At 52.3% G+C, this 57,377-nt stretch carries 52 protein-coding genes and 1 pseudogene (2 of these 53 only partly in view); 30 read left to right on the forward strand and 23 right to left on the reverse strand.

What is annotated here, in order from left to right; translation table 11 throughout:
* The 5 genes from dapF to BFW38_RS16735 all read right to left on the reverse strand — a co-directional run.
* Positions 1-526: the 5' portion of a diaminopimelate epimerase gene (dapF, locus tag BFW38_RS16720; RefSeq protein WP_068999918.1), read on the reverse strand. Its footprint begins 305 nt before the window's first position; the window shows 526 of its 831 coding nt (coding positions 1-526); it begins with the start codon at positions 524-526; its stop codon lies beyond the left edge, outside the window.
* A 104-nt stretch (positions 527-630) separates the two neighbouring features.
* The gene (gene lysA / locus BFW38_RS16725; protein WP_068999922.1) at positions 631-1,887 is read right to left on the reverse strand and encodes a diaminopimelate decarboxylase; all 1,257 of its coding nucleotides are present in this window, start codon (positions 1,885-1,887) and stop codon (positions 631-633) included.
* Positions 1,888-1,916: 29 nt separating this feature from the next.
* Positions 1,917-2,039, reverse strand: a complete 123-nt coding sequence (gene lptM / locus BFW38_RS18535) for an LPS translocon maturation chaperone LptM (RefSeq protein WP_084004732.1) — start codon at positions 2,037-2,039, stop codon at positions 1,917-1,919.
* A 274-nt stretch (positions 2,040-2,313) separates the two neighbouring features.
* Positions 2,314-3,705, reverse strand: a complete 1,392-nt coding sequence (gene argH / locus BFW38_RS16730; protein ID WP_068999927.1) for an argininosuccinate lyase — start codon at positions 3,703-3,705, stop codon at positions 2,314-2,316.
* 68 nt (positions 3,706-3,773) lie between these two features.
* Complete coding sequence (locus BFW38_RS16735) at positions 3,774-4,424, reverse strand: YitT family protein (RefSeq protein WP_084004733.1); 651 nt, start codon at positions 4,422-4,424, stop codon at positions 3,774-3,776.
* A 296-nt stretch (positions 4,425-4,720) separates the two neighbouring features.
* Here BFW38_RS16735 and BFW38_RS16740 point away from each other — a divergent pair, with 296 nt between their 5' ends.
* Positions 4,721-5,596, forward strand: a complete 876-nt coding sequence (locus BFW38_RS16740) for a DUF72 domain-containing protein (RefSeq protein WP_068999928.1) — start codon at positions 4,721-4,723, stop codon at positions 5,594-5,596.
* 556 nt (positions 5,597-6,152) lie between these two features.
* Positions 6,153-7,508, forward strand: coding sequence for a sodium-dependent transporter (locus BFW38_RS16745; RefSeq protein WP_068999930.1), 1,356 nt, complete (start codon positions 6,153-6,155; stop codon positions 7,506-7,508).
* Positions 7,509-7,687: 179 nt separating this feature from the next.
* Here the strand turns inward: BFW38_RS16745 and BFW38_RS16750 are convergent, their stop codons facing one another.
* Positions 7,688-7,882, reverse strand: coding sequence for a PA3496 family putative envelope integrity protein (locus BFW38_RS16750; RefSeq protein WP_068999932.1), 195 nt, complete (start codon positions 7,880-7,882; stop codon positions 7,688-7,690).
* A gap of 367 nt (positions 7,883-8,249) precedes the next feature.
* Between BFW38_RS16750 and hexR the strand changes: the two genes are divergently transcribed.
* Positions 8,250-9,107: a transcriptional regulator HexR gene (hexR, locus tag BFW38_RS16755; protein WP_425427928.1), complete on the forward strand. Its 858-nt coding sequence runs from the start codon at positions 8,250-8,252 to the stop codon at positions 9,105-9,107.
* A 96-nt stretch (positions 9,108-9,203) separates the two neighbouring features.
* Positions 9,204-11,414 carry a DNA helicase II gene (gene uvrD, locus BFW38_RS16760; RefSeq protein ID WP_068999939.1) on the forward strand — a complete coding sequence of 737 codons (2,211 nt, stop codon included), beginning with the start codon at positions 9,204-9,206 and terminating at the stop codon, positions 11,412-11,414.
* A gap of 52 nt (positions 11,415-11,466) precedes the next feature.
* Here uvrD and BFW38_RS16765 read toward each other — a convergent pair whose 3' ends face one another.
* Positions 11,467-11,883 carry an acyl-CoA thioesterase gene (locus BFW38_RS16765; RefSeq protein WP_068999941.1) on the reverse strand — a complete coding sequence of 139 codons (417 nt, stop codon included), beginning with the start codon at positions 11,881-11,883 and terminating at the stop codon, positions 11,467-11,469.
* A 326-nt stretch (positions 11,884-12,209) separates the two neighbouring features.
* On the opposite strand from BFW38_RS16765, the gene BFW38_RS16770 reads away from it, so the two are divergent.
* The 7 genes from BFW38_RS16770 to BFW38_RS16800 all read left to right on the forward strand — a co-directional run bounded on the left by BFW38_RS16770 (position 12,210) and on the right by BFW38_RS16800 (position 21,153).
* A complete protein-coding gene (locus BFW38_RS16770; RefSeq protein WP_281180438.1) occupies positions 12,210-13,238 on the forward strand; it encodes a PstS family phosphate ABC transporter substrate-binding protein in 1,029 nt (342 codons plus the stop codon).
* Positions 13,239-13,479: 241 nt separating this feature from the next.
* Complete coding sequence (locus BFW38_RS16775; protein WP_068999943.1) at positions 13,480-15,783, forward strand: ABC transporter permease subunit; 2,304 nt, start codon at positions 13,480-13,482, stop codon at positions 15,781-15,783.
* Between the two features lie 23 nt (positions 15,784-15,806).
* On the forward strand, positions 15,807-17,486 hold the full coding sequence (pstA, locus tag BFW38_RS16780) for a phosphate ABC transporter permease PstA (protein WP_139116657.1): 1,680 nt from the start codon (positions 15,807-15,809) through the stop codon (positions 17,484-17,486).
* Positions 17,487-17,720: 234 nt separating this feature from the next.
* On the forward strand, positions 17,721-18,521 hold the full coding sequence (gene pstB / locus BFW38_RS16785) for a phosphate ABC transporter ATP-binding protein PstB (protein WP_218186495.1): 801 nt from the start codon (positions 17,721-17,723) through the stop codon (positions 18,519-18,521).
* Positions 18,522-18,642: 121 nt separating this feature from the next.
* Positions 18,643-19,410, forward strand: a complete 768-nt coding sequence (gene phoU / locus BFW38_RS16790) for a phosphate signaling complex protein PhoU (RefSeq protein ID WP_068999947.1) — start codon at positions 18,643-18,645, stop codon at positions 19,408-19,410.
* Between the two features lie 88 nt (positions 19,411-19,498).
* On the forward strand, positions 19,499-20,302 hold the full coding sequence (gene cysZ / locus BFW38_RS16795) for a sulfate transporter CysZ (protein WP_068999953.1): 804 nt from the start codon (positions 19,499-19,501) through the stop codon (positions 20,300-20,302).
* Between the two features lie 11 nt (positions 20,303-20,313).
* Complete coding sequence (locus BFW38_RS16800) at positions 20,314-21,153, forward strand: response regulator (RefSeq protein ID WP_068999958.1); 840 nt, start codon at positions 20,314-20,316, stop codon at positions 21,151-21,153.
* A gap of 28 nt (positions 21,154-21,181) precedes the next feature.
* Here the strand turns inward: BFW38_RS16800 and phoR are convergent, their stop codons facing one another.
* From phoR to BFW38_RS16820, 4 genes are all read right to left on the reverse strand, one after another.
* A complete protein-coding gene (phoR, locus tag BFW38_RS16805; RefSeq protein WP_218186442.1) occupies positions 21,182-22,543 on the reverse strand; it encodes a phosphate regulon sensor histidine kinase PhoR in 1,362 nt (453 codons plus the stop codon).
* 30 nt (positions 22,544-22,573) lie between these two features.
* Positions 22,574-23,263, reverse strand: coding sequence for a phosphate regulon transcriptional regulator PhoB (phoB, locus tag BFW38_RS16810; RefSeq protein WP_068999960.1), 690 nt, complete (start codon positions 23,261-23,263; stop codon positions 22,574-22,576).
* Between the two features lie 144 nt (positions 23,264-23,407).
* Positions 23,408-24,283: a 4-hydroxybenzoate octaprenyltransferase gene (gene ubiA / locus BFW38_RS16815; protein ID WP_068999961.1), complete on the reverse strand. Its 876-nt coding sequence runs from the start codon at positions 24,281-24,283 to the stop codon at positions 23,408-23,410.
* 130 nt (positions 24,284-24,413) lie between these two features.
* On the reverse strand, positions 24,414-25,076 hold the full coding sequence (locus BFW38_RS16820) for a chorismate--pyruvate lyase family protein (protein WP_068999963.1): 663 nt from the start codon (positions 25,074-25,076) through the stop codon (positions 24,414-24,416).
* A 242-nt stretch (positions 25,077-25,318) separates the two neighbouring features.
* On the opposite strand from BFW38_RS16820, the gene BFW38_RS16825 reads away from it, so the two are divergent.
* From BFW38_RS16825 to BFW38_RS16835, 3 genes are all read left to right on the forward strand, one after another.
* Complete coding sequence (locus BFW38_RS16825; RefSeq protein WP_068999965.1) at positions 25,319-26,512, forward strand: FAD-dependent oxidoreductase; 1,194 nt, start codon at positions 25,319-25,321, stop codon at positions 26,510-26,512.
* Between the two features lie 109 nt (positions 26,513-26,621).
* Positions 26,622-26,954: an HU family DNA-binding protein gene (locus BFW38_RS16830; protein ID WP_281180441.1), complete on the forward strand. Its 333-nt coding sequence runs from the start codon at positions 26,622-26,624 to the stop codon at positions 26,952-26,954.
* A 149-nt stretch (positions 26,955-27,103) separates the two neighbouring features.
* Positions 27,104-27,460 (forward strand): hypothetical protein, encoded by a 357-nt coding sequence (locus tag BFW38_RS16835; protein WP_068999969.1) that lies wholly within the window; start codon positions 27,104-27,106, stop codon positions 27,458-27,460.
* Between the two features lie 74 nt (positions 27,461-27,534).
* Here the strand turns inward: BFW38_RS16835 and BFW38_RS16840 are convergent, their stop codons facing one another.
* From BFW38_RS16840 to BFW38_RS16850, 3 genes are all read right to left on the reverse strand, one after another.
* Positions 27,535-28,929: an aminoacyl-tRNA deacylase and HDOD domain-containing protein gene (locus BFW38_RS16840; protein WP_139116659.1), complete on the reverse strand. Its 1,395-nt coding sequence runs from the start codon at positions 28,927-28,929 to the stop codon at positions 27,535-27,537.
* Positions 28,930-29,088: 159 nt separating this feature from the next.
* Entirely contained in the window at positions 29,089-31,182 is a 2,094-nt protein-coding gene (gene recG, locus BFW38_RS16845) for an ATP-dependent DNA helicase RecG (RefSeq protein ID WP_068999972.1), read from the reverse strand.
* Positions 31,172-32,131 carry a LysR substrate-binding domain-containing protein gene (locus BFW38_RS16850; protein WP_068999973.1) on the reverse strand — a complete coding sequence of 320 codons (960 nt, stop codon included), beginning with the start codon at positions 32,129-32,131 and terminating at the stop codon, positions 31,172-31,174. The genes recG and BFW38_RS16850 overlap by 11 nt, the downstream gene beginning before the upstream one ends.
* 371 nt (positions 32,132-32,502) lie before the next feature.
* Between BFW38_RS16850 and BFW38_RS16855 the strand changes: the two genes are divergently transcribed.
* Positions 32,503-33,375 carry an SDR family oxidoreductase gene (locus BFW38_RS16855; RefSeq protein ID WP_068999975.1) on the forward strand — a complete coding sequence of 291 codons (873 nt, stop codon included), beginning with the start codon at positions 32,503-32,505 and terminating at the stop codon, positions 33,373-33,375.
* Positions 33,376-33,470: 95 nt separating this feature from the next.
* Here BFW38_RS16855 and dxs read toward each other — a convergent pair whose 3' ends face one another.
* The 3 genes from dxs to BFW38_RS16870 all read right to left on the reverse strand — a co-directional run bounded on the left by dxs (position 33,471) and on the right by BFW38_RS16870 (position 36,686).
* Positions 33,471-35,342: a 1-deoxy-D-xylulose-5-phosphate synthase gene (gene dxs, locus BFW38_RS16860; RefSeq protein ID WP_218186443.1), complete on the reverse strand. Its 1,872-nt coding sequence runs from the start codon at positions 35,340-35,342 to the stop codon at positions 33,471-33,473.
* Between the two features lie 97 nt (positions 35,343-35,439).
* Positions 35,440-36,375, reverse strand: a complete 936-nt coding sequence (locus BFW38_RS16865; RefSeq protein WP_068999978.1) for a polyprenyl synthetase family protein — start codon at positions 36,373-36,375, stop codon at positions 35,440-35,442.
* On the reverse strand, positions 36,372-36,686 hold the full coding sequence (locus BFW38_RS16870) for an exodeoxyribonuclease VII small subunit (RefSeq protein ID WP_084004736.1): 315 nt from the start codon (positions 36,684-36,686) through the stop codon (positions 36,372-36,374). The genes BFW38_RS16865 and BFW38_RS16870 overlap by 4 nt, the downstream gene beginning before the upstream one ends.
* A gap of 487 nt (positions 36,687-37,173) precedes the next feature.
* On the opposite strand from BFW38_RS16870, the gene pomA reads away from it, so the two are divergent.
* The 4 genes from pomA (at position 37,174) to BFW38_RS16895 (ending at position 41,281) form a co-directional block, all read left to right on the forward strand.
* On the forward strand, positions 37,174-37,965 hold the full coding sequence (gene pomA / locus BFW38_RS16875; RefSeq protein WP_068999979.1) for a flagellar motor protein PomA: 792 nt from the start codon (positions 37,174-37,176) through the stop codon (positions 37,963-37,965).
* Positions 37,966-37,967: 2 nt separating this feature from the next.
* Entirely contained in the window at positions 37,968-38,855 is an 888-nt protein-coding gene (locus BFW38_RS16880) for a flagellar motor protein MotB (RefSeq protein ID WP_068999980.1), read from the forward strand.
* A gap of 254 nt (positions 38,856-39,109) precedes the next feature.
* Complete coding sequence (serA, locus tag BFW38_RS16885) at positions 39,110-40,339, forward strand: phosphoglycerate dehydrogenase (RefSeq protein ID WP_068999981.1); 1,230 nt, start codon at positions 39,110-39,112, stop codon at positions 40,337-40,339.
* A gap of 384 nt (positions 40,340-40,723) precedes the next feature.
* Positions 40,724-41,281 (forward strand): hypothetical protein, encoded by a 558-nt coding sequence (locus BFW38_RS16895; RefSeq protein WP_139116660.1) that lies wholly within the window; start codon positions 40,724-40,726, stop codon positions 41,279-41,281.
* Between the two features lie 83 nt (positions 41,282-41,364).
* Here BFW38_RS16895 and BFW38_RS16900 read toward each other — a convergent pair whose 3' ends face one another.
* Complete coding sequence (locus BFW38_RS16900; RefSeq protein WP_068999984.1) at positions 41,365-42,381, reverse strand: alpha/beta hydrolase; 1,017 nt, start codon at positions 42,379-42,381, stop codon at positions 41,365-41,367.
* A 366-nt stretch (positions 42,382-42,747) separates the two neighbouring features.
* Here BFW38_RS16900 and BFW38_RS16905 point away from each other — a divergent pair, with 366 nt between their 5' ends.
* The 11 genes from BFW38_RS16905 to uxuA all read left to right on the forward strand — a co-directional run bounded on the left by BFW38_RS16905 (position 42,748) and on the right by uxuA (position 55,286).
* On the forward strand, positions 42,748-44,919 hold the full coding sequence (locus tag BFW38_RS16905; protein ID WP_068999985.1) for a malate synthase G: 2,172 nt from the start codon (positions 42,748-42,750) through the stop codon (positions 44,917-44,919).
* Positions 44,920-45,061: 142 nt separating this feature from the next.
* Positions 45,062-45,397: a zinc ribbon domain-containing protein YjdM gene (locus tag BFW38_RS16910; RefSeq protein WP_068999986.1), complete on the forward strand. Its 336-nt coding sequence runs from the start codon at positions 45,062-45,064 to the stop codon at positions 45,395-45,397.
* Between the two features lie 22 nt (positions 45,398-45,419).
* Positions 45,420-46,289, forward strand: coding sequence for an NAD-dependent protein deacetylase (locus BFW38_RS16915; protein WP_068999987.1), 870 nt, complete (start codon positions 45,420-45,422; stop codon positions 46,287-46,289).
* A 261-nt stretch (positions 46,290-46,550) separates the two neighbouring features.
* Positions 46,551-47,288 carry a GntR family transcriptional regulator gene (locus BFW38_RS16920; protein ID WP_068999988.1) on the forward strand — a complete coding sequence of 246 codons (738 nt, stop codon included), beginning with the start codon at positions 46,551-46,553 and terminating at the stop codon, positions 47,286-47,288.
* Positions 47,285-48,496 (forward strand): D-mannonate dehydratase ManD, encoded by a 1,212-nt coding sequence (gene manD, locus BFW38_RS16925; RefSeq protein ID WP_068999989.1) that lies wholly within the window; start codon positions 47,285-47,287, stop codon positions 48,494-48,496. Before BFW38_RS16920 ends, manD begins: the two co-directional genes overlap by 4 nt.
* A gap of 19 nt (positions 48,497-48,515) precedes the next feature.
* Positions 48,516-49,538, forward strand: coding sequence for a Zn-dependent oxidoreductase (locus BFW38_RS16930; protein WP_068999990.1), 1,023 nt, complete (start codon positions 48,516-48,518; stop codon positions 49,536-49,538).
* A 78-nt stretch (positions 49,539-49,616) separates the two neighbouring features.
* A complete protein-coding gene (locus BFW38_RS16935; protein WP_068999991.1) occupies positions 49,617-50,585 on the forward strand; it encodes a TRAP transporter substrate-binding protein in 969 nt (322 codons plus the stop codon).
* A 65-nt stretch (positions 50,586-50,650) separates the two neighbouring features.
* On the forward strand, positions 50,651-51,235 hold the full coding sequence (locus BFW38_RS16940) for a TRAP transporter small permease (protein ID WP_068999992.1): 585 nt from the start codon (positions 50,651-50,653) through the stop codon (positions 51,233-51,235).
* Between the two features lies 1 nt (position 51,236).
* The gene (locus BFW38_RS16945; protein ID WP_068999993.1) at positions 51,237-52,517 is read left to right on the forward strand and encodes a TRAP transporter large permease; all 1,281 of its coding nucleotides are present in this window, start codon (positions 51,237-51,239) and stop codon (positions 52,515-52,517) included.
* A 5-nt stretch (positions 52,518-52,522) separates the two neighbouring features.
* The gene (locus BFW38_RS16950; protein WP_084004737.1) at positions 52,523-54,022 is read left to right on the forward strand and encodes a mannitol dehydrogenase family protein; all 1,500 of its coding nucleotides are present in this window, start codon (positions 52,523-52,525) and stop codon (positions 54,020-54,022) included.
* Between the two features lie 46 nt (positions 54,023-54,068).
* Positions 54,069-55,286, forward strand: coding sequence for a mannonate dehydratase (gene uxuA, locus BFW38_RS16955; RefSeq protein WP_068999994.1), 1,218 nt, complete (start codon positions 54,069-54,071; stop codon positions 55,284-55,286).
* Between the two features lie 290 nt (positions 55,287-55,576).
* On the opposite strand, the gene BFW38_RS18540 is transcribed toward uxuA, so the two are convergent.
* From BFW38_RS18540 to BFW38_RS16975, 5 genes and pseudogenes are all read right to left on the reverse strand, one after another.
* Complete coding sequence (locus BFW38_RS18540; RefSeq protein WP_084004738.1) at positions 55,577-55,810, reverse strand: transposase; 234 nt, start codon at positions 55,808-55,810, stop codon at positions 55,577-55,579.
* A 201-nt stretch (positions 55,811-56,011) separates the two neighbouring features.
* The gene (locus BFW38_RS16965) at positions 56,012-56,440 is read right to left on the reverse strand and encodes a hypothetical protein (RefSeq protein ID WP_218186444.1); all 429 of its coding nucleotides are present in this window, start codon (positions 56,438-56,440) and stop codon (positions 56,012-56,014) included.
* A gap of 47 nt (positions 56,441-56,487) precedes the next feature.
* Positions 56,488-56,724 (reverse strand): annotated as a pseudogene (locus BFW38_RS18545) (polymorphic toxin type 47 domain-containing protein); the annotation flags it as partial.
* Position 56,725: 1 nt separating this feature from the next.
* The gene (locus tag BFW38_RS17800) at positions 56,726-57,091 is read right to left on the reverse strand and encodes an RHS repeat-associated core domain-containing protein (RefSeq protein WP_084004740.1); all 366 of its coding nucleotides are present in this window, start codon (positions 57,089-57,091) and stop codon (positions 56,726-56,728) included.
* 102 nt (positions 57,092-57,193) lie between these two features.
* Positions 57,194-57,377, reverse strand: partial view of a DUF2283 domain-containing protein gene (locus tag BFW38_RS16975; RefSeq protein ID WP_068999996.1) — the 3' portion only. It continues 23 nt past the right edge of the window; 184 of the gene's 207 nt are visible here — the last part of the coding sequence; the start codon falls outside the window, past its right edge; the stop codon is at positions 57,194-57,196.

Below are 57,377 nucleotides of genomic sequence, written 5' to 3' on the forward strand. Positions count from 1 at the left end.
CTGTGACCGGTGCTTGATCGACAGCCTCAACGGCTAACACCGCATGAGGATTGCCCATAGAGACAGCACCAATGTCATAGTGCTGACCGTCCACTATCAGGGGGTAGGTCGTGGCTTTTTCATTGGCGTGAAATGGAATCTCACTCGGTTGCAGCCGAGGTGCCCCCATATTGACGGTGACACGCTGATCATCCAGCGCATGCAGCAGTAACGGGCCGCCAGCAGTTTGAACCCGTATCTCCCGCTTGATGGTCAGTTTTTTATCACGGACAAAGCGAGCGAAACAACGGGCGCCATTACCGCAGTTTTCTACTTCGGAGCCATCTGCATTGTAGATCCGATAACGGAAGTCCGCATCCGGTTCGGTCGGGGCTTCAACCAGTAATAGCTGGTCAAAACCGATCCCGAAATGACGATCTGCCAGCTGTTTAACCTGTTCGGGTTTGAAGCGAGCCCGTTGGCTGATGAGGTCAACGACCATAAAGTCATTGCCTAATCCATGCATTTTTGTGAAGTGCAGCAACATGAGTGTCTTATCACGCCTTTTCTGCGGTTAACCCGACGATGACTTAAACCCGCTGGAATTCGAAGCCCGTTTGGGTTTGAACCCCGTTTTGGTTTGAACCCTTTTTAGCCTGAAATTGGCAACGGAAATTCGCCTGCCATCTGCTGTTCATAAGTTTCACGCTGACGGACCAGATAACGGCGATCACCCGCAACCATGACTTCTGCTGCGCGATTACGGCTATTGTAATTAGATGACATGACAAATCCATAAGCCCCGGCTGAGCGCACTGCTAATAAATCACCTGGCGCCAGTGCCAGTTCTCGGTGCTTACCGATAAAGTCACCCGTTTCACAGATGGGACCGACAATGTCATAAGTCCGTGTCGGCGTTTCATCGCGAGGCTGTACCGGGATAATGTTTTGCCAGGCATCGTATAGTGCGGGGCGAATCAGATCATTCATCGCCGCATCGACGATCGCAAAGTCTTTTTCTTCTCCGGGTTTTAGAAACTCAACCCGAGTCACCAGTATTCCTGCATTCGCCGCAATTGATCGTCCTGGCTCCATCAGCAGTTCCAATGATCGATTTGCCAGGCGGTCGCGAATCGCTTTGACATAGTCGGCAGGGAGCGGAGGTGTTTCATCATGATATTGAACCCCTAGCCCGCCGCCCAAGTCGAGGTGGTGAATCTGGATACCGGCCTCACCCAGTTGGTCAATCAGGACTAACAGTCGATCCATTGCATCTAGAAAGGGGGGCAAAGAGGTGATCTGTGAGCCGATATGGCAGTCAACGCCAATGATATCGAGATGGTTCAGGCTGGCGGCATGTTGATAGACCTCAACCGCTTGATCAAATGCGATGCCAAATTTGTTGGCTTTGAGCCCGGTCGAGATATAAGGGTGTGTTTGCGGGTCAACATCAGGGTTGACGCGTAACGAAATCGGCGCCCGAACGCCCAGCTCTTCCGCCACTCGATCCAGTCGTTCCAGCTCTGGAATGGACTCGACATTGAAGCACTTGATACCGACTTCCAGTGCCCGACGTATTTCATGGGGTTGTTTGCCCACGCCGGAGAAAACGATGCGGGCTGGGTCGCCACCGGCGGCCAGCGCTCGCTCTAGCTCACCGCCAGAGACAATATCAAAACCTGCGCCGAGACGAGCCAATACACTGAGCACTGCGAGGTTGCTATTAGCTTTGACGGCGTAGCAGATCAGATGAGGCTGCTCCTTTAACGGTTCGTCATACGCTCGAAAGTGACGCTCCAGCGTGGCTCGGGAATAAACATATAAAGGTGTCCCAAACTGTTCAGCCAGTTCGGCGACTGGCACATCTTCAGCCAGTAACTGGCCATCATGGTAATTGAAGTAGTCCATGCTGGGTTCCGTTTAAGCTAGCGGTGTTTTTATGAAGAATGGGCGTGCGCAGTGCTGGTCAAAGGGGCGGGTGACGGCATATAGAGGGGGCCCTTTTGACCGCAGCCGCTGATCGCGAACAGCATTAATAACAGTAAAGGCAGTATGCGCATGCAGGTCTCTCAGCGTTGTCTCAACTTTGAGGTGTTTGATGGCCTCGAAGGTTTCGGTGATCAATACGTTGCCCCAAAGCCAAGATTTCCATCATACCTGCTGAGCGGGCGATAACTAAAGTCTTACGATGCACTAAACCAGTTTGCGGCGCATTAAAGTGCGTGATCACAAATGTTTAGGCTATATCGTTTTTTTTATGAGACCGCCTGTTTTCGCGCTCCAGCATTCAGGCCGTCGCTTGGGGCTTGAATGTTGGAGCACGACCTCTCTGCTTTAACGTGCAGCGATCAGGGCTTTGGCCGTTTGTGCCGCCGCACGAACTTGTGCAGGGGCGGTGCCACCAATATGGTCACGCGCAGCAACAGAACCTTCCAGGGTGAGTACGTCGAAGACATCAGCGGCAATGACATCAGAGAATTGCTGTAGTTCCGCCAGCGTCATTTCTGAGAGGTCTCGCCCTTGCTCAACGCCAAATCCAACCGCTTTACCGACAACCTCATGGGCGTCGCGGAAAGGAACGCCGCTGCGCACCAAGTAATCCGCTAAGTCGGTTGCGGTGGAAAATCCTCGGCGAGCGGCTTCAAACATTTGCTCGCGCTTGGGCTCGATGGCCGGGATCATATCGGCAAAAGCCTTAAGGCAACCTTTGAGGGTATCAATAGTATCAAACAGCGGCTCTTTATCTTCCTGATTATCTTTGTTGTAAGCCAGCGGTTGAGACTTCATCAGAGTGAGCAAACTGATCAGGTGGCCATAAACCCGTCCGGACTTACCGCGAACCAGTTCGGGGACATCGGGATTTTTCTTTTGCGGCATGATCGAGCTGCCTGTGCAGAAACGATCCGGCAAATGAATAAAGTCAAATTGGGCACTCGTCCACAACACCAGCTCTTCACTCATGCGTGACATATGCATCAGGATTAAGCTGGCGAGGCTGCAGAATTCAATCGCAAAGTCGCGATCAGACACAGAGTCCAGCGAGTTAGTGCTTGGACGATCAAAGCCCAGTAGCTCGGCGGTGTAAGCACGATCAATAGGATAAGTCGTGCCTGCCAGTGCGGCGGCCCCAAGAGGCATGATGTTAACGCGCTTACGACAATCCTGAAGACGTTCATAATCACGTTGGAGCATTTCGTTCCAAGCCAGCAGATGATGGCCGAAGGTCACGGGTTGAGCCGTTTGCAGATGTGTAAAGCCGGGCATGATGGTGTCCGCTTCACGTTCTGCAAGCTCAATGGTGCCACGCTGGAGGCGGCTGAGCTCCTCGCTGAGCGTGTCGATTTCATCCCGTAGGTAAAGGCGGACATCGGTGGCCACTTGGTCATTACGCGACCGACCGGTATGCAGCTTTTTCCCGGTGATGCCGATTTTGGCCGTCAGCCGAGCCTCGATGTTCATGTGAACATCTTCCAACGAGACGGACCAATCGAACTCACCACGTTCGATTTCGCCGTGAATTTCGTTCAGCCCTTGGATGATGGCATCACGTTCGTCCTCGGTGAGCACCCCGACACGCGCCAGCATGGTGGCGTGGGCGATTGAGCCCTGGATATCGTGGTGATAAAGGCGCTGATCGAAGGTCACTGAGGCGGTGAAGCGCTCAACGAAGGCATCGGTGGCTTCACTGAAGCGGCCGCCCCAAGGTTTATCAGTTTGCTGGCTCATGTTGTGCTGAATCTCCGTGTGTCCAGTCGTCGTTATTCAGCGAGTTTACCAGAGCCTGGGCTCAGACGTTAACGGGCATGACGTTCAACTTCTGATTGTCGATGATAGCGCCCCACGACTGAAGCAAGGCTGACAAAAGCCAAGAGCGACCAGAGCACTTGATGCCAAGGCAAGAGATAAAGCCCTAAAGCGATCACTGACATATCGGTGCAGAGTAAAGTGCGGCCTGGATGCAGCCCCCATTGTTTCTCCAACCAAGCGGCCAGGATGTTAAAGCCCCCTAGTGAGGCCTGCCGACGAAATAAGATGACCAGCCCCAAACCAATTAACAGGCCCGCAACAGGTGCCGCCAGCAGGGGGTGAATTTCACTGAGCGTGAGGCCTAACCCCAGTGTTTCAGCAATGACTGATAACAACGTAATACAAATAAATGTTCTGAAGCTGTAAGCCCACCCCATACGCTGTATGGCTAAGGCATAGAAAGGGAGGTTGATGACAAAGAAGATCAAGCCAAAATTCCAGCCGCTGGCATGATTCAGCAGTAGGCTGATGCCCGCCGTGCCGCTGACCATAAGACCTGCGCTTTTTAAAAGCTGCACGCCCAGTGCAACCAATAATGAACCTTCAAGCAGGGGCAGCCAGGCTTCGAGTCGATGGCGCAGCCCGAGTCGTGATGATGGCCGTTCCTGGATGGCGCGAGCCGTTACAGAGGTGTTCATTGAGGACTCCTTCACTGCTATTTCAGTGTTTGCCGACCGGCGACTTGTGGTCTTGGGTGGCTGAGTGCTGTTGATCTGCTGGCATCAGGGGTGGGCGACGCCAGTGCTATTCAGCCAAGCATATTTTGTGCCAGAACTATATATTGAAATTTATGTAAAATACAGATGATTAATCTGTCTTTTTTTATTTAAGTAAAAATATTGACCGAATTAATGTCTTTGGCTGGCGCTTTAAATTGGTGCGATAAAATAGTGATGCACTTTATAAGTGCATATTGAACGGGCACAATAAGGGAATGACGGATCGGTCTTATTATTTAGGATGCGCACAATGGCAGCATACCGGCTGGGCGCACTGGCAAGGACGAACGCAACCGTTGCGTGATTATGCGCAACAGTTGAGCTGTGTCGAAGGCAACACCACTTTTTATGGGATGCCTGATGAACGCAAAGTGGCCAGTTGGGTCGCACAGTCGCCGGAAGATTTTCGTTTTGTCTTTAAGTTGCCGCAGCAGCTGACCCATCAAGCACAGTTATTGGATATTGAAGAGGGACTACGCCTGTTTTTTGATCGGCTGACGCCCTTGCGGTCGCACATGGGGCCGGTGTTGATTCAGCTGCCGGCCAGCGCTGGGCCTGAAGTTTTACCGCGCTTATCACGCTGTTTTGATCTGTGGCCTGCCGCTTTTGCTTGTGCTGTTGAAGTGCGCCACCCCGCTTTTTTTGCCAAAGGAGAAGCGGAGCGTCAGCTGAATCGACTATTGATGAGTCGAGGTGTTGATCGGGTGATGTTGGACAGTCGGGCCTTGTTTGCACCGCCTTTGATTGAGACGCCGGAGAACCGTGAAGCGCTCAGTAAAAAACCACGACTACCTTTACATGTCCTCGCAACGGGGCAGAATCCGATTATTCGGTTTATTGGCCATTGGCAACCTGAGGTGGATCAGGCTTTTTGGGCGCAATGGTGGCCTCAATTAATGCTGTGGATAAAGCAGGGGAAAACCCCTTGGTTTTTTGTGCACAGCCCCAGCAATGCGGATGCCCCGGAGCGGGCTCAGGCTTTCCATCGTGGGCTTGTCAGTGCTTGTGAACAAGAGGTGGAGACGATGCCGCCTCTAGGTGAGGGGCCTTCTATTGCCGCTCATGTTGTTGAGCAATCGATGTTGTTTTAACGCGCTGTTTAATCGTGAGTGTGTTTTTGATGTCGATGTATCGTTTTGATATCGATGCACTGTTTGGATAGCGAAGTGATGTTTGATAACGAAGTGATGTTTGATAACGAAGCGATGTGTTGATAACGAAGAACTGGATCTTCATCGGCGAGATATATCGTACCCTGTTATTATATTGCCCAACTTAATATTTTTAAGTGAAAACACTGTTTTTAATACAAACCTCATTGACAGCTTGTAGGTAAAACAGGTAACTCTAGTTAAACAAACTGTTGCCAGTTATCCACTGGTGCAGGCTTCCGCTACGCATCCATTGGCTTACCCAGCGAATGACTTCATGTGATGACCTCATCCATGTGATGCGAGTATTTCGCGGCAGCGATCCTGCGGCGTCCGTTGGACTTTATCCCCCGTACGCCTGATGCCACCTGCCTATATGGCTTACATAGGGTAGAGGGACAGGTGTAGGTGTTTAAAATTCATTGCGGAGCCTAACAACAATAAGCATTGCCCCGTGTGATATCGGGGTAATCCGTAGGATTCAAAGGTGTAAAACATGACACTTAAAGCCAGTAGCCACGGTCAGTGGTCTTCGAAAATGGGCTTCATCCTCGCGGCAGTGGGTTCTGCGGTGGGGCTTGGGAATATTTGGAAATTCCCTTATATGGTCGGTGATAGTGGCGGTGCCGCTTTTGTCCTGGTCTATCTGCTCTGCGTCTTTCTGATTGGTATGCCTATTCTTGTGGCCGAGTGGATGATCGGCCGTCGAGGGCAGCACAACCCCATTAACTCTGTCGTTAAAGTGGCTGAGCAAAATAACCGGGCCAAGGTCTGGGGATTAATTGGGGTCGCGGGGACTTTGGGCGCCTGGTTGATCTTATCGTTTTATAGTGTGATCGGGGGGTGGGCGCTTTCTTATATCGGTTTTTCTGGTGCAGGTGATTTTTCTGGTATTTCACCAGAAGGTGCCGGTGAGTTGTTCTCTAACTTTTTGGGGTCTCCAGGAACGCTTTTAGGCTGGCATACGGCCTTTATGGCGTTAGTGGTGGTGATTGTCGCCATGGGGGTTTCCAATGGTCTGGAACGTGCGGCTAAGCTCTTGATGCCGGCATTGGTGCTGCTGCTGTTAGTGTTGGTGGTGTATGGCATCACCACTCCCGGTTTTGCTGATGCCATGGCCTTTATGTTCCAACCGGATCTGACCAAATTAACAGGGCAGACGGTCTTGGCCGCTTTGGGTCATGCTTTCTTCACCTTGTCGCTGGGTATGGGCATTATGCTGGCCTACGGCTCTTATCTTGGTGAAGATGTCAATCTGCTGAAAACGGCACGTACCGTGGTGATTCTGGATACCGTGATTGCCCTGTTGGCAGGCATGGCCATTTTCCCTGTCGTGTTCACCAACGGGTTAGATGCCAGTGCGGGTCCAGGGCTTATCTTTGTTACGCTGCCGTTGGCCTTTGGCCAGATGGGGGCAGGTTCAATTCTGGGCGTTCTCTTCTTTATTCTACTGGTTTTTGCGGCCTTGACGTCAGCGATGTCGCTGCTTGAGCCGGTGGTAGAATTGCTGGAAGAGCGCACTCCGATGAACCGTATTGGTGCCACCTTGGTTGCGGGCATTGCGACTTGGCTGTTGGGTATCGCCAGTGTGTTGTCTTTGAACCTCTGGTCAGAGCTGCATCTATTACCTGGGATGACAGTATTTGACTCCCTGGATTACTTAACCAGTAAGTTCATGCTGCCGTTAACCGGCCTGGGGGCGATTGTCTTCTTAGGCTGGGCGATGAACCAGGACAGTGTGCTCAAAGAACTTCAGCTGTCTGGCGGCCAAGCGACGGCCTGGCAATTAGCTTCTCGCTATATTGCGCCCATCGGGGTGGTGATCGTCTTTATCAGCAGCTTGTTTTCGTAAAAGGTGTTTTAGGCTGCTTGCCAGCGTTTAAATCTGTTGTCAGTGTTTAAACGGTGCTTGTAAGCAGACCTTGCGCCCGGAGCATGCTCAATATTGAGTCATTTCCGGGCGCTTTTGATTCGTCTTGGTGATGCGTCTTGGTGTTAGTGCGCGGTGTTGTTTTCCAGCCGTTCGTTGGTTTAGTGGCCGTCCCAACCGTCTTCGATAGCGGCTTCCAGTGCTTTCATTTCTTTTCGGCGTTCGATGTGGCGGCGTGCAGATAAGCTGCGTTGTGCCTGGTGTCGTTGGGTTTGTTCGCGTTCATGGAGCGTGATGTCCATGAAAATATCCAGTATTTCCGCTTTGACGTTATCCAGCATTTGCATATCGCTCATAGCCTTCTCCTCGTCTTAGGAAAGTCCCTGGAGCCTGATGGGCTCGCGTGGTCCAACCTCTGTTATCCGTAGTCTGATGGTACGTCCGCCAAGGCGGCCTCCAATCCTGCCGACGACTACTATAACCCAGCAAATATGACGCAATTTTTGCGCCAATTCTTCTACTTTGTGTCATTTTGGGTTAAGTCAGCGGCCAGACCTCGTTACAATGGGGCCAGCGTATTACTTATTGAGTACCGCTTAGCGTCTGTATTACTTGGCTTTTGTGTTGTTTGGCTTCAGTGCTGTTTGGCTTCAGTGCTACGTCGCTTAAGTGTTACTGATTCGGTATTACTTCATTTAGTTAGTCGGCAAGACGGGCCCGATCGTGATCAATATTCTGGAAAAACTCCGTACTTCCATGGACCAGTTCCGGCGCTCGGAGCAAAAGGTCGCGCATTTCGTGCTGAAATGTCCGAAAGAAGTGATCCATATGCGGATTGTTGATCTGGCGACAGAGGCCAATGTCAGCGAACCGACTGTGGTGCGTTTTTGCCGGGCTTTAGGCTGTGATGGTTTTCAAGATTTTAAGTTGAAACTGGCGCAAGTACTGGCGACTGATACGTCTTTTGCACAGTTCTCAATGAATGATGGCGACACGGTGGGTGAATTCTCACGCAGCATTTTTGACTCAACAGTCGGAACGTTACTGCAGGTGCGTGACCGCCTGGATATTACACGTTTACAGGATGCGATTAATTTATTGGCCAATGCCAATCGAGTTGAGTTCTATGGCTATGGCGCTTCAGGGGCTGTAGCGGTCGATGCCCAGCACAAATTTTTCCGTTTGCAGATGTCGACGGCGGCCTACTCTGACCCTCATATGCAGAACATGTCGGCGGTGACGTTGACTCCAGGTGATGTCGTGGTTGCGATTTCCCAGACGGGTCGCACGACGTCTTTACTGCAAAGTGTTCAATTGGCCCATGATGCGGGGGCCAGTGTCATTGGTTTGTGCCCCAGCGGTACACCGCTGGCCGAGCAGGTCTCGTTGCCGCTGTATATCGATGTGCCAGAAGACACTGAAATTTATACGCCGATGACTTCTCGAATTGTGCACCTCGTGGTTGTGGATGTACTGGCGGTGGGGGTTGCTAAATTGCGCGGCCCCAAGCTCGCTGAACACCTGAAGGCAGTGAAACGAAGCCTTCAGGGGTTACGCATGCAAGATCAGCGAGATGCTTGAATGTCCCACCTGTGCTGTTTGTGTTCAGTACTCTCTGTATTTGTGATCCTCTGTATTTGTGATTCTCTGATTTTTGACCTGTGAGGTGCTTCTGAAATGGATGTGACCGCCATCATTGAGTCGCTGAATGCGGCTCAGCGTGAAGCCGTCTGTGCCGATGAACATGATCAGCTGGTATTGGCTGGGGCGGGATCGGGGAAAACCCGAGTGTTGGTGCATCGGATTGCCTGGTTATTGGCAACAGCAGGCCACTCACCTCATGATCTGTTGGCGGTGACGTTCACCAATAAAGCCGCCCGCGAGATGCGTTTAAGGCTGGAGGCTTTGCTGGGCTTGAACCTACGCAGCATGTGGGTCGGCACTTTTCATAGTTTGTCGCATCGTTTACTGCGGACTCATTGGAAGGATGCGCAATTACCCCAGCATTTCCAGATTTTGGATAGTGATGATCAACTACGCGTCATCAAGCGCTTAATGAAGGATTTGGGCGTTGATGATGATCGTTTTCCACCGAAACAGGCGCAGTGGTTTATTAACGGCCAGAAAGATGAAGGCCGTCGGGCGGCTCATGTGTTAGCAAGAGGCGAATTTGAGCGTGGCATGGCTGAGATTTATGCGGCTTATGAGGAGCGTTGCCAGCAGCAGGGATTGGTCGACTTTGCTGAGCTATTGTTGCGGGCTTTAGAGCTGTTGCGTGATACGCCTTTACTCTTGCAACACTACCAGAATCGTTTCAAGCACATCCTGGTCGATGAGTTTCAAGACACGAACACCCTTCAGTATGCTTGGTTACGGCTTTTGCGTGGCCCTAACAGTTGTCTGATGGCTGTGGGCGATGATGACCAGTCTATCTATGGCTGGCGCGGTGCCAAGATTGAGAACATTCAACGCTTCACGGAAGATTTTTCGGGCGCGAAAACCGTACGGCTGGAGCAGAATTACCGTTCTACCGGCACCATTCTGGATGCTGCCAATGCTTTAATTAGTCATAACACCGGACGCCTGGGTAAGGAGCTATGGACTGATGGCGCCAGCGGTGAGCCGATTAGTGTTTATGCGGCGTTTAATGAACAGGATGAAGCGCGTTTTATTGTTGATTTAATTCAACAGCATGTTCAGGACGGCGGGCTGCGTCGAGAGTGTGCCATTCTTTATCGCTCCAATGCACAATCTCGAACTTTGGAAGAAACCTTGTTGCGCCAGCAGGTGCCTTACCGGATTTATGGTGGCCAACGCTTTTACGAGCGCTTGGAAATTAAAAATGCACTGGCGTATTTGCGCTTGATGGTGAATCGGGATGATGCGCCTGCATTCGAGCGCGTGATCAATACGCCAACACGGGGCATTGGTACCACCACTTTAGAAAAATTGCGTGCTCGAGCGCGAGATGAAGGCCAAAGTCTATGGCAAGCCGCCATTGAAATGATCAGTGGCGGCCTTTTAAAAGGCCGGGCGGCGACTTCTGTGCAAGCCTTTATCCAATTGATCGAACGGCTAGATGAGCAGAGTTTGCCACTCCCCTTGCATGAGCAAGTGGAGTTAGTGTTGAACGACACTCAGCTGATGGATTTTCATGCGCAGGAAAAGGGTGAAAAAGGGCAGGCTCGGGTTGAGAACTTAAAAGAATTGATCACCGCTGTGCGACAGTATGATCCCGCGCTGCCGGTCACCATGAGTGATGACGGTGAGATTAATCTTGAAGGACGTGCCGCCTTGGAGCATTTCTTGGCTGAGGCAACTTTGGATGCAGGCGATACTCAGGCTGAAGAGGATCAGGATGCGGTGCAAATGATGACACTGCATACCGCGAAAGGGCTGGAGTTCCCCTTGGTCTTTATTGCTGGTGTCGAAGAAGGGCTCTTTCCCCATCAAATGTCGATTGAAGAAGGCGCTGATCGGCTCGAAGAAGAACGTCGTCTCTGTTACGTCGGGATTACCCGGGCTATGAAGAAGTTGTATCTGACCCATGCCGAAAGTCGTCGGATTTATGGACGAGATAACTTATGTCGCCCTTCACGTTTTATCAGTGAACTTCCTGAGAACTTGCTACAAGAAGTGCGCTTGCGAGCCTCTATCAGTCGTCCCGTTTCTGCTCGGCCTCAAGTTCGGCATCAGGGGATGGCGCAGAGTCAGGCTGAAGAGGTGGGGTTGAGAGTCGGGCAGCAGGTGTCCCACCCTAAATTTGGCGCCGGTATTATTCTGCATGCTGAAGGCGATGGGCCGAAAACCCGGTTATTGATTAACTTTGATGAGGTGGGTGAAAAGTGGTTGGTGCTGGGATTTGCACCGTTAACCCCTTTGGATTAATCCCATTGGGCCCTCAGCGGGACGAGGGCCCTTGCGGTGACGCTCGCCTCTTTTACGCTTCTTCAGGCACCGCGCGAATACGGCCTTGCTCGTCTAACGCGACCATCACAAAGCGAGATTCGGTGACCTTGTAATATGAATCCGGGCCTGTTTCAAAGGGGGGCTGTATCCAGGCCTCAACCGTGAAGGTCATGGAGCTGCGGCCGACTTCCTGTAGTTGGGTATGGATATTGAGCGTGGCGCCCACCCTGACCGGACAAAGAAAATCCATGGCTTGCATGGCGACGGTGGCTGTTCGCCCTTGAGCGCGCCGCGCTGCAGCCAATTCAGCGGCTTGCTCCATTTGCGCGACCACCCATCCTGCAGAAATATCGCCATGGATATTCGTCTCTTGGCCCGAGGCCACCAGACAGAGTGTTAATTCTCCTTCCGGCGCGGGCACTGCTTCCAGATCGTCAAACTCAGCCATAAAAATTCCGTGGTAGTGGTGTCATCTTGTTATTGGAGTGTTTTGTTATCGGATGTTGCGACTTCTTGGAGCATTGCTGCTTTGAGGCAATACTGGCTAAGGAGTCTACACAAGGCAAACCTAAGCGTCATTCATCTGATCATCCAAGCGGGTCGGCTTTCACCATTTTGTCATCTTTTCGGACTAGGGTTTCTGTTAATGGGCTTGGAAGCTATTTGGTGTGGAAGCTATTTGGCGTCGTTGATATTTAAATGGTGAGCGGTGCATGTCTGGATTACACCATTTGACAGCATATCGCTTGAAGGATGGCAGGCAGGAGAATGTGAATGAAATTTCAAATGAAGACAGCCGCGGCTCACGCGCAGGCGCTCTCCCCTTTTTCGACTAAAGCCCTCTCGGCCGCATTGAGCTTGGCCGTGACTTTATGGGCGGGGCAAACATTGGCTGCAGGCGCTCAGGTCGATGAGCAGTTAGCCGATTATACTAAGTCCAGTGGAGTGTCCGGTAACTTATCCAGTGTGGGGTCAGATACTTTGGCCAACCTGATGACCTTATGGGCTGAAACATTCAAGCGTAATTATCCGAATGTGAATGTGCAGATTCAGGCCGCAGGTTCGTCTACGGCCCCCCCTGCTTTGACAGAAGGGACTTCTAATGTCGGCCCGATGTCGCGGCGCATGAAAGATAAAGAAATGGAAGCCTTTGAAAATCGCTATGGCTACAAAGCGACCGCTGTGCCGGTGGCAATTGATGCGCTGGCTGTGTTTGTTCACAAAGATAACCCGATTCAAGGGCTGAATTTACAGCAGGTTGATGCGATCTTTTCCAGCACGCTGCGGTGCGGCGCCAATCATAGTGCCACTCAGTGGGGCGATTTGGGGCTCACTGGGGCATGGCAGAATCGTGATATTCAGTTATATGGACGTAATTCGGTCTCCGGCACTTATGGTTACTTTAAAGAGCATGCGTTGTGCAAAGGTGACTTTAAAAATGGTGTGAACGAGCAGCCGGGATCCGCTTCAGTGGTGCAGTCGGTATCAACTTCAATCAATGCGATTGGTTACTCGGGCATTGGCTATAAAACAGCCTCTGTGCGCGCAGTGCCTTTAGCGAAAGGCGATGGTCAGCAGTATGTGGAGGCAACGCCTGAACATGCGGTGACGGGGGAATATCCTTTGTCTCGCTTCCTTTATATTTATGTCAATAAGAAACCGAATGAAGCTTTGCCGCCATTGGAGCGCGAGTTTCTGCGTCTGGTCTTGTCTAAGCAAGGTCAAGAAGTCGTCGTGAAAGATGGCTATGTGCCTTTGCCTGCCTCCGTGGTTGAACGTCTCCATCGGCAACTGGATATTTAACCGCTCAGTCTCGCCCTGCTTCGGATCAAGCAGGGCGTTGGCTTGGTTGGCAGACGTTCGGTATAAGCTTCGGCTGAAGCGGTGACGTCAATATAAAGCCCTCTCAGCGGCGATTGAGCCGCCTTTTGCTTTTCATATGAACTGTCATATCGCTGTCATACAATTGACTTAATCTATCGCGACTTAATCTCCCATGATTTAATCTCCCGGCGACTCTCCACAGGCCCACAGGCGCGTCATCATGAGTACCCCCAAAAACGTGAACGAGATTGACTTTAATTCGACCAAAGCGCAGCTTCATCGCCGTTTGCGTTATGGCAAAGATCGCATCACCCGGGGCGTTGTGGCGGTAGGGGGGATTGGCGTGATCGTGGCGATCCTGCTGATTTTCTTTTATCTGCTTTATGAAGTGCTGCCCATTTTTCGTTCGGCTTCGATTGACGTTGGAGCATCGTATGCTCTGCCGTCTGTTGAGGCAGGGGACACGCGCTATCTGAGTGTCGAAGAACAGAATGAGCTGGGCATGCGTATCACGGATCAAGGGCTGGCGGTGTTCTTCAACGTGAGCTCAGGTCAGACGGTTCAGCAAATGGCATTACCGCTGCCTGAAGGGGTGACGGTGCAGCGAGTGGCTTCTGCTGGCGCGGGGAGTCCGGTGTTGGCAGCAGCGCTGAGTAATGGTCAGATTCTCTTATTTGAGCATCAATATAAGCTGATCTACCCCAAGTCGGGGGGGCGTGTGATTGAGCCTCATCTCGAATATCCCTACGGTGAGCAAACATTTTCGCTGGTGAGCGACTCGGCTCAGCTATCCTCGTCGAAGGAAACGATCCAGCAACTTGCCGTTGCTGATGATGCCCAGTCAGTGATGCTGGCGGCGGTCACCGCATCGGGTCATTTGCAGTTATTACGCTTGAATAAAGATGAAGATTTCTTGACTGGTGATCTCAAACTTACGCCGGAGTCTCTGCATGTCCCCCTTAGTGAGCCACAGATTCAAGGGGTGGCGATCAACTATGATCAGCGCTGGGCCTATGTCGCGGCCGCTAGCAATAAAATTGATGTGTTTGATTTACGGGGAGATCAGCCGACTTTGCATCAGCGCATTTCGGCTGCACGCCCAGGGGTGACCATTACACGATTACAGATGTTACTGGGTAACCTCTCGTTGCTGGTCGGGGCAAGTGATGGCAGTGTCTCACAATGGTTTATCGTGAATGAGCAAGATGAGAATGGCGAGTCTCATAAAATGCTTAAGCGCATTCGCAGCTTTGATCATGATGCCAGTGCTGTCATGGATATTCAGCCAGAACACCGGCGTAAAGGGTTTGCTGTGCTAAATGCTGAAGGTGAGCTGGGGCTTTTCCATAGTACGGCCAATCGGCGTGTTTTGTTGCAAGCGGTCACGGATAAACCCGCTGGTATCGTGATGTCTCCGCGTTCCGATCGTGTCTTAGTGGTGACCTCTGATCAGCGAGTGATTCCGATTGCGGTGCATAACGAGCACCCCGAAGTGTCCTGGTCTGCGCTGTGGAGCAAAGTGTGGTATGAGTCCTATGATCAGCCGGATTATATCTGGCAGTCCTCCGCGTCAAATGATGATTTCGAGCCTAAGTTTAGTTTAACGCCCTTAGCGTTTGGGACTTTGAAAGCCGCTTTTTATGCCATGTTAATGGCGACCCCTTTGGCTATTTGTGGGGCGATTTATACCGCCTACTTCATGGCGCCGGGTATGCGCCGCAAGGTTAAACCGGTGATTGAGATGATGGAAGCATTGCCCACCGTCATTCTCGGGTTTATGGCCGGGCTTTTTTTAGCGCCTTTTGTGGAGTTGAATCTACCCGGTATTTTCGCCTTGCTGATTTTTATTCCGGTGGCGATTCTAGTATTTGCTTTCACTTGGGCCAATATGCCCAAGAATATTCGATTGGCTGTGCCTGAAGGCTGGGATGCGGCTTTATTGATTCCCGTTGTTTTACTGGCTGGGTGGGCCGCGATCGCCTTATCGCATCCCCTTGAACACTGGTTCTTCGGGGGGGATATGCGCCGTTGGTTGACCCATAACATGGGGATCGATTTTGACCAGCGTAATGCGCTGGTGGTTGGCCTTGCGATGGGGTTTGCTGTTATCCCGACGATTTTCTCCATTACCGAAGATGCCATTTTTAGTGTTCCTCGGCATTTATCCCACGGCTCTCTTGCCTTAGGCGCGACACCTTGGCAGACCATGATAAGAGTGGTCTTACCGACAGCTAGCCCAGGGATCTTTTCCGCGGTCATGATCGGTATGGGACGCGCTGTCGGTGAGACCATGATTGTGCTCATGGCAACGGGGAATACGCCCATCATGGATGCCAATATTTTTGAAGGCATGCGCACGCTCGCCGCCAATATTGCTGTCGAGGTTCCCGAATCTGAAGTGGGCAGTACCCATTTCAGAGTTCTCTTTTTGGCGGCTTTTGTTCTCTTCATGTTCACCTTTGTGGTGAATACCGCCGCGGAGCTGGTTCGCCAGCATCTGCGTAAGAAATTCGGCTCCCTTTAAGCGAGCAGGAGGAGATCCGCGGCATGCGTATTTCAATGAAAGACTGGGTTCAAAGTGGTAGCCCCTGGGTGTGGCTGAATGCGGGTGCCGTAGCGATTTCGGTCATTATGGTGGTGGGGTTGTTGGCGCTGATCGCTGTGCGTGGGCTGGCGCATTTCTGGCCCAGTGATGTGGTGATGACTGAAGTGGCGTCTGTTGACGGCCGTCCACCGCTGACGCTCATTGGGGAGCTGGTGGACCAGGAATCGGTCCCGGCTTCTCAGCTGCGTTCGGCAGGGATTAAGGTCCCCGAAGGGGTCGAGTTTGCGGATCGCTGGTTGATTAAGGTCGGTAATCGTCAGGCGTTTGGTTCTGATTTTAAGTGGGTGCTGGATCAGCATATGGGGCCCAAGCGCTACCCTGCGCATCTGTTGGTGATGGAGCGTCGTGAGTGGGGCAATTTTTATGGTTACTTGATCGGCCTTAAAGAGAAGGGACGCTTAATTGGTGAGCAGCCTGTGGGGAAGAACGACCTATGGCCTGAATTGGAGCGCCGTATCCAGCGGGCGGTCGAGATTTATGATCAAATTGAGCAGATCGAGAAGGTCGAAATTGGCGCCATCAACTATCAGATCGAACAGCTGCGGCTGAAGCAGAAGCGGCTGAAATTAAATGATGAACTGACCGCTGAGGCGCTCGATCAGCTGAACGCTCAGCGTCAAACCCTCAAGCAACGCTATGAGACGCTACAACAACAGCGAAACCAGCTTTATCAGCAATTGAACCGTGACAGTATGATCGGGCAGCTCAGTGATGGACAACAAGTTGAAGTCAAGCTCGGTCAGGTGGTGAGGGCTTATCAGCCTAACGCCATGGGGGTGGGTGAAAAGGTCAGTTTTTACGTGCAGAAAATCTGGGAATTTCTCAGTGATGATCCTCGCGAGGCGAATACGGAAGGCGGTATCTTCCCCGCGATTTATGGCACGGTGTTGATGGTGTTACTGATGTCGGTGCTGGTGACCCCCTTTGGTGTGATCGCGGCTGTGTATTTACGTGAATATGCGAAGCAAGGCTTTATTACCCGACTGATTCGGATTGCTGTGAACAATTTGGCGGGGGTGCCGTCCATTGTTTATGGCGTTTTTGGTTTGGGCTTTTTTGTTTACTTCCTAGGCGGCGCTATCGACACCGCCTTTTTCCCCGAGGCGGCACCATCCCCCGTGTTTGGTACCGGCGGCTTGATGTGGGCTTCTTTGACCTTAGCCTTGCTGACATTGCCCGTGGTGATCGTGGCGACGGAAGAAGGCTTATCGCGGATTCCACGGAGTGTGCGTGAAGGCTCGCTCGCATTAGGGGCAACTAAGGCAGAAACCCTTTGGCGGGTTGTCTTGCCGATGGCTAGCCCCGCGATGATGACCGGATTGATTCTGGCGGTGGCGCGCGCTGCCGGTGAAGTCGCACCGCTGATGCTGGTTGGGGTGGTGAAGTTGGCGCCGAGTCTGCCGTTGGACGGCAATGCCCCTTTCTTGCATTTGGATCGTAAATTTATGCACTTGGGCTTTCATATTTATGATGTCGGGTTTCAAAGCCCCAATGTTGAAGCGGCACGGCCTTTGGTTTATGCCACGGCGTTATTGCTCGTGATTGTGATTGGGTTGCTGAATGTCGCCGCCATCGCCATTCGTAATCGATTGCGGGAAAAGTATAAAGCGTTGGAGAGTTGAGACTCCTGTATGGCTGGGGTTTTTGGATAGCGCTCGACGCGTTGGTTTCAGTATCGGGGTTGCCTATCCGCTTTTCGATACTCACTTTCAGGTACCGTGATGGGTGCCCCTGTTTGTTATGCCGCGTGCTGTCTGCTTGAAGACCGGCACGTTGGATGAGAGGAATTTATGATGGATAGCGACTTCCATACTCAGTCTCGTGCCAGTCAAAATCCGCGAAGTCATGGGATCAATATGAATCATCTGGATCGCGATAGCGGTGTACTGAATTTAAATGATGAACGCACCTGTATCGATGTTCGCCATATGAATCTGTTCTATGGTGACAAACAGGCCTTATTTGATGTCACCATGAAGATTCCGCAGCAAAGAGTGACGGCGTTCATTGGGCCTTCAGGCTGTGGTAAATCGACCTTGTTACGTTCATTTAATCGGATGAATGATCTGGTGGATGGTTGTCGCATTCAAGGGGAAGTGAACCTGGATGACCAAAACATTTATGCCAAAGGGGTGGATGTTGCCGAGCTACGCCGTCGCGTGGGGATGGTATTCCAGAAGCCGAACCCTTTTCCCAAAAGTATTTATGAAAATGTGGCGTACGGTCTTCGGATTCAGGGCATTAGCAAAAAACGATTATTAGATGAAACGGTCGAGTGGGCGCTGCGGTCGGCGGCACTTTGGGATGAGGTGAAAGACCGCCTGAATGAATCGGCGTTGGGGATGTCAGGCGGTCAGCAACAACGCTTAGTGATTGCGCGCTCCATTGCGGTGCGGCCTGAAGTCTTATTGTTGGATGAGCCCGCTTCTGCTCTGGACCCCATTTCCACATTAAAAATTGAAGAGCTGATTCATGAGTTGAAGTCTCAATTTACCATTGTGATTGTCACCCATAATATGCAACAGGCTGCGCGAGTGTCTGACTACACGGCTTTTATGTATATGGGCAAACTCATCGAATTTGGTAACACGGATCGGTTGTTTACCAATCCCTTAGAAAAACAGACAGAAGACTATATTACTGGTCGGTATGGTTAATGTGTGGTGGCAGTATTTTGGCCCCACAAGATCGTTTGAAGCGTCATTAGTCTACCGCACATCTTATTTTTATCTCAGGCCTGATCTCAGTCAGGCTTGGGACTTTCAGTGAGACGTTGTTATGGATATCACGACTGACACGCACTCCACGCATATCTCGCAGCAGTTCAATCAAGAGTTAGAAGAAATCCGGACGCACTTATTGGCGATGGGAGGGCTGGTTGAAAAGCAGGTTGGCGATGCTGTATTTGCGTTGGTTGAAGGCGATAGCCATATCGCCGAGCAAGTGCGCAAGAATGACAAGTCGGTCAATGATATGCAGTTGGCCATTGATGAGGAGTGCACCCACATTCTGGCGCGGCGTCAGCCCACCGCATCTGATTTGCGGCTTGTGTTGGCGGTGATTCGTGCTACTGCCGACCTGGAGCGCATTGGCGATGAAGCACAAAAAATTGCGCGCCTTGCTCTAGATCTGGTGGAAGAAGGGGCGGCGCCTCGCGGTTATATCGAGACGCGTCATATTGGCAACCAAGTCCGTCACATGGTGCAAGATGCTCTGAATGCCTTTGCCCGGTTTGATACTCAAATGGCTTTAAAAGTATTGCAGGAAGATCAGACGGTGGATTTGGAGTATCGGTCTGCGACGCGCTCCCTTGTGACTTTTATGATGGAAGATCCGCGGGCTATTTCTCGAGTGCTCAGCATTATGTGGGTTTTACGGGCGCTGGAGCGCATTGGTGATCATGCCAATAATCTAGCGGAATATGTCATCTATTTGGTGAAAGGTATGGATGTTCGCCACACCACACCAGAGGACATTGAAGCCAGCCTGGAACAAAGAGAGGCGGCATCACGATCATCATCCCATCATGACGCGGATGACTCCTGAACTGGTAAGTGACTCCTGAACTGGTAAGTGATTCCTCACTTGTAGGTGAATATGGATTTTTGCTCGGTTTAACAGGTGACCCTTGCCCATGAATGCGGCACAATCGGATGGCTATCTGCCACCCGATGTGTTTCGGAGGTTTCCCTTGTTCCGTGCTTTGACTGCACCTTTTCACGTGCTGGCCGGGTTTGCCCTGGTCACCCGCCCTCGGTTACGCCCTTTTATATGGGCGCCGCTTTTAATTAACCTGCTGACCTTTGGCCTGACGGCATGGGGCGGCATCGTGCTATTTGATACTTACTTGTCGGAGTGGTTGACGGGATATCCGCAATGGCTTGCTTGGTTGGTCTGGCCCTTTTTTATTTTGGCCTTGTTATTGGCCTTTGGCAGTGTGTTTACACTGTTTGGTCAGTTGCTGACAGCCCCATTTTTGGGCTTGCTGGCAGAATATACTGAAGCGGAGCTTTCGGGTAAAAGGCCTGATACCAGTGAATCTTGGGGTCAACTGCTGACACGCACCCTAAGCCGAGAGTTGTCGAAATTGCGTTGGATGCTGCCACGTCTACTCTTATTAATAGTCTTAAGCTGGATTCCTGGATTGAATTTGTTAGCCCCCGTGGCTTGGGCACTATTTGCCGCGTGGAGTATGGCGCTGCAATATCTGGATTATCCAATGGATAACCATAAAGTCACGTTTGCTCAGATGCGTCAGCAGATGCTAGAACGTCGTTTGCATTGTCTGATGTTTGGCGGCACCTTGGCACTGCTGAGTTGGATTCCATTGATTAACCTGGTGCTGCTCCCGGCTGCGACTGCAGGAGCGACTCGTTTCTGGTGGCATGATTTTGCGGCTTTGAGTCAACCTGCTCCCGTGCCGTCGGTCCATTCATAAGGGCTTGCTTGATGAAGAAACTACTAAGAATTCTGGTTGTGGACGATACCAAGTTTATTCGTGACTTAGTGTCCAAGACGATTCGTACCCGCTATCCGGAAATGATGATTGATGAGGCGCAAAATGGACGCCAGGCCCAGTCCATGCTGCAGAAGAATGAGTATGCACTGGTGCTATGTGATTGGGAAATGCCAGAAATGAGCGGCATTGATCTGTTGCAGTGGATACGAGGGACTCCGGCCTTAGAGGATCAGCCGTTCATTATGGTCACCAGCCTGGATGAGAAAGAGCATGTCGTCGAGGCGGTTCAGAAGGGCGTCAATGACTATATGGCCAAACCGTTTTCCGGTGAACAGCTGATTACTAAAATGATGAAAACGCTGGTCAAGACCGGCAAAGTCAGCCGCGAGGAATACGCGGGGATGGGGCGTAAAGAACGCGTCACCAGTGGTGCGGATGCGATGAGCCTGCTGACAGGGGGAATGGCTGCGTCGCCCTCCAAGCCGACTAACAGTAAAAAACGTCGAGGCGCTTTGGGTAAAGCGCTCTTGATGTATAACGAAACACGCCAGACCGTGATTGTGCGGGACATTACCACAGAAGAAGTGTCACTGGTGGTGCGTTGTGCCGATGGTCTACCGGGCTTGGCACAGCATGTGCGAATGGGGCTGGTCGCGGGCGATGAACAGAATCCGGCTAAAGTGACGGCGGCAGGTTTTGTCATGATGATGCAGTTGGCTGAGAAAAAGCCTGAAAGCGAGTCTGCTGTCGTGAAAGTGCAGTTTGCCAATGAAGAGCGCGAAGTCCGCGAACAGCTCAGTGAAGTCGTGAGTATTTTGCGTCGAGGCTAACCCTTGCTGATGAGGGGGCGTTGTCATTTCAAGAAGACTTCAGGCGATGTTGTGGCCTGAAGTCTTTTGATGGATGGGGAGGATGAGCGGCGGCTGGATCCAGTGCAAGGCGTGCGGGGGGAAAGTGGCAGATAAATTCACTGCCGACGCCCAGTTCACTGTGGATGTCCAGGCGCCCCTGATGGCGAAGCAGCACATGTTTCACAATGGCCAAGCCGAGTCCTGTGCCGCCTGTACTGGCTGAACGGCCTTTGTCGACGCGATAGAAACGTTCGGTGAGGCGTGGGAGGTGTGAAGGTTCAATGCCTTCACCGCCGTCGATCACGGCCAGTTGTGCACCACTCCGCTCGTGTCGCCAACGTAAGCGAATCTCCGTGCCTGCGGGGGTATATTTGATGGCGTTGAAGACTAAATTAGAAAAAGCACTGCGTAACTCTTTTTCGGAACCATAGAGTTTAACGTTGGAATCGGCTTCGATGCTGATCATGTGTTGTTTGTCGCCAGATAACGCTTGCGCATCATGGCGAATGGCTTCCAGCAATCGGTGAACATCAATCGGGTCTTGCTCCTGCTCAAAATCACTGGTTTCTAACCGAGATAAGGTGAGCAAGTCATTGACCAGGTGTTCCATGCGAACACTTTGCTGGCGCATCAGTTCAAGGCCACGTTGCCAGCGCGGCGGCAAATCTTGGCTATAGTCTGAGAAGGTTTCTAGATAACCTGAGAGCACGGTCAGCGGTGTTCTGAGTTCATGCGAGACATTGGCGACAAAGTCCTGGCGCATCTGTTCTAGACGTTTAAGCCGTGTGACGTCGCGTAGCATAATCAGTCGATTATCTTCGCCGTAGAGGGTGATTTGAAACTCTAGTTGGATGCCATCCAGGATCGGCGATGGCAGAATCAAAGGCTCTTGATAACGGCGCATCTCGAAGTATTCAATAAAACGAGGGTCTCTCAATAAGTGGGTAATCGGCTGACCACGATCTTCGGCGGCTCTTAAGCCGAGCATTTTTTCGGCGGCACTATTCCACCATTCGAGATTCCCTTCTGAATCCAGTGTGATGACGCCGTCACGTAATGCTTCACTGGAATCCTGCACACGATTAATGACCGTTTGTAAACGACCTTGTGCTCGTTGCTGGCGCTTTTGTCGATGGTAGAGTTGATCAAAGATTTCTCCCCAGAGTCCGGTAGCCTCTGGGGGGTCTTGTTCGTTGTGCTGTTGCAGCCAGATTTGTAGCCGCTGTAGTTGGCGGGCTAGGCGGAGCAAATAGCCAAGCAAAAAAGCACAGAGTGCCCAGGGCAGGATATTCAGTAACAGCCCAAGGCCTGTCGCGATCAATAAGCCCAGGCCTAGTTGCCAACCCTCCGTACGCAGTAACGCCAGCACACTCACATCCTTCTGATCAGAGCATCGGGTTTAGGCTTGAATAGAAAACCGGTAGCCTGTCCCTCGAACGGTTTGCACTAAGTAACCATGACGGTCACCGAGTGCTTTACGTAAGCGACGGATATGCACGTCAACAGTCCTTTCTTCGACGTAAACATTACCGCCCCAGACCTGGTCAAGCAATTGGCTGCGCGAATAAGCACGTTCTTGATGGGTCATAAAAAATTGCAGTAAGCGAAACTCGGTCGGTCCCATATCAAGCTGCTGGCCATCAGCCAAGACACGATGACTGACAGGATCGAGGGTCAGGCCATCCACTTCAACCGCATCTTCCACGCCCTGCGGGGTTGTTCGGCGTAGGACTGCTTTGAGTCGTGCCACCAGCTCACGCGGCGAGAAGGGCTTGGTGATGTAGTCGTCGGCACCCGCTTCAAGGCCGGTCACTTTATTATCTTCTTCCCCTTTGGCCGTTAACAGAATAATGGGGATCTCTGCAGTGACCGCATCACGTTTAAGGCGTCGTGCCAATTCAACACCACTGGTACCAGGCAGCATCCAATCGAGCAAGATCAGATCGGGTTTGCGGTCAACGATCTTGGCATGTGCCTGCTGAGCGTCAGCCGCTTCGAGGCATTGATAGTCCGCCATTTCCAAGGCGACGGCGATCATTTCCCGAATGGGGGCTTCGTCATCAACAATAAGCACGGTTTTGGCAGTCATGTTCACACCTATTCATGGACAGTCTAGCTGTTGCGGTTGTATTACAACGAGATTAGATGACAAAACCATGACAAAGCGATATTCCATGTGGGGGTTTATGTTGACCGAGACCACCTCTACTCGGTTGGTGTCTATCCGATTGAATTAAAGAGCGTAATCCAATGCCAGGCCGATAAATACCGCCATGCCAGCATAATGATTATTCAGAAAGGCTTTTAAGCAAGGGCCTCGAGCTCGATCACGGATGCGCCATTGTTGATAAACAAATAAACCCGCCATAAGCGCTAGCCCGAGATAAAAGCATAAACCGCGTTGACTTAAAACTCCGGCGATGACTAAAAGTACTAGTGTTGCGATCTGTAATAGGCCAATGATCAGTTTGTCGTAGCGACCAAATAAAATGGCCGTTGATTTGATGCCAATTTTTAAGTCGTCTTCGCGATCTTCCATCGCGTACATAGTGTCATATGCGACCGTCCAGAGCAGATTCGCAGTGAAAATCACCCAAACCAGTAAGGGAATCTGGTTGGCTTGGGCTGCAAAGGCCATCGGAATTGCCCAGGAAAAAGCGCCACCCAAGACCACCTGGGGAAGATGGGTATAGCGCTTCATAAAGGGATACATCGAGGCCAGTAACAAGCCGCCAATGGATAGCTTAATGGTGAGCGGGTTGGTCAGGAGGACCAGTAAAAAAGCGCTGATGACGAGAAAAGCAAAGAATATGAGGGCTTGAGCTTCATTCAGCTCACCCGTTGCCAGGGGACGGGCCTTAGTTCTTTGAACATGGCCATCAAAATTGCGATCGGCAAAGTCATTAATCACGCACCCTGCCGCTCGCATGGCGAAAACGCCAAAAATAAAGATCACTAAGGTGTCGATATCCGGTACTCCTGAGGCTGCCCACCATAAGGCCCATAGTGTTGGCCAGAGGAGTAACCAAGTGCCGATCAGGCGATCCCAGCGAGCTAGACGGATGTAGGCACCCCATTGCGCGCGTGAGGGTAGAAACCCCAATGTCATGATGTAATCTCCAAATATTCACTCATTCCCAAAGTGACCTCATATCCGTTAACGGCCTCATATTCGCTCATTTGATCTCAATCGCCAGGCGATTGGATCTCAAACCCATGATGATCTTTTAGCGCTACGGCTATATCGTGAGTCGGCGATTGGAAGGCCGGCACTCAGTATTGGCGTTCAATGGGTGCGGTAAGCCGAGATGCCAGGCCATCGCGGGTAAAAAATGTTCACAGACCAAAAGTGGTGCGTCGTGATAACTGAAACAAGAGGCTCGCCCCCATAGACTTGTGATGGGAAGCTGAGCGGGTCGGCAGTGATAAAGTGCGCCGCGTGTCACGCCAGGTAAATTAAATAAGACATGCCCTAGTGCTTGACGCCCCAGCCCCTGCCAGGCCCGATATAACGGATGCGGTTGACTCAATGGCAGTAATGATCGAGCAAATACCCATGGTTCGCCATTCACACAAAGCATGACATGACGAACACTGACTCGACCATGAGACTGTTGCAACCAACGGGCTTCTGCCCGACTGACTTGCCCAACCCCTTGGCTAAGTACTTGCACGGTAATGGATTGCTGGGCAGCTTGGCTTAACTTCCTTGTTAGTGATCCTCGTGCTGTAAGCCAGTCGCGCCAACCGCCTGCGGGGGCATCGACCAGTTGAGGGTGAGGCTGCCAGCGACAGTCTCCCCAGGACGCATTCAAGGCGTGATGATCAACCGAGTCATGAAGGTCGATCGATCTGTGGGCATTGATAGATGTTAAAGCAGTGGTGTCAGGCAACTCAGACATGCATCCCGATATCCATAGACTCAAGGGTTGAGGTGTCCAGCCATTCTCTTAATCGTTTTTTGGCGATCGTTTTTAGAAGCCAGTGTTCTGGAAACAGGTTTCCTAGTTGTCCCGATTAGGCAGAGGCTTCACTGAACAGGTTAGAATACTGAACAGGCCAGAACTGAACAGGCCAGAATAGTGTGAAGTCTAACATACTGATGGGGTTGGCCATGATGTTTGGAACAGAGGAGGCGTTGCCGATGTCGCAGACGGATTCATCCGCTTCTCAAGCACCGCTAGTCATCGTGGGGAGTGGTTTGGCGGGATATCACGTAGCGCGTGAAGTGCGACAACGAGATGCTGAGCGCCCCATTATGTTGGTGACTCAGGACAGTGGCGATTTTTACTCTAAGCCGCTGCTCTCTACTGCGGTGGCGAAGCAGCAAACGCCTGAGGTCCTCGTACAGAAAACCGCTGGTGAGATGGCCGCTGAGTTGAATCTGATTGTGCGCACCTCGACGCGAGTCGAATCGATTGATCGTGTCCAGCGGACGTTGGTGATCGGTCATGAACGACAACCCTGGTCTCAGTTGGTCCTGGCCACTGGCGCTGAGCCTATACGGCTGCCCTTAGCTGGAAGTGAGTCGGTGTTGCTCCATAGTGTGAATGATCTGGATGACTATCGGTGCTTTCGAAACAAGCTTAAGCCGGGAGATCGTGTCGCCGTGTTAGGTGCTGGGCTTGTCGGCGTAGAATTTGCTCATGATTTGAGCCAAGGTGGCTACCCCGTTGATCTGGTGGCGCCTGAGGCGCATCTTCTGCCGCGTTTAATTCCAGCGCCTGTCGCGGCACCGCTTGAGCAGGCGTTGGCTGAGCAAGGGGTCCGCTTTCATTTGGGCTATAGTGCAGAAGATGCTCAAGCGACGGCAAATGGTGTGACGCTTGGACTTTGTCGTGGCGGAGGTGAGCTGAATGTTCAGCATTTGTTGGGCGCAACAGGGTTGAAGCCGCGTATACGCCTGGCGCAAGCGGCTGGACTACACTGTGAGCGAGGCATCTGTGTCGATCGCCAGTTACGCACCAGTGATCCTGATATCTTTGCGCTCGGTGATTGTGCTGAAATTGAAGGGTTGAACTTGATGTACGTTCAGCCGCTTATGGCCTCGGCCAGGATATTGGCACAAGTCTTGACCGCTATGAGTTCCGATGTGGATGAGTCGCCCTCGTTGCATTTACAGGCATTACCCATTCTGGTGAAAACGGCCATTTGCCCCATCGTTGCTGCGCTTCCCCCAGCAGGTGTCGACGGCCGCTGGCATTTTGAGACACTTGAGCAGGGTGTTATAGGGTGTTACACCGATACACGCGATACCTTGCAAGGCTTTGCGCTTTCAGGACAGGCTGTTCGGAAAAAAGCCCAATTGACTCGGCAATTGCCTCCGTTGTTAGCTTAATCAGAGATTGATGCCGGGTTGTTTGAGGTGATGACCGTACTACTGTGATGTATTGTCAGCGATTAATCCTAAGCAATATCGTGCAAAGCCTTTGCCAACGGGTCTTTGCATGATTAAAGTAGCTGCGGGATGGATGAATACCCCCCAACAAAACGAGGAAAAACGTATGCGTAAACCGGAATTGGCTGCGGCGATCGCAGAACATGCAGATCTGTCTAAAGACAAAGCAGGTGAAGTCCTGAATGTGATTCTGCAGCAGATCACTGAAGCTGTGGCCGATGGCCAGGATGTCAGTCTGGTTGGTTTTGGCACCTTTAACATTCGTGAGCGTAGTGCTCGCACCGGTAAGAACCCCCAGACAGGCGAAACCATGCAGATTCCGGCAAGCAAGTCCGTTGGCTTCAAGCCGGGCAAAGCACTCAAGGATGCCGTTAACGGCTGATCTGAGTTGTGATGTGTGCCTGGACAGGGTCGAGCGGGTCAGCTCGGCCCTGTTTCGTTTTAATTGAGGCTAACGGATGTTGCCTCCATGGGGGGACCGAATGACGTTATGGTGTGATTCGTCTCAGTAAAAAGTGAGGGGCTCAAAAAATGAAACTGCGCTTATTGTTATGGGGATTGGGATGGTTATTACGGCGAACGTTTCGGCGTGATCAGGCGTTTCGTGAGCAACTGACAACCCCTTTGAATTTTGCGGTAATGGCCGAGCGTGAAAACATTGCACGTACCTATCAGATGAATACACAAGCGGCCACTAGCGAGAAGGGGTTACAAGCTCAACCTGATCTTATACTGCGTTTCCCCGATGCCCATATGGCGTATAAGACATTGACCAGTGCTGACCGCAATGCATTTATGCGCGCGATTCAAGAGAAGCAGGTCGTGATCGAAGGAGATCATCGAGAACTGTTTCGTTTGCAAAAACTGATGGCGCATCTCAAAGTTTGAGTGCTCTTAAAGTTTGAGTGCTCTTAAAGTTTGAGTGCTTCATCACCGGCTTACGGCCCGTTTGGTGAGCTGTGCTAACCGTGCCCATGCTCTAATAGCCGAACCAGCTCACTGACTTGCTCTGTCTCGACTTCTTCCAGTCGTTGCCAAGCGGTGAGCGCCAGTTCAGGATCTAACTCTAACCGTTCATAGATGGCGGCAGGTACGCGCTTAAGCTGCTGTTCGCGGTAAGGGTGCTGGTACTGATGGGCGAGGTACAGCAAATTGGCATACTTGAAGTGGTCGCCATGGTAGCGCGGGTTGTGTTGGTGTCGTACGGCGGTACACATGGCCTCGGGAAGGCCCCAAGTCTGGAATAAATGGCTGGCAATTTGTTCACGGGTAATGCCAAAAAGAAAGCGTTCCAAGTACATTGGCGGTACATGGGGATTGGCTTCCTGATAGCGGCAATACAATGAAAAATAGGGCGGGAAGACTTCAGCCAAAATTAAGTAACCAAAGTTGTGTAATAGCCCCGCAATATAGGCAAGCCCACTGATGGGGCGAGATAGCGGCGGCATAATCCGTGCAAAAGCATCGACCATTAAGGCCCTTTTGACGGCATCTCGCCAGAAATGCTGATAGCCGTGCACACCGTCTTTCGGTAGCTGTAATTGTCGTGATAACGCCAGACCCAGTGCCAAATTCATGGTCAGATCAAAGCCCAGCACCCGAATCACTGCATCATGAATCGATCGAACGGTACCCGGTGCGCCATAGTAAGGTGAGTTGGCCCAACTGATGACTTGAGAGGCTAAACTGGGATCTGACTCAATGACATTGGCGAGTTCGTGTGTACTGACATCTTCCCGATCCCGTAATGCCATCAACTGTTGTGTTGAAATCGGCAAAGGGGCAATTTCGATCTCTTCGGCCAGACGAGCGCGCACGCGCCGACGGGTAATCGTATCGACCGCCTGGCGGATTTCTTGCTCATCCTGTTGTGGTGCATCCAGGTTAGGGCGAGTTTGAGTCAGTGGAATGGCAAAATGATCAATCTCAACACTGTGTTCATGCAACAGGGCTTGGTATTCATCCCGCGTAAATTTAAGTAGATACTCCGCATGTCCCGATTCAACAAAGACGGTGTCCAGTGTGAGGCATTGTTCATCCACCCTTAACGTCACATCCGGCACCGTGCCAGGTAGTGCCGGCATGGATTCAAGCTGTTGCGGCTTTAGGAGATGACCCCGTAATGTGGGGGGCATGGCTCGCCATTCGGTATCGGCACGCTGTAAGGCTTGCAAATCCAGCAAACAGGGTGCCGGAAAAACCGCCTGCATTAACCGGCCATCAGTCGACTGAAGCAAAGTGCTTCTTAGCAGTTGGTGAGGGGCTGCTGTGTGCCGGGCAACCCGGCGCGCTTGGGTTTCCGGCGCTTGCAGGTCGATGACGGTGGGGTGTTTCAATCCCATGGCGGTCTCATTCACGGTGGCTCCTGATCATGCAGTATTGAGTGCATGGAAACGCAGATATTCTGCGACAAGAGTAATGATGAATGGCTAAAAAGTCGACTGAAACCAAGTCTTTTACCCGCTTTGTATGGGGTTTTTTTACTTGATTTAACGCTTTAGGCCACATCTTTTCTTTTAAGCCCGCGCATAACGCTCACGATCTCCTTGCCAGCGATTGAGTAGGGCTTCTGCGGTAGTGGGATAGTCACGAATCAGTTGGCGGGCGATAGGGGCTAACTGATCCAGTAACGCGCCGTCACGTTGCAGGTTGGCAATGCGGAAGTTCAGTTCTCCCGTTTGCCGGGTGCCCAGAAGCTCACCTGGGCCACGAATTTCCAAATCAGTCTGCGCGATCACAAAACCATCATTACTGTTACGCATCACATCCAGGCGAGCGTGGCCGGTTTCTGACAGCGGGGGATGATAGAGCAGGACGCAGAAGCTTTCGGTCGCGCCTCGGCCCACTCGCCCTCTTAATTGATGCAGTTGAGCCAACCCAAAGCGTTCGGCGTTATCAATGATCATCAGGCTGGCATTAGGCACATCGACCCCGACTTCAATCACCGTGGTGGCCACCAGTAAGTCCAGCTCAGCCGCTTTGAAAGCGGTCATGACGGCGGTTTTGTCGGCTGCCTTCATTCGGCCATGGACGAGCCCGATGCGCAGCTCGGGGAGCGCTTCTTGTAGCTGTGCCCAGGTGACTTCGGCGGCTTGGCATTCCAGCGCTTCTGACTCTTCGACCAAGGTACAGACCCAATAGGCTTGGCGTCCTGATGCGCAGGCGCTGCGAATGCGTTCAATCACCTCTGAGCGTCGGCTGTCAGGCAGTGCGACGGTTTTGACGGGGGTTCTGCCGGGCGGTAATTCATCGATTACAGAGCAGTTCAGATCAGCATAAGCGCTCATGGCGAGTGTGCGTGGGATCGGTGTGGCGGTCATGATCAATTGGTGCGGAGGTTGCTGGTCAGCAAGGTCTGCCTTTTCTGCCAATGCCAGCCGTTGATGGACACCGAAGCGATGCTGTTCATCAATCACGACTAGCCCAAGTCGGTGAAATTGCACTTGGTTTTGAAACAGGGCATGGGTGCCGACAACCATATGGGCTTCGCCGGAGGCGATGTCTGTGAGGGCGGCATCGCGTTGCTTGCCTTTGAGCTTGCCCGCGAGCCAAGTGGTCTTCAGCCCGAGAGGCGCCAGCCATTGGGTCAGGCTGTGATAGTGCTGTTCCGCGAGAATTTCTGTCGGTGCCATGAGTGCGGCTTGATAGCCATGAGCGATCGCTCGCAGACAGGCCAGGGCGGCTACGACCGTTTTGCCTGAGCCGACGTCCCCTTGGACGAGCCTGAGCATGGGGTGACCCTGTTGTAAGTCGGCATCAATCTCACCCAGTACGCGCTGTTGCGCCGCCGTGAGTTGGAAAGGCAGTTGTTGGCGAAAGGCCTGATCCCAATCTCCTGCGCCATTTAACTTGGGCGCTTGAAAACGTTGCATGCGGGAACGCAGCTTGAGCATCGAAAGTTGATGTGCCAATAGCTCTTCAAAGGCCAGTCGCTGTTGTGCCGGGTGTTGCCCCGCTTGAAAGGATTCAATATCGGTATCCGCATTGGGGGCATGCAGCTGCATGATGGCATCGGTCAGTGAGGGCAGCTGTAGTGACTGGCGTAGTGGCTCAGGCAGTAACTCTTCTGGTGGTGTTTGCTGCATCATCTCCAACGCCTGCTCAATCAATTGTCGCAAGCGTGGTTGCTGGAGTCCTTCTGTTGAGGGATACACCGGGGTGAGGTGTGCATTCGCATCATCCAGCGCTGTATCGGTTTTCATCAATTCGGGATGATAAAACTCTAAGCCAGTCGCCCCTGGACGCGCTTCACCATAACAGCGCAATGAACGCCCAGGCATCATCTGCTGCTTAAGCGCTGCGGTGAAGTGAAAAAAGCGTAAGCCGAGTGCTCCGCTGCCATCCTGAAGACGGACCAGTAAGCTGCGACGACGACTTTGAATCACTTGAGCGGTGGACACGGTGCCTTCAATGACGGCACAACTTCCCGGTTTCAGACGTCCAATCGGGATACGATGGGTCCGGTCTTCATAGCGTAACGGCAGGTGAAATAAAAGATCCTGCAGTGTGGATAGGCCTAGGCGGGCCAGCTTTTCTGCTAATGCGGGCCCCACCCCCTTCAGGGTCGTGAGGGGGCGTGAGACCAGAGGCTGATCAACATCATTTGGCATGGTCAGTGTCAGCGGCTGTCCTGAGTCCGTTGGCCACCAGTTCGGCAGCGACCGGACAGTCGGCGATAGTGCGAGCCAATGCCTCAATAGCTTGAGGACGTGGGAAGCTGGTCCGCCAAGCAATGGCAACTGTCCTTTGCGGTGCGGGTGCCTTGAAAGGACGTGTTTCGAGGATGCCCGGTGCATATTGGCGCTCGGTGACGGCCGATTGTGGCAGTACCGTAATGCCAAGACCAGAGGCGACCATATGACGGATCGTTTCTAATGAGCCGCCTTCAGCAATCATGGTTTGTTCTGGGCTGTTGAGATTATTGGACAAGGCGGGACAAGCCTCTAGCACTTGGTCTCTGAAGCAGTGTCCTTCGCCGAGCATTAACAGCCGTTCTTCGGTGAGTTCTTCAATCGGAATTTCCTGGCGTGATACCCAGCGATGATCATGTGGTAACAGAACTTCGAAGGGCTCATCATAGAGCGGCCGCGTCAGCACATCGGTTTCCGTGAAGGGTAACGCAATAATAATGGCATCCAGCTCACCCGCTCTGAGTTTAACTCGCAGCTGTGCGGTGAAATTTTCTTCGATGTACAACGGCATTTTGGGGGCGGCCTGTTGCAACCGTGGAATCAGATGCGGAAATAGGTAAGGCCCGATGGTATAGATGGCCCCGAGTCGGAGCGGGCTGGCCAGTTGATCCTTACCTTCCCCCGCCATTTCTTTGATCGTCGCGGCTTGTTCCAAAACACGCTGAGCCTGCTCGACAATACGTCGACCTATCGGGGTTAACTGAACGGCACTTTTACTCCGTTCAAACAGGGCGACGCCAAGCTCTTCTTCCAGCTTTTTAACGGCCACACTTAACGTGGGCTGACTGACAAAACAGCGTTCAGCCGCACGCCCAAAGTGGCGTTCTCGTGCCAACGTCACGATATAGCGAAGTTCAGTCAGCGTCATATGCCATCTCCTGACGGGGGGTGAGACCCGTGACACGCGTTAATGTCATTGAAAGTTAATGTCATTGAAAAAAATGATTAATGATCACCAAAGTAAACCTGCGAGCCTATAGAAAAGCATAGCCTGCAGCCAAAGCCAAGCGTCGGCAATGACCAGCCATCATCTTTATGCCTATCCATTTTGCAACGGTTAGCGGAGAGGCATGTTTAAATTGACTAGACTATGAGTCATGTCAGACTGGCTCATTCATTCTGTCATTGAAGCTTTTTTGTCGATTTTATCGATGACTCGCTCTCGATGATCAATCCGTAATGATGAGTTTCAGTCAGCCATTACCGATGAATTAGGCGCAGACCCATGGGAGCAGGTGAATGAAAGTACTGATTGTAGGATGTGGTGATTTAGGCTCTGCCATCGGATTAGCGTTAGTGGCACAGGGACACCAGGTCTGGGGCGCGCGACGGCAGCCCGATCGTTTACCCGAAGCGTTGCATCCTCTGTTGTGGGATTTATCTGAGGAAGCGCCCACTTTACCGGCAGTCGATTACCTGATTTACAGTGTTGCGGCAGATGCTTTCAGTGAAGAGGCTTATGAACACGCTTATGTCCATGGGCCTAAGCAAGTGTTAGCGGCATTGGCGGCACAGGATATTCGCCCTCAGCATGGTTTTTTTGTGTCCTCTAGTAGTGTTTATGGCCAGGTTGAAGGTGAAGATGTTGACGAGACGACGCCAACACAGCCGGAGGGTTTTGCAGGGCGGTTGATGCTGGCGGGGGAGTCCGTTTGGGCCGATGCCGATTTCCCTGTCACCTCACTCAGGCTGACTGGCCTCTATGGTCCGGGGCGTGAACGTTTGATTAATCAAGTGCGCAACGGTCGCATTGCGCCTGAAAACCCAGTGCAATATACCAATCGTATTCATCGAGATGATGCTGCCGGTGTGGTGGCGCACTTACTGGCCCTGAATATTGAAGGCCAATCACTGGATGCATGCTACTTGGTCAGTGATCAAGATAGTGCGCCTTTACATGAGGTGATGCGTTGGCTGGCGCGTCAGTTGAAAGTCACCCCCTCTCAAGCCGTGGATACACCGCTCCGGCGACGAGGCAGCAAGCGCTGCTCCAGTGAGCGTTTACAGCATACGGGGTATCGTTTCTTGTATCCGACTTTCAAAGAGGGCTATGCGGCTTTACTGGGACTTACGTTGGATGCAAAGGGGGAGGCTAAGCCCTCAAAAGCATAGCGCTCGCCTCTCTTCTCCTTGGGCCATGGCGTCAATTGCTGTCTACGTTCATGGCCCACTTCTTTCACGTCTCTTCCGTACATGGCATGGCGTTTTTAGCTGGCCAAGCGCTGCTCAATTGCGCGTTGAATGCCTTCGGCATCTAAGCCGCATTCATGTAACAGTTCTGCGGGAGAGCCTTGGTCAATAAAGTGGTCAGGAATACCCAGGTTGAGAACCGGGCACTGCAGCCCAGCTTGAGCCAACCACTCATTGACGGCACTGCCCGCACCGCCTGCGATCACATTCTCCTCAATCGTGACGATGAGTTCATGCTGTTGTGCCGCCTCGGTGATGGCCTGAGTGTCCAATGGCTTCACAAAGCGCATGTTCCACAAGCTGGCATTGAGGGTGTCGGCCACGGCAGCAGCAGGCGTCACCATACTGCCAAAAGCCAATATGGCGACTTTTTCGCCTTGGCGACGTTGTTCTGCTTGCCCAATCGGCAGACTGCTCAGGGTTGTCTCTACGGCACATCCGGGCCCTGTTCCTCGAGGGTAACGAACCGCTGCGGGGCCTTCGTGGTGATAGCCCGTGGTCAACATTTGCCGACATTCATTTTCATCGGCGGGTGCCATGACCAACATATCAGGAACGCAGCGCAGATAGGATAGATCCAGCGCGCCGTGATGTGTCGGGCCGTCTTCTCCGACCAACCCCGCGCGATCAATCGCAAAAAGCACGTCCAGGTGCTGGACGGCAACGTCATGAATCAATTGATCGTAAGCACGTTGTAGGAAGGTCGAGTAGATGGCAACGACCGGTTTTTGGCCTTCACAGGCCATGCCGGCGGCCAGGGTGACCGCATGTTGTTCAGCAATGGCGACATCAAAATAACGTTCGGGATATTGCTTGGAAAACTGGATGAGATCCGACCCTTCACGCATCGCAGGCGTAATCCCCATCAATCGGTCATCTTGAGCTGCCATGTCACACAGCCATTGACCAAAGACGTTGGCATATTTAGGGCCTTTGGGTTTAGGTGCCGCCGGTGCTGGTTTTTCTAGCTTGGTAATCGCATGGTAGCCAATAGGGTCTGCTTCAGCGGGAGCAAAGCCCCGCCCTTTACGGGTGATGACATGTAGGAATTGTGGGCCTTCCAATTCACGCAGGTTGCGCAAAGTGGCCACCAAGGCGGGTAGGTCGTGGCCATCAACCGGGCCAATATAGTTAAAGCCCAGCTCTTCAAATAATGTACCGGGTGTCATCAACCCTTTGACATGCTCTTCCGTTTTGCGGGCCAGTTCCCAAGCCAGCGGCAGGCGAGAGAGCACTTTGCGGCTGCCTTCCCGCACTCGACTGTAGGTCTTACTGGAGAGGACATGGGCTAAATAAGTGGCTAATCCGCCAACATTCTCGGAGATCGACATTTCGTTGTCGTTCAGCACCACCAGCATATTGGGCTTTTCGTGACCGGCATGGCTGAGGGCCTCAAAGGCCATTCCTGCCGTAAGGGCGCCATCTCCAATGACGGCAACTGTCCGGCGTGACTCCCCTTTAGCGCGCGCAGCGATCGCCATCCCTAGTGCGGCACTGATTGACGTGCTGGAATGACCCACGCCAAAAGTGTCGTAATGGGATTCGGCTCGCTTGGGAAAGGCGGCTAATCCGTCTTTTTGGCGAATGGTGCCCATACGCTGGCGTCGGCCGGTGAGCATTTTGTGGGGATACGCCTGATGGCCTACATCCCAGACCAGACGATCATACGGCGTCTGAAAACAGTAATGTAAGGCGACGGTCAGCTCGATGACGCCTAATCCTGCGCCAAAATGCCCACCCGTTTGCCCAACATTCCATAGTAGGGCCGCGCGCAACTCATGCGCCAACTTTGGGAGTTGGCGCTCACCCAATTCACGCAGGTCTTGGGGCGTTTCAACGCGATCGAGTAGGGGCGTTGAAGGTTGTTCAATCGGAATTGTGTCGAACATGTCGGACATCTAGCCGGGCACCATAATCATTTGGTCTGTGGTGACGTGTCAGTCAGGTGATCACCATCGACCTCATCGTAAGAATAAACGCCGAGAGTTAATGATCTCGGCTGATAATGTAATGAGCAAGTGTTCTGAGAGGGTCCAGTGATGAGGGTAGCCCACTGAGGGCGGCTTCAGCCTCATCAACCAGTGTGGCCGCTAGCGACCGGGCTCCGTCAAGCCCTAATAAAGCGGGATAGGTCAGCTTGTCATGAGCGATGTCGGCCCCCGTTTGCTTGCCCAGTACTTCCGGTGTACTGATGATGTCCAGGATGTCGTCCTGCACCTGGAACGCCAGACCTATTGCGCTGGCATAGTGAATCAGGGCTTGCTGAATATTGTCAGGCGCTTGTGCGGCTAAGGCGCCGAGATGAACGCTGGCTTGAATGAGTGCGCCCGTTTTATGCCGGTGGATTTGCTCTAGTGCTTGTTGTGTCCAGGCGGGATCGTTCGCTGATCGTTCTTCTAGTGATCGCGCTGTCCCCTCAAAAAACTGCCCTTCGGCAGCCAAATCCAGCATCTGACCGCCGACCATACCTTCAGGCCCGCTGCTTTGTGCAAGCACTCTCACCATGGCCAGCCCATTATGTTGATCCGGGTGGGCCAGCAGTTCAAACGCGAGGCTTTGTAGCCCATCTCCAGCCAAAATAGCGGTGGCTTCATCAAATGCCATGTGGCAGGTCGGTTGACCACGGCGTAAGGCATCATCATCCATGGCGGGCAAATCGTCATGAATCAATGAGTAAGCGTGAATCAATTCGACGGCCATTGCGGGGCGATCGCAGTCATCTAGAGAGGCCCCTAGTCCGGTCCCGGTCAAATAGACCAATAAGGGACGTAGCCGCTTCCCTCCAAGTAGTACGCTATAGCGCATCGCCTCCCATAACCGAGGGCTTAGCTTATCAGTACTGGATAGCCATTGGCTTAGACGCGCATCAATGCGATCACGACATAAAGACTGCATGGTGGTCAACGTGGAGACCTCACTCATGAGGTTGCTCCATCTGAATCGGTGCTTGTCGTCTCTGTGTCGTGTGACGAAGTTGTTGAGTCTTGTAGGTGACGGACACGAAGTTGGGCTTGTTCGAGTTGCTGTTGGCATTGACGCGTGAGTTGTACGCCTTGTTCAAAGGCTGATAACGAATCTTCCAAGGTGAGCTGGCCGGACTCTAATTGAGTGACCAGCGTTTCCAGTTGTGCCAACTGTTGCTCAAACGGCGTCGAGGTCTGATGACGTTCAGTATGCTGAGTCCCAAAGCCCTGTGAAGTGACGGCGTGGGACTCGGGGTTGGGATCTTGCATAGCACCCTCTTACATTAGGCATTTGGCGGTGTTGCTGGCAGCACAGTATTGACCGTCTGTTGCGTGAGACCAGTTTTTTCGGTCGGTCGCTTGAGGCCCGCTGTTGACGATCAGTCTTTGACCATACGTTGCGGATCTCAAGCGAATCACAAACTGTGGCCATAAACCCCTGCGCTGATCCTGTCTCGAAAACGGTTATCTTGAAAACGGTTATCTTGAAAACGGTTATCTTGAAAACAAGGCGTTGGCTGCACTTTGATGTTGCGTTTTGATGTGCCGTCCCGGTTATAGGCTGCATGATAGCTTGAAAGCAGTGTGGACGCATCTGCATCAAATAAGATCCTATCTTGTCATGTGGTTATTCACCAAGTTGGTCTATGGTTTTATAGGTGGAATATGCTAAATCACCCCTTAATGCACTATGATGCAGAGCACAAAATAGCATTGTGTTGTAGGGCTTGAATCCTGCTCAATCGATAGAGGTATTATGGATATAGCGACGCTAGTCGGCCTATTGGGCGCGATGGGGATAATTTTCGCCGCGATTCTTATCGGTGGATCAGCGGGGATGTTTGTGAATCCTCCTTCACTATTGATCGTGATCGGTGGGACGCTTTTTGTGGTCATGGCTAAGTTCAGCATGGGGCAGTTTTTAGGGGCTGTGAAAGTGGCCTCGCGAGCCTTTCGTTTTAAGTTGCCTTCGGTTGAATCCACCATCTCTGAACTTGTTGATGTCGCCCAGATTGCTCGAAAAGGCGGGTTGCTTGGGTTGGAGGATCGAGAATTCAGTACTGACTTTATGAAAAAAGGCATCCAGTTGTTGGTCGATGGCCAAGAGCGTGATGTCGTTCGAAGCTTGTTGCAAAAGGATCGCTCGCTGACTTTGGAAGAAAACCAGTGGGGGGCCAAAGTGTTCACTGCGATGGCGGATGTAGCGCCGGCCATGGGGATGATTGGGACTTTGATCGGTTTGGTTCAGATGCTGGCCAATATGGAAGATCCTAAGTCGATTGGGCCTGCCATGGCGGTAGCGCTGCTGACAACGTTATATGGTGCCATGCTGGCGAATATGGTGTTTATGCCCATTGCCGATAAATTGGCACTGCGGATGACTGAAGAATCTCGTTTACAAGCGCTGACGATTGATGCCTTGCTGGCCATCCAATCGGGACAGAATCCTCGTATGACAGAAGAAATGTTGCGTAGTTACCTACCCGTCGCTAAACGTGACCAAGCACTGGATGATGGGGCCGCGAGTGGTGCAGGAGAAGAGGGCTGATCATGGATAATGACGACGACGATCTGCCCAAAGAGGAACCGAGTGCGGGGCAGCCCGCTTGGATCATGACCTTTGCTGATTTGATGTCGCTCTTGATGTGCTTCTTTGTGCTGCTGCTTTCATTCTCTGAGATTGATGCCCAGAAATTCAAAAGATTAGCAGGGGAACTCTCCAAAGCGTTTGGTGTGCAGCGCGAGATGCAGGCGAATGATATTCCGATGGGGACAAGCCCTGTCTTTGATCAGTTCAGTCCAGGGCGTCCTGATCCGACAGTCGAAGAGGCTATGCGTCAGCAAACCAGTGAAGTGCGTCCTGAGTTAGCGGCGCAAACGGATAATGCCCAAACGGAATCGGATGCCCAAGACATTCGGCAAGCCTTTGCCAGTGAGATACAAGCGGGGCAAATTCAAATGGAAACGGCCCCCAAACGCATTATTTTACGCATTGAAGAAGAGGGCTCTTTTCCTTCGGGGTCCGCTGATTTGACGTACCGATTGGTTGATATGCTGGATGAGATGCGTGAAGTCTTGGCTGATGTCCCAGGGACGATTACCGTTGAAGGTCACACGGACAACATTCCTATTCGGACTCAACGTTATCGTTCTAACTGGGATCTTTCTGCCGCTCGAGCGGCTAGTGTGGTCGGTGAGCTGGCGCGTGATGGTTTAATTGAGCCCCAGCGTTTGAAAGTGGTGGGATTTGCCGATACTCACCCGCGGGTGGATAACGATACACCTGATCAGCGCGCGATGAATCGGCGTATTGAGATTGTGATCAATCAAGATGAATCCGTGTCTAGTGATGCCGCTATGCAGCCGCTGGAGCAGTTAGCGCCACAATATGACAGCCTTCAGATTGAGCAGCCAGGCCCCACCGCGACGCCTCAGTAATCTGGCTTGATACATGATAGGTATGAGCTTAGCGTATATGATTTGCCCCGATCAGGTGCAAAGCGTGCTAACATACGTCCCCTGTTACGACCTGCCATTGATACGATCAGCCTCGTTTCCCAAAGCGGGGCCCCGATTGCAGTCGATGCCGCACAGGCGGCCTTCATGTGTTTGAGACCGCCGGTCTTCTGCAGGCGTTGCAGATACGACACACTCGACTAATCCGTTCCGCCTCGCTAGAGGATGTCTTTTCGATGGCCAAAACCTCTCTCGATAAAAGTAAGATCAAGATTCTATTGCTGGAAGGTGTACACCAGTCTGCTGTAGATGGCTTTAAGGCTCACGGTTACACCAATATTGAATATCACCCCAAATCACTGTCTGAAGCTGATTTGCTGGAAGCGATTAGCGACGCTCACTTTGTGGGCTTACGTTCTCGCACCCAACTCACTGAGAAAGTGTTTGCTGCGGCGCATAAGCTCGTGGCCGTGGGGTGTTTTTGTATCGGCACTAACCAAGTTGATCTCGATGCAGCCCTCTCCCGAGGGATCCCGGTATTTAATGCGCCTTACTCCAATACTCGTTCAGTCGCTGAACTGGTATTGGCTGAAACCATTATGCTGATGCGTGGGATTCCCCATAAGAACAGTCGCTGTCATGTGGGTGGCTGGGCAAAATCAGCGAAAAATAGTTATGAAGTCCGGGGCAAAAAACTGGGCATCATCGGCTATGGCAGCATTGGTTCCCAGCTGTCCGTTCTGGCTGAGTCTCTGGGCATGGAGGTCATGTATTATGATGTCGTGACCAAACTGGCGATGGGCAATGCGCATCAGGTTGACTCTCTGGACGAGCTGCTTTCTCAGGCCGATGTCGTTTCACTGCATGTCCCTGAGTTGCCGACGACCAAGTGGATGATCACCAAAGATGAGCTGAGCAAAATGAAGCCCGGCGCTCACCTGATCAATGCTTCTCGAGGCACTGTTGTTGTGATCGAGGATTTGGCTGAAGCGCTTAAATCCGGTCATCTCGGTGGTGCGGCGATTGATGTTTTCCCGAAAGAACCGCGGGGTAATGACGACGAATTTGTCACGCCGCTGCGAGGCTTGGACAATGTCATCCTGACGCCACACATTGGTGGCTCTACGATGGAAGCTCAGGAAAATATCGGTAAGGAAGTGTCCGAGAAGCTGATTCGTTATAGCGATAATGGCACGACAACCTTTGCTGTGAACTTCCCTGAGGTGGCATTGCCATCACATCCGGATAAACATCGCTTGCTGCATATTCATCAAAATGTGCCAGGCGTGATGTCAGAAATTAACCGGGTGTTGAGTGAAAACGGCATTAATGTCTCTGGCCAGTATCTGCAAACCAATAAAGCCGTGGGTTATGTCGTAGTTGATGTGGATAAGGCCTACAGTCATCAAGCGCTTGAAGCGTTGAAAGAAGTTCAGGCTACGATTCGATCGCGTGTTTTGTTCTGATCATATGCACTGACTATTGATTTGCAATGACGATGTTGTTGCTAATGCCATTAAGCCGACCTCCTAAGGTCGGCTTTTTTTATCAGATTTTAGTTTTTTGATGTGACCTTGACATGACGTTGTCATTGTCTATTACATACGATCTCCAGCATGATTGAATCAAAAGCCCATGCCAGCGATGAAAGTGTCGGCAATGGGGAACAGGCGCTATTGCGCATCATCCCCGGCATAATCCGTAAAATAGCGCGAGTTTGATCGTCTGCATGGCCATTCCCCGCATGACAATTGAATGCCGTGGCAACGGTCAGTGTGAGGTGATTTGTATTGGGTAATGGTGAATTGGATAATAACGTGGCCCATAGGCCAATGTTTAAGAGGAATTGAATGAGCCTCACGCGAACTTTAATCATGGCCATGATGGGGCTGATCTTCTTCAGTGTGGTGGGGTGTGCGGGCCCAGGCGCAAAGAGCTTTGATCTCAGCGATCACTCTCGGGATGCTCTGTTGAGGAATGGCATCAGTCGTCAGTTGTCTGATTTACCTGACCCGGTCGCTCAACAAGCCACTTTATATATGCAAGGAAATCAGGCTGATCAATTACCTGCTGGTTGTCGACTGAAGTCTTTATCGGCACTCGTTAAGCAGGGCGTGCTAGGCAGTGAGCGCTTTCCATTTGTCCTTCCCTTGAGCCACCAGAACCAAAGCCCCAACGAACCTTTTGGCACCATGCGCTGGACCGTCAGCCAGACATCATCAAATCAATGCCAATGGCAAGGGACCCTCCAGTATCAAGAACATACTTGGACCCTGACCGTGGATTATGCTTGGCGCCCTCAAGCCAGTATTCTCGCTAAAACACCGGCAGCTCAAGCCAGTGTGACGGGCTCTGAGCTTGCCGCGGATACCTCGCCCAACACTCCTTCGACGTTAAATGCTTATTGATTATTAAGTGAATTAATGAGTAGTGCGCTCACTCTGTCGATCCGTTAACACACTCAAACTGTCTCAACACACTCAAGCTGCCTTTACAGAAAGGCGCTTTGCTCGCTATGCATTGTTGCCACGCCAGACGCTGCCTGTGTCTGGTGCCACCAATCGGTGAGTGCGGCATAAACCGCTGGGGCGTGAGTGTCGTCTTCATTGAGTAAATGATGGCGGATATGAGGCAAAATTTTAACGTCTGCGCCAGGTAATAAGCACTGTAAAACACTGAGGTTGTACTGCCAATCGACCGTCGTGTCATCATCGCCTTGCAGAATGAGTGGCTGCTGGCAGACCGGCCCGTGTTGCTCTATCCGATCAATCCAGCGCGCCAGCGCTTTAGGCCAGGCCAATGGCAGGTGACGGCTTTGTAGCGGGTCTTGCTCACGCACAAAGGATAGGAATGCATGATCATGGGTATTATCCCTGAACCCGCGTGGAATTTTGCGCATAAAAGGCCCCAACAGCTTTAACCAGCGCCGCGAAGCTTGCCAGCCTATTGGCCGCACCAAAGGGGCCAGCAAGGCCACTCGATCAAACGTCGAAGGCCCTTGAAGCAGGTGATCCAATGCTACGGCTGCTCCGGTACTGAAGCCACTGAGAAGCCAGGGGCGAGGTAGCTTCAATTGGGCCGCCTGTGCCAACCACCGATTCAACGCATGCTGATAATTACTGAAGTCCGAGACAGCGATCCGTGTTCCCCCTGATAGACCATGCCCAGGTAAATCCAATGCGTGATAACTCAGCCCTTGCGTGAGCGCCCAGCGCTGTAGTCGAGGGTAGAGTCCACCATGATCGTAAAGACCATGGAGATGAAACAGGCTGCCACTGGGGCGTGTTGGAATGAAGCTCTGAGCCCATAATCTCGGCTGATCGGGGGCATTGGTGTCTAGCCACCCCGCACTGACGTTGACCGGAGGGTAGTCGATTTCTGATGCCTCGCCACGGGGCGATAAATGATAAAAATCGATATAGTCCTGCCAAGGGCAATCATTGATGGGGAACCAGTTTGCCCCCCAAATATCAGGGCGGCAACGCAACATCAACGGGAAATTCGGCATAGCCACTCCATATGCACTGCACGGTATGCGGTTATCTTACTGGGATCAAACGTATGTGAGGCCCAGTTTACACGGAAAAGAGGGCTATCTTCGTCTAAAGGCTAGTGTATCAATATTAAGATTATTCGTTATCGTGAAGGGCTGTTAACTGCGATTTTGGACAATGGATGCCCACCAGTGTAGATCTGGCGCCATTCTCTGATACCGTTCTGAGGTGCCGCTCCTCAGGGGCAGGACAGATCATCGCTTAAGGATGTGACTCGCTAAAGGTTGTGTAATGCCCGTTGATAAGACTCAATGGAGCAATCGTTTTCTTCTTTAAGTTCACTTGGTTTTCAGTTCACTTGATAAAAAAAAGAGGCCAGCATGACGGATTATATTCAGGTGGGCGACTTACAGGTCGCTAAAACACTGTTTGACTTTATTACTGATGAAGCGCTGCCTGAGAGCGGTGTTTCTCAAGAGACCTTTTGGTCGGGAATGGCCTCCATCATTGCTGATCTGGCACCTAAAAATCGCCGCTTGCTGGAAAAGCGTGATCAGTTTCAAGCGCAGCTAGATGGTTGGCACCGAGACCATCCCGGCCCTGTTGAGCTTAATACGTATAAAGATTTTCTGCGTGAAATTGGCTACTTACTGCCGGAAGCGGATGACTTTCAGGTGCGTACGGCCAATGTCGACGATGAAATTGCCATTCAAGCCGGGCCCCAGTTGGTGGTCCCTGTTATGAATGCGCGTTATGCCTTGAATGCGGCTAATTCCCGTTGGGGAAGCCTCTATGATGCCCTTTACGGTACCGATGCGATTTCCGAAGCAGATGGTGCTGAAAAAACCGCTCAATTTAATCCTGTACGTGGGGCGAAAGTCATCGCCTGGGCGCGTCAATTCATGGATCAATCTGCGCCCTTGGCTGTGGGCTCTCACGCTCAGGCTAGCGGATATCTGGTGGTGGACGGACAACTAGAAGTCAGCCTCGAAGACGGCACCGTGACAGGCCTCTCTGACCCCGCTCAGTTGATGGGCTATACCGGAACAAGCGATGCGCCCACAGGTATTCTGATTGGCCATAATGGCTTGCACTTTGAGATTCAAATTGACCGTGACCATCCCATTGGCCGTACTGATGGGGCCGGCGTGAAAGATGTTTTAGTCGAAGCCGCACTGACCACCATTATGGATTGCGAAGACTCCGTCGCTGCGGTTGATGCTGATGATAAAGTGCTGACTTATCGTAACTGGTTAGGTTTGATGAAGGGCACGCTCAGCGAGTCTGTGAGCAAAGGGGATAAAACCTTTACTCGAACCATGAACCCGGACCGTGTTTATCATCATCCTCAGGGCGGCGAGTTGACCCTACACGGCCGTTCACTGATGTTCATCCGTAATGTGGGCCACTTGATGACCAATCCGGCTGTATTGGATAGTGCTGGCCATGAGATTCCCGAGGGGATCTTGGACGCCTTGGTCACCAGCTTGGCGGCTAAACATAACCTGATCGGCAATACGTCTCGCCGTAACAGCCGCAGTGGCAGTATTTATATTGTGAAGCCAAAAATGCACGGGCCAGATGAAGTGGCTTTTGCTGATGAATTGTTTGGCCGGGTTGAAGACGTCCTGGGGCTTGAACGCTACACCATGAAAATGGGGATTATGGATGAGGAGCGTCGAACCACGATCAACCTGAAAGCCTGTATTGCGCAGGCCCGTGATCGGGTGGCCTTTATCAATACCGGCTTCCTGGATCGCACCGGGGATGAAATTCATACCTCGATGGAAGCCGGCCCCGTGATCCGTAAGGGGGATATGAAAGGCGCGGCCTGGATTCAAGCCTATGAAGCCTGGAATGTGGATATTGGTTTAACTTGTGGCCTTAAAGGCCATGCTCAAATTGGTAAAGGCATGTGGGCCATGCCAGACCTTATGGCGGCGATGCTCGAGCAGAAAATTGGCCATCCCAAAGCGGGGGCCAATACGGCCTGGGTACCTTCCCCGACGGCGGCGACCTTGCATGCCACGCATTACCATCAAGTGAATGTGGCTGAAGTTCAGGAAAGTCTCAAATCCCGTGAACGTGCTAGCCTTGATGATATTCTGACGATTCCCGTCGCTCAGTCTCCCAACTGGTCTGCCGACGAGATTCAACAAGAGCTGGACAATAATGCTCAGGGTATTCTGGGCTATGTGGTGCGTTGGGTGGATCAAGGCGTGGGCTGTTCTAAAGTCCCCGATATTAACAATGTCGGCTTGATGGAAGACCGCGCAACGCTCCGTATTTCCAGCCAGCATATGGCGAACTGGTTGCATCATGGGATTTGTACTGAGGCTCAAGTCCGTGAAACTTTGGAGCGCATGGCCGCTGTCGTTGATCAGCAAAATGCGGGCGATCCTGACTATACCCCCATGGCGCCGAACTTTTCTGACTCCATTGCCTTCCAGGCCGCGCTGGATCTGGTACTGAAAGGCCGCGAACAGCCGAATGGTTATACCGAACCGGTCTTGCATCGTCGTCGTTTGGAGCTTAAAGCTCAGCGCCGTTAAACGCCGGGGTTATTAAACCCTTAGGTAATGTATCCATCTTGGCAGAAAGCGTGCAAGCGTGTAGGCTTGCGCGCTTTCCCCTTATAGGGTGTAAGGGATTTTGCTGGCGCATGTTGAATGCGCATCATACAGAGGACTCACCATGAGCTTACCTGCTTGCCCCGCCTGTGGTTCAGAATATACCTATGAAGATGGCATCCAGTATGTCTGCCCGGAATGTGCCCATGAGTGGAATGGCGATGCCCCGGCTGAGGACGATGATGGCTTAGTGGTGAAAGACGCGCATGGCAACCTATTGCAGGATGGTGACACCATTACCGTGATCAAAGATCTGAAAATCAAAGGCAGTTCATCGGTTGTGAAAGTAGGCACCAAAGTAAAAAGCATCCGACTGGTTGAGGGCGATCACAACATTGATTGCAAAATCGATGGTGTCGGGGCGATGAAACTCAAATCCGAGTTTGTCAAAAAAGCCTGATCGACCGATCAGAGATTGTGGCATGAATGACGCGCGACATAATGCATGCACGGTAGAGCATGAGATTGAGCCTGCCGCTCAAGCACTTGCGGATTTCATTCGGACCCATCCCCGCTTACTGGTCATCACCGGTGCGGGGGTCAGTACCGACAGTGGTATTCCTGATTATCGCGATCATACCGGTGCCTGGAAACGTCGTGCACCGGTCCAGCATCACGATTTTATGACCCATCTCAGCGTTCGCCAGCGTTATTGGGCGCGCGCCTTGGTGGGCTTTTCTGTCATGCAACAGGCTTGCAGTAGCCCCGTTCATCACGCGCTGGCGCGTTTGGAGCAGGCCGGTTACATCCATCAGCTGATTACTCAAAATGTTGATCAATTGCACCAGCGGGCAGGGTCGCGTCGAGTGATTGATCTGCACGGCCGCGCCGATGTCGTGTGTTGCATGAACTGTGGCCATCGTATGATGCGTTATGCCCTGCATGAACAAATGGCTGCCTGTAATCCTGATTTTGCGGCCATGACAGCCACTGTCGCGCCCGATGGTGATGCCGACTTGGAAGATGTCGACTTCTCATCATTTCAAGTGGTCAATTGTGCTCGATGCGGCGGACTCTTCAAACCCGATGTCGTCTTTTATGGTGACGTTGTCCCTGTTGCCCGTGCCCGTCAAGCGCGTGAGGCCCTCGACAACGCTGAAGCACTCCTCACTCTCGGCACATCTCTCATGGTTTACTCGGGGTATCGGTTTTGTCGACTGGCGCATGAGCGAGGCCTGCCGATTGCCTCATTGAACCTCGGCGTGACCCGTGCCGACGCACTGCTCAGTCTCAAACTTAATGCGCCTCTTGCCCCGGTATTGGACGCGGCTTTGACGCAGCTGGGTCTGTAAGCCTCTAATATCGCGTTTTTCGCCTTTTCTTCTCCTTTCTCTTTTCTCTCCAGCAGACTCATTGGGATCCTTTTCTGATCATGGTGATTTGTAGCCTATTCCGATTTGCTGGGATTTTCTGGTCTTAAAGGTCTGATTGAGCGTTGTGGTGGATACCACCAAAGTATAGCGATTCTAGGCTTTCTCTTTGATAACCATACTACCATACTAGTCGGGTCAGTCAGGCCAGCCGTTGGTCATGTAAAGGGAAATCTCTTTGTTATGAATATGCCACTACAAACGCTATGGGAAGAAACCTCACCCAGTGACCCTGTCCGTCAGCGCCTCTATTTGGTGTTGCGCCAATCGATAGTGCAAGGCGTTCTGGTGCCGGGTCAGGCCCTTTCTGAAAAAGAAGTGGCCGACAGCTTTTCAGTGAGTCGCCAACCCGTGCGTGAAGCGTTTATCCGGCTCTCTGAGGCGGGCTTAGTCGAGGTTCGCCCCCAGCGGGGGACCTACGTGGTCAAAATTTCTCAAAAAGCCGTGCTCGAAGCGCGGTTTGTCCGAGAGGCTGTAGAGGTGGCGATTGTTCGTCAGGCGGCCAGCAAAGGGTTATCCCATGCCCTCCTCGATGAATTACATCAACTGATTGACGGCCAGCGTCAGTGTATTGAGCCGCATGACTATCAACGTTTTTATCGGCTGGATGAAGCCTTTCACCGCACATTGGCTCAAGGCGTCGAGCAGCATGCCGCATGGAAGGTCATCGAAGACGTTCGTACCCAGATGGACCGGGTACGCTATCTGAGTGTGCCTGATGCAACGCCGATTGCACGGCTCATTGAGCAGCACAACAGCATCGTCTCTGCGATTGAAGCGCGCAATGTCGCCACGGCAGAACAAGCCATGCGGCGTCACTTGTGTGAAATCTTTATCTCCTTACCGGATTTGGTACAGCGCTTTCCTGAGATGTTTGAAGCAATGGAAACGACATCACTCATCGAAGAGGCTAATCAATGAAGATAGCGCACGCATATACCATTGTGACCTCGCCAGGGCGTAACTTTGTGACTCTGAAAATCGTCACCGATCAAGGCACCTATGGCATTGGTGATGCGACACTGAACGGCCGAGAAATGGCGGTGGTGGCGTATCTTGATGAGCATGTTATTCCCGCCTTGATTGGGCGTGACCCACAACGTATCGAGGATATTTGGCACTATTTGTATCGGGGTGCTTACTGGCGTCGCGGACCTGTCACCATGAGTGCCATTGCGGCGGTGGATATGGCCCTTTGGGATATCAAGGCCAAACTGGCAGGGATGCCGCTTTATCAGCTATTGGGCGGGAAAAGTCGCGAGCGGGTCATGGTCTATGGCCATGCGACCGGTCGTGATATTGAAGCTTGTTTGGACGAAGTGTCACGCCACGTCGAACAGGGCTATAAGGCGGTCCGGGTACAGGCTGGCGTACCGGGTATCGAGAGTATCTATGGCGTGGCTAAGCAGGCAGGTGAACCTTATGAGCCGGCCGATGCGGACCTGCCCGCGGAGCATGTCTGGAGCACCCATAAGTACCTGAACCATATTCCTAATTTGTTTGCTGCTGTGCGTGAGCGCTTCGGCGATGATCTGCATATTCTGCACGATGTCCACCATCGTCTGACCCCGATAGAAGCGGCTCGGCTTGGCAAGGCCTTGGAGCCTTATCACCTGTTTTGGCTCGAAGATTGTGTTCCAGCAGAGCATCAGGAAAGCTTCGGCTTGGTGCGTCAGCACACCACCACCCCCCTGGCTGTGGGCGAAGTGTTCAACAGCTTGTTTGATGCCAAGGTGCTGATCGAAAACCAGTGGATTGACTACATTCGTGCCACTTTGACCCACGCCGGTGGCATTACTCACGTGCGTCGTTTGGCTGACTTGGCAGGCCTCTACCAGGTTCGTACGGGGTTTCATGGGCCGACTGATCTGTCACCCGTTTGCCTGGGGGCGGCCATCCATTTTGATACGTGGGTGCCGAACTTTGGCATTCAGGAATACATGCCCCACAACGCACAAACCAATGCAATTTTCCCTCATGACTATCGCCTGGAAGAGGGTGACTTCATTGCTGGCGAGCAGCCGGGACACGGCGTCGATATTGACGAAACACTGGCCGCATCTTTCCCCTACAAACGGGCCAGTTTGCCGGTCAACCGGCTGGAAGATGGCACGCTATGGCATTGGTAAATGAAATGGAGAGCAAATCATGCAGGCATTTGAAGTCAAGGCACCTCATGACTACCACCTCGTCAATATGGATCCCTCTGAGCCAGGGGACGGTGAGGTGTGTGTTCGCGTCGCTTTTGCCGGTATCTGTGGGTCGGACATGCACATCATCCATGGGGACAATGCCTTCGTGCAATTCCCGCGTATCACGGGCCATGAGTTCGCCGGTACTGTCGAGCGCCTTGGTCCAGGGGTGAGTGGTGTCGAGGTTGGCAGTCGGGTGTGCGTTGATCCAGTGATCAGCTGTGGCCAGTGTTACCCGTGTCGTATCGGTCGACCTAACGTTTGTAGCGCACTTGAGGTGATCGGTGTGCATCGTAATGGTGGGTTTGGGGGTAGTGTCGTTGTGCCTGCTGACAATATCCATCGGCTACCCGACCACATTGGTCTTGATGCGGCTGCGTTAGTGGAACCTTACACCATTGCGGCCAATGTATTGGACCGCATGCAACCCCACCCGGGGGATGCGTTGCTGATTCTGGGTGCGGGCGTGATTGGCTTGACCTTACTGCAGATGGCGCGAGCGATGGGCCTGGACACGATCATTGTGACCGATGTGATCGACGAGCGTTTGGCGGTGGCCCGTGAGCTGGGCGCCACGCACGTCTTAAACGGTACCCATGACGATGTCGAATCCCGCATTCTCGCCCTGACGCATGGCGAGGGCGTCCCTCTCATTGCCGATGCGGCCTGTGTGCCCGCCTTGCTGCCGCAGATGTTACGCCTGGCCTCTCCCGCTGGGCGTATTGGACTCCTGGGGTTCAGTGCGACGCCGAGTGAGTTGGTTCAGCTCGAGGTGATCAAAAAAGAACTGACATTGGTCGGCTCACGCCTCAACAACCGCAAGTTTCCAGAAGTGCTGGCCCTGATACGTGATGGGCAACTTGATCCGCTGGCACTGGTGAGCCATCGACTGCCATTAAGAGAGATGCCTGATGCCATCGAATTACTGGAGCGTCACCCCGAAAGTACACGCAAGGTACTGATCGATATCGGTGCCTGACGTCGTACCTCTCCCATGCACGACCGCACGGTTGCGGTAACCCATAACAAATAACAGTCACTGTGCAGGAGTTATATGATGTTCAAGACATTGATCACCCGAGTCATTTTGGGCGTCGCTTTGATCAGCAGCACTCCGCTGATGGCCGCCGACTTTACGCTGCGATTTGGGCATTTAGCGAACGAGGACAATATCTGGCACAAAGCCGCTGAGAAGTTCAAAGAGAACGTCGAGGCCCAGTCCAATGGCCGGATTGAAGTGCGTCTATTCCCCAATGAGCAGCTTGGTAGCGAAATGGAGGTCATTAATAGCATTCAGTTGGGCACGGCAGACATGACCATCACCGGCGAAAGCTTGCAAAATTGGGCGCCCAAAGCCGCGATGATGGCCGTGCCCTATGCGTTTCGTGATTCGGCGCAGCTCCATGCGGCGGTTAATGGTGATATCGGCGCTCAGATTGAGGCACAGATTATTGAGCGTGCCAACCTGGTACCGCTGGCATGGTTCGAGCGTGGCCCCCGCGAGCTGACCTCGAACCGGCCTATTCGAATCCCGGACGATCTCAATGGCCTGCGTTTACGGGTGCCCAATGTGCCTCTCTTCGTTGATACCTGGGAAGCCCTCGGTGCGCGTCCCACGCCCATGGCGTTCAGTGAAGTGTTTACCGCGTTGCAGCAGAACACAATTGAAGGTCAGGAGAATCCGTTGAGCCTGATCGAGAGCGCTAGCTTCAACGAGGTGCAGCAATACGTCAATATGACCGGCCACGTCCGGAGCTGGATCTATGTGGTGATCGGCCGTTCGAAGTTAGACAGTATGCCCGATGACCTACAGCGGGTGGTCCGTGATGCCGCTCAAGAGATGCAGCGCTATGAGGCGACATTATTCGATGAGGATCAGGCGCGACTAGTGCAGTCGCTTAAGCGTCGAGGCATGACGTTCATCGAGCCTGATATCGAGGCCTTTGCGGAAGCTGTTCGTCCCGCCGTGCTCGAAGCGCTTGATGATGATCAGCGCGAACTGTTCGAAGCAATTCAAGACCTTTAATCACTGCGGTTGTCAGGGATGTGTCGATCGTACACGTCCCTTCACACTTTGTTAGAGGGTTTCCTATGTGCTCGGATCACAAGGCACTCGAACATGCCGCGTTGGAAGATCTCGAGGCGATGGCCTCGCTTCCTCGGCTACAAGGGCCGCTGGGACGACTGTTTGACTGGCTCGACAAAGCGTTGGTGGGGATGGCGACATTGACGTTGCTGGTGCTTGCCGCGACCGTATTGCTGCAAGTGGTGGCACGACTGTTGCTGCCCTTTCCCGTCTCCTGGACCGAAGAATTTTCCCGTTATTTGTTCATTTACATGGTCGCACTTTCGGCGGGCAGTGTGTTACGTCGTCACCGCAATGTCAGTGTCGAACTGTTTCATCACTTGCTGAAACCTCGTGCAAAAGCGTTTATTCAAGCTTGCCTCTATGTGTTGATCGGTCTCTTTGCCTCTCTCGTGACGCCCTACGCTTGGCAGTACGCTCAGAATGGCGTCTGGCAGACATCACCGACATTGGATGTGCCGATGATGTATGTCTTCTTTTCCACCGTGGTCACTTTTGGCTTATTGCTGTTATACAGCGCGCTAGGTTTGATTGAGAGCCTGATCGCGTTCTGTATCCCAGTTGATGCTTGTGCCGAACGGGAGGTCTGACATGAGCGTCATTATCCTGTTTAGCCTCTTTCTGATGTTGCTGTTGGTGGGCATGCCCATTGCCTTTTCATTGGGGATTGCCTCCTTGTCCTATGTGTTATTGGAAGGCATTTCGTTGACCATCATTCCTCAGCGCATGTTCGCGGGTATCGACTCCTTTGTGCTCCTCTGTATTCCAGGTTTCGTTCTCGCCGGGAATTTGATGAACGTGGGCAATATCACCGAATATATCGTGCGCTTTTCCAATGCCTTGTTGGGGCATATCCGTGGGGGCTTGGGGCTGGCTAACGTCGGTGGGTCGATGATTTTCGGGGGGATCTCGGGCACGGCTGTGGCGGATTCGGCCAGTATCGGTTCTGTGATGATTCCCGGTATGGCGCGTTCAGGCTATGACAAACCCTTTGCGGCCGCTGTGACTGCCGCCTCGTCGACAGTCGGGCCGATCATCCCGCCCAGTGTACCGATGATCATTGCGGGTTCTCTGAGCGGTATTTCAGTCGGCCGGATGTTCCTGGCTGGCGCGCTACCTGGGTTACTGATGGGAGGGGCGATGATGGCCACCGTCTACATCCTGGCGGTCAGGCGAGGCTACCCGAAGGAGCAGCGAGTGCCGTTGCGTCAGTTATTGAGCGAAGCCAGGACCGCATTCTGGGCTCTGCTCATGACGGCGATCATTCTTTACGGGATCATCGGCGGCTTCTTTACCCCAACCGAAGCATCGATCGTGGCCTGTCTTTATGCGCTGGTCGTGGGGATGTTTGTCTATAAAGGGCTGACGATTCGCAAGTTGCCCGGCATTTTGTCTGACACTGTGCTGACCTCATCTGCGTTATTGTTGATGGTGGGGCTGGCCAATTTATTTGGTTGGATTCTCACGAGTGAACAGATTCCCCAAATGATTGCGAGCACAATCTTGTCAATCAGTGAGAATCCACTGATTGTACTGTTGATTCTAAACGCGATTCTGCTCTTCGTCGGCGCCTTTATGGAAACCATCGCGGCGTTGATTATTCTCTTTCCGGCGTTGGTGGGTGTGGCGACGGGGGTGGGGGTTGATCCGGTGCACTTTGCCGTGATTGCGGTGCTCAACCTGATGATCGGCCTGACCACGCCACCCGTGGGGGTTTGCCTGTTCGTGGTCTCCGGGATCGGCAAGTTGCCCATGCTGACCGTCGCGCGGGCGATTATGCCTTTCATCTTCTGCAACCTGACGGTCCTGCTGCTTGTGACTTTCATCCCCGCGCTTTCGCTCTGGTTGCCTAATCTGTTGATGGGAGACTAGTGCTCATGGAGATAACACGATTCAGCGCTGCGCCTACTGCCACTGATGCTGCCCCCTCAACTCATCAGGCGATTTCAGCGGATATGGGGATCGTCCATCTAGGTTTGGGGGCTTTTCATCGTGCGCATCAAGCCGTTTATCTCGAACGCTATCGCAGTCGGACTGGTGATCTGAGCTGGGGGGTGAGTGCGGCGAATCTGCGTCGTGGCGTGAGTTTAGTGGATAGGCTCAATGACGCGAAAGATCGCTATCACGTCGCCGAATACCAGAACAGCGAGACGGTGACCCTGCGTGAAGTGGGTGTTATTGAAGAGGCATTATTCACTGGGCAGGGCTCCGATCATGCATGGGGGCGTGATCTCGATATATTGCTGGCACGCCTGAGTGCGCCCAATACGCGTATAGTGACATTGACCGTCACCGAAAAGGGATACTTTCTTAACCCTTCCAGTGGTGAACTGTTACAAAACGACCCGATGATTCAAGCCGATATCAACCATCCGAGCTTCCCGCGTACCGCGCCGGGGATTTTGGTCGAAGCACTTAAGCGTCGTCGAGCTGCGGGTCTCAACGCCTTCACCGTCCTCTGCTGCGATAACATGCCGAATAATGGCCGACGTACCCGTCACGCCGTCATACAACTTGCGTGTATCCAGGATGCGGCTCTGGCTGACTGGATTGCCCATCACGTTGCCTTTCCCAGCAGCATGGTCGACCGGATTGTGCCTGCCATGACTGATCAGGATTTCGCGGCGCTCAAGCGGCTCGGCCTCGATGATCCTAATGCCGTGGTATGTGAGACTTTCTCGCAATGGGTTGTCGAAGATGACTTCCCCATGGGTCGCCCAAGTTGGGAAGTTGAAGGCGTGACGATGGTCTCGGATGTCGCACCATTTGAAACGATGAAGCTCCGTATGTTGAACGGTAGTCACTCGCTATTGGCTTACCTCGGGGCGCTGGCCGATATCGACACGGTGTTTGATGCCGTTTCGCGTGAACCGTTCAGGCGTTTGTTGAGGCGTTACATGGGCTACGAGGTGACGCCAACGCTTGTTATGCCCGATGAGGTTGATTTGAATGCTTATGCGGCGTCGCTTCTGGCTCGCTTTGCTAACGACAGTCTGCGACATCGTCTTCATCAGATTGCGATGGATGGCAGCCAAAAACTGCCTCAGCGCTGGCTACAGGTCGCCGAGGCGAACTTAGCCTCAGGGCACAGCACGGCCTGTGTGGCACTGGGCTTGGCAGGCTGGATTCGTTATACCGCCGGAACGACTCTCTCCGGGCAGATGTTTAAGGTCGATGACCCACTGAGTGAGACGTTTGCCTCGATTCATCAGGCGAACAAAGACGATGGTGCGCTCATCGACGCTTTTTTCGCGTTGGAAGCCGTTGTGCCTCGGTCGATAGCCCAACACCAGGGCTTCAAGCATCAAGTATGTGATGCCTATCGCACTTTGACCGAACACGGCATTGAGCAAGCGTTGGCAAACCTTGAATGGTAACGCCCAGTCTTTGAGAGCAAGTCTTTGAGATCAGGAGATCAATCGCATGGAACACACTTGGCGCTGGTTTGGCCCTAATGACCCGATCCAACTCAACGAAATTCGCCAGACGGGGGCAACCGGTATTGTCACTGCGCTTCACGAGATACCCAACCACCAGGTCTGGCCGGTTGAAGCGATCCAAGCGCGTAAGGCGATGTGCGAAGCCGAGGGACTCAGTTGGTCAGTGGTTGAAAGCGTGCCTGTGCCCGAAGCGGTGAAAAGAGGACTGCCAGAGCGCGACGCACTGATTGATATGTATTGCCAAACGCTCAGAAACATTGCCGCCTGCGGTATCGACACTGTTTGTTACAACTTCATGCCAGTGCTCGATTGGACGCGTACTGATCTTCACTATGAGCTACCAGACGGCGCACAGGCGTTGCGTTTCGATCAGACGGCTTTGGCCGCTTTCGACCTCTACCTGCTTGAGCGCCCAGAAGCCCCAGACGAATACACTGAGGACGAACAGATCAAAGCCAGAGAGTATCTTGACTCGCTAGATGAGCGTGGTAGAGATCAGCTCGTTGCAACCCTGCTCGCAGGGCTTCCCGGTGCCGAAGAGCACTACACCTTGGCACAGTTCCGAAAGGCCCTGAGTGGCTATGCCCACATTGAGGCTAACCGCCTTCGTGAGCATCTCGGCTATTTCCTCCGTGCGGTGATGCCTGTGGCTGAAGACGTCGGCATCCGCATGGCGATTCATCCTGACGATCCGCCGCGCCCATTGTTGGGGCTACCGCGCGTTGTCTCGACCCCGGAAGATGCTCAGTGGATCATCGATTGTGTCCCCTGCCAGGCCAATGGCATCACCTTCTGTACAGGGTCATACGGCGTGCGTGCAGATAATGACTTGGTCGCTATGGCGCGCCACTTCGGGCCGCACATCCACTTCGCTCACTTGCGCTCGACACAGCGTGATATCGAAGACTCGCGCAGCTTTTATGAAGCGCCACACTTGGCGGGTGATGCTGATATGGTCGGCGTGATACAGGCACTGATCGAAGAGGAACAGCGGCGTGAAGTTGAAGGCGGTGCACGATTACCTGTTCGCCCGGATCACGGCCACCATATCTTGGATGACACACTCCGTGCCACCGCCCCCGGCTACCCGCTCTATGGACGCCTGCGAGGATTGGCCGAACTTCGTGGTGTCGAAGTGGCGATGAGACACCTGATCAAATACCGAAACCAAAGCCACTTCCATGACTTGCTGAACCAATAAAATGACGACCGGATAGAGGCGAGAATATTCCTGAAATGCCAATGAGAGCTGTTTCAGGGGATAGAGCTGTCTCCGTTGAGAGGGAAATAGACATATCAGCCTTGTTGGATTTCACTGACCCACCCGGCTTCATCGTGGCGTCATCGCAGACCTTCACACCATCGCCTGCCAGCAGGTGCCGACAGAAAGTTCTGAGATTCATCGAAGGGTTGTGGGAGCTTGCTGGCAAGCGAAGAAATGCGTTAGCGGTTTTGAGCAAGATTTTGTGCTCATCCTGATCGAGCCCGTCGTCATCGGGGGGCGGCCTCCAAAACAATGCGGAACTTCTCCTCGCTACTCCATTTATCGGGCGAGGCTGAGTTGGATGGCAAAACGGCACCTCGTTTTCTGGCAGATTTACGCCAATTGTACAAGGTCGCGGTACTGATGCCTTCCTGGTTGGCCAACTTGGCGACTGTCCGACTGTGAGGAGGTGCCATCTTCTGGAGAGTGGCTTCTTTACGTTCCGGTGAGTAATGGGGCATGGTTGTCCTTTGAAATCATCAGGTGACAACTACGCTGACACATAGGGGGTAATAAAACTTATTAATTTTATTTGTTCGGCAATGCTGGATATCGCTGAACACCCACCTCGAACGTCGTATCGACGACTACGTGGATCTCTACGCACCGGGTGACACAGAAATATGAACACCCTCCAAATAATACTAGTCTTTAAGTTAAGTCTACTCTTTTGCTAATTCTGAGAACCAATTTTTTGCTAGCCCAGCCCCTTCAATCGCGTACCAGTTGACAGCTATTAAGTAATCTAACTCTTTGTTGGATAAAAAGTATTCCATTCCATAAGCATTTTCCATGATATTACAAAGTTGACTGCCTTCTTCTATGATGACCAACGTATTTCTATCTTTGCTTTCCTGATCAAAGAAAATATATGCAGCCCCTTTGGAGAGTTTTTTTGAGTATGAGAACTCATGCTCCTCTGTCTTTATTGACTTTGAATCTTTTCCTATCGATAAGTGTCCAGTTGTTTTAAATGGTTTGAACTTTTTTAAAACACTCTCTATGTAGTTTGATGCATCTTTCCCTGTGATAAGGTTAGATTTTGTTCCATGGGTTTCACTTGCGTTCATCAACTCTTCTGCATCACTCATATTTCACCGCCTTGTGGAAGGTACGTTATCTATAAAAATATGACCTCTTATTCTTTTTCTACTTTTCCCGGTGTTTGGTAAACAATATGAGGTTGATGAGGGCCCTCTCCAAGATCTCCATTAGTTTTGATATTGTTCAGGGAAGGAATATCCATATTAACTGATGCCCCACTTTGGGCCCTATATTCGACAGGAATACTCTTCCCGTTGATGTCTCTTCCCCATTCTGTCACTTCAAACTGATCTTTTGGTACACCTGTACGTTGAAATGCAACATCTAATGCATCATGGTGATTTGCCCCGTTCCACGCATATCCACGTCTTTTTGTGAGTCAAAACTCCAGTTTTTACCCGAAAGTGCGCTCCCACCCCACAACATTGTTTACTCAACCCCAGCGGGTCGATCCATCCTGTTGGGTTGGGGGCGTATTGGTAGAGGTTGTCGCCGCCCATGAGGCCGATGGGGTCTTGGGTGGTGAATCTGCCAATGCGGGGATCATAGTAGCGAAAGCGGTTGTAGTGAAGGCCGGTTTCGCGGTCGTGGTATTGCCCTTGAAATCTAAAGGGGTTTTGAATGTGCGTTTTGTCGCCTTGGCCGTTGTGGGCTTGGGCGAGTTGGCCCCAGGCACGGTATTGGCCGCTCCATAAGATTGACGCTTAGATGCCTCCACACAATCCTCGGAACACTAAACGATTAGGGGAGATTTAATTGCAAAATTTTAGACTCTGGATTAATACAATAGAATCCAGTTTTCAAGTTATTTCAATTCCTATTATTGTGTCATCTGCATTGAAATCAAGGTAGATACCAGGTTCTTTATAATCATCGATTAAATCTGATAGTCTTGTTTGCTTTTTGACTATCCCCGGTATTGTCTGTTTGGGGTGGTCGGGTAAAAACAAGTATGCCATTTCGTCATCGTCTTCACTGACTTTT

Source organism: Terasakiispira papahanaumokuakeensis (genome assembly GCF_001709345.1).
Lineage (GTDB): Bacteria > Pseudomonadota > Gammaproteobacteria > Pseudomonadales > Halomonadaceae > Terasakiispira > Terasakiispira papahanaumokuakeensis.

What these genes read in the sequence shown, in the direction of transcription:
- lysA (WP_068999922.1), bottom strand. Translation starts at nt 1,887, where the DNA reads ATGGACTACTTCAATTACCATGATGGCCAGTTACTGGCTGAAGATGTG.
- lptM (WP_084004732.1), bottom strand. Translation starts at nt 2,039, where the DNA reads ATGCGCATACTGCCTTTACTGTTATTAATGCTGTTCGCGATCAGCGGC.
- argH (WP_068999927.1), bottom strand. Translation starts at nt 3,705, where the DNA reads ATGAGCCAGCAAACTGATAAACCTTGGGGCGGCCGCTTCAGTGAAGCC.
- BFW38_RS16735 (WP_084004733.1), bottom strand. Translation starts at nt 4,424, where the DNA reads ATGAACACCTCTGTAACGGCTCGCGCCATCCAGGAACGGCCATCATCA.
- BFW38_RS16740 (WP_068999928.1), top strand. Translation starts at nt 4,721, where the DNA reads ATGACGGATCGGTCTTATTATTTAGGATGCGCACAATGGCAGCATACC.
- BFW38_RS16745 (WP_068999930.1), top strand. Translation starts at nt 6,153, where the DNA reads ATGACACTTAAAGCCAGTAGCCACGGTCAGTGGTCTTCGAAAATGGGC.
- BFW38_RS16750 (WP_068999932.1), bottom strand. Translation starts at nt 7,882, where the DNA reads ATGAGCGATATGCAAATGCTGGATAACGTCAAAGCGGAAATACTGGAT.
- uvrD (WP_068999939.1), top strand. Translation starts at nt 9,204, where the DNA reads ATGGATGTGACCGCCATCATTGAGTCGCTGAATGCGGCTCAGCGTGAA.
- BFW38_RS16765 (WP_068999941.1), bottom strand. Translation starts at nt 11,883, where the DNA reads ATGGCTGAGTTTGACGATCTGGAAGCAGTGCCCGCGCCGGAAGGAGAA.
- BFW38_RS16770 (WP_281180438.1), top strand. Translation starts at nt 12,210, where the DNA reads ATGAAATTTCAAATGAAGACAGCCGCGGCTCACGCGCAGGCGCTCTCC.
- BFW38_RS16775 (WP_068999943.1), top strand. Translation starts at nt 13,480, where the DNA reads ATGAGTACCCCCAAAAACGTGAACGAGATTGACTTTAATTCGACCAAA.
- pstA (WP_139116657.1), top strand. Translation starts at nt 15,807, where the DNA reads ATGCGTATTTCAATGAAAGACTGGGTTCAAAGTGGTAGCCCCTGGGTG.
- pstB (WP_218186495.1), top strand. Translation starts at nt 17,721, where the DNA reads ATGAATCATCTGGATCGCGATAGCGGTGTACTGAATTTAAATGATGAA.
- phoU (WP_068999947.1), top strand. Translation starts at nt 18,643, where the DNA reads ATGGATATCACGACTGACACGCACTCCACGCATATCTCGCAGCAGTTC.
- cysZ (WP_068999953.1), top strand. Translation starts at nt 19,499, where the DNA reads ATGAATGCGGCACAATCGGATGGCTATCTGCCACCCGATGTGTTTCGG.
- BFW38_RS16800 (WP_068999958.1), top strand. Translation starts at nt 20,314, where the DNA reads ATGAAGAAACTACTAAGAATTCTGGTTGTGGACGATACCAAGTTTATT.
- phoB (WP_068999960.1), bottom strand. Translation starts at nt 23,263, where the DNA reads ATGACTGCCAAAACCGTGCTTATTGTTGATGACGAAGCCCCCATTCGG.
- ubiA (WP_068999961.1), bottom strand. Translation starts at nt 24,283, where the DNA reads ATGACATTGGGGTTTCTACCCTCACGCGCGCAATGGGGTGCCTACATC.
- BFW38_RS16820 (WP_068999963.1), bottom strand. Translation starts at nt 25,076, where the DNA reads ATGTCTGAGTTGCCTGACACCACTGCTTTAACATCTATCAATGCCCAC.
- BFW38_RS16825 (WP_068999965.1), top strand. Translation starts at nt 25,319, where the DNA reads ATGTCGCAGACGGATTCATCCGCTTCTCAAGCACCGCTAGTCATCGTG.
- BFW38_RS16830 (WP_281180441.1), top strand. Translation starts at nt 26,622, where the DNA reads ATGATTAAAGTAGCTGCGGGATGGATGAATACCCCCCAACAAAACGAG.
- BFW38_RS16835 (WP_068999969.1), top strand. Translation starts at nt 27,104, where the DNA reads ATGAAACTGCGCTTATTGTTATGGGGATTGGGATGGTTATTACGGCGA.
- recG (WP_068999972.1), bottom strand. Translation starts at nt 31,182, where the DNA reads ATGCCAAATGATGTTGATCAGCCTCTGGTCTCACGCCCCCTCACGACC.
- BFW38_RS16850 (WP_068999973.1), bottom strand. Translation starts at nt 32,131, where the DNA reads ATGACGCTGACTGAACTTCGCTATATCGTGACGTTGGCACGAGAACGC.
- BFW38_RS16855 (WP_068999975.1), top strand. Translation starts at nt 32,503, where the DNA reads ATGAAAGTACTGATTGTAGGATGTGGTGATTTAGGCTCTGCCATCGGA.
- dxs (WP_218186443.1), bottom strand. Translation starts at nt 35,342, where the DNA reads ATGTTCGACACAATTCCGATTGAACAACCTTCAACGCCCCTACTCGAT.
- BFW38_RS16865 (WP_068999978.1), bottom strand. Translation starts at nt 36,375, where the DNA reads ATGAGTGAGGTCTCCACGTTGACCACCATGCAGTCTTTATGTCGTGAT.
- BFW38_RS16870 (WP_084004736.1), bottom strand. Translation starts at nt 36,686, where the DNA reads ATGCAAGATCCCAACCCCGAGTCCCACGCCGTCACTTCACAGGGCTTT.
- pomA (WP_068999979.1), top strand. Translation starts at nt 37,174, where the DNA reads ATGGATATAGCGACGCTAGTCGGCCTATTGGGCGCGATGGGGATAATT.
- BFW38_RS16880 (WP_068999980.1), top strand. Translation starts at nt 37,968, where the DNA reads ATGGATAATGACGACGACGATCTGCCCAAAGAGGAACCGAGTGCGGGG.
- serA (WP_068999981.1), top strand. Translation starts at nt 39,110, where the DNA reads ATGGCCAAAACCTCTCTCGATAAAAGTAAGATCAAGATTCTATTGCTG.
- BFW38_RS16895 (WP_139116660.1), top strand. Translation starts at nt 40,724, where the DNA reads ATGAGCCTCACGCGAACTTTAATCATGGCCATGATGGGGCTGATCTTC.
- BFW38_RS16900 (WP_068999984.1), bottom strand. Translation starts at nt 42,381, where the DNA reads ATGCCGAATTTCCCGTTGATGTTGCGTTGCCGCCCTGATATTTGGGGG.
- BFW38_RS16905 (WP_068999985.1), top strand. Translation starts at nt 42,748, where the DNA reads ATGACGGATTATATTCAGGTGGGCGACTTACAGGTCGCTAAAACACTG.
- BFW38_RS16910 (WP_068999986.1), top strand. Translation starts at nt 45,062, where the DNA reads ATGAGCTTACCTGCTTGCCCCGCCTGTGGTTCAGAATATACCTATGAA.
- BFW38_RS16915 (WP_068999987.1), top strand. Translation starts at nt 45,420, where the DNA reads ATGAATGACGCGCGACATAATGCATGCACGGTAGAGCATGAGATTGAG.
- BFW38_RS16920 (WP_068999988.1), top strand. Translation starts at nt 46,551, where the DNA reads ATGAATATGCCACTACAAACGCTATGGGAAGAAACCTCACCCAGTGAC.
- manD (WP_068999989.1), top strand. Translation starts at nt 47,285, where the DNA reads ATGAAGATAGCGCACGCATATACCATTGTGACCTCGCCAGGGCGTAAC.
- BFW38_RS16930 (WP_068999990.1), top strand. Translation starts at nt 48,516, where the DNA reads ATGCAGGCATTTGAAGTCAAGGCACCTCATGACTACCACCTCGTCAAT.
- BFW38_RS16935 (WP_068999991.1), top strand. Translation starts at nt 49,617, where the DNA reads ATGTTCAAGACATTGATCACCCGAGTCATTTTGGGCGTCGCTTTGATC.
- BFW38_RS16940 (WP_068999992.1), top strand. Translation starts at nt 50,651, where the DNA reads ATGTGCTCGGATCACAAGGCACTCGAACATGCCGCGTTGGAAGATCTC.
- BFW38_RS16945 (WP_068999993.1), top strand. Translation starts at nt 51,237, where the DNA reads ATGAGCGTCATTATCCTGTTTAGCCTCTTTCTGATGTTGCTGTTGGTG.
- BFW38_RS16950 (WP_084004737.1), top strand. Translation starts at nt 52,523, where the DNA reads ATGGAGATAACACGATTCAGCGCTGCGCCTACTGCCACTGATGCTGCC.
- uxuA (WP_068999994.1), top strand. Translation starts at nt 54,069, where the DNA reads ATGGAACACACTTGGCGCTGGTTTGGCCCTAATGACCCGATCCAACTC.
- BFW38_RS18540 (WP_084004738.1), bottom strand. Translation starts at nt 55,810, where the DNA reads ATGCCCCATTACTCACCGGAACGTAAAGAAGCCACTCTCCAGAAGATG.
- BFW38_RS16965 (WP_218186444.1), bottom strand. Translation starts at nt 56,440, where the DNA reads ATGAGTGATGCAGAAGAGTTGATGAACGCAAGTGAAACCCATGGAACA.